This is a genomic window from Streptomyces sp. NPDC004838 (genome assembly GCF_053600955.1).
Genome location: NZ_JBSGAW010000043.1, coordinates 1 through 57,124, shown reverse-complemented (window position 1 = coordinate 57,124; position 57,124 = coordinate 1). Strand labels below are relative to the sequence as shown.

At 72.1% G+C, this 57,124-nt stretch carries 25 protein-coding genes; 16 read left to right on the top strand and 9 right to left on the bottom strand.

Annotation, left to right across the window (positions count from 1 at the left end; all coding sequences use genetic code 11):
• Positions 1 to 638: alpha/beta fold hydrolase (locus tag ACWEFL_RS33570; RefSeq protein ID WP_451720265.1), on the bottom strand; the 638-nt coding region annotated here is incomplete at its 3' end.
• Between the two features lie 360 nt (positions 639 to 998).
• Entirely contained in the window at positions 999 to 1,667 is a 669-nt protein-coding gene (locus ACWEFL_RS33565) for a helix-turn-helix transcriptional regulator (protein WP_451720263.1), read from the bottom strand.
• Positions 1,668 to 1,930: 263 nt separating this feature from the next.
• Between ACWEFL_RS33565 and ACWEFL_RS33560 the strand changes: the two genes are divergently transcribed.
• The gene (locus tag ACWEFL_RS33560) at positions 1,931 to 4,855 is read left to right on the top strand and encodes an AAA family ATPase (protein ID WP_451720260.1); all 2,925 of its coding nucleotides are present in this window, start codon (positions 1,931 to 1,933) and stop codon (positions 4,853 to 4,855) included.
• A 187-nt stretch (positions 4,856 to 5,042) separates the two neighbouring features.
• On the opposite strand, the gene ACWEFL_RS33555 is transcribed toward ACWEFL_RS33560, so the two are convergent.
• Positions 5,043 to 8,345 carry a right-handed parallel beta-helix repeat-containing protein gene (locus ACWEFL_RS33555; protein WP_451720257.1) on the bottom strand — a complete coding sequence of 1,101 codons (3,303 nt, stop codon included), beginning with the start codon at positions 8,343 to 8,345 and terminating at the stop codon, positions 5,043 to 5,045.
• Positions 8,346 to 8,428: 83 nt separating this feature from the next.
• On the opposite strand from ACWEFL_RS33555, the gene ACWEFL_RS33550 reads away from it, so the two are divergent.
• Positions 8,429 to 9,610: a S8 family serine peptidase gene (locus ACWEFL_RS33550; RefSeq protein ID WP_451720254.1), complete on the top strand. Its 1,182-nt coding sequence runs from the start codon at positions 8,429 to 8,431 to the stop codon at positions 9,608 to 9,610.
• A gap of 428 nt (positions 9,611 to 10,038) precedes the next feature.
• Here ACWEFL_RS33550 and eccCa read toward each other — a convergent pair whose 3' ends face one another.
• Complete coding sequence (gene eccCa, locus ACWEFL_RS33545; protein WP_451720251.1) at positions 10,039 to 14,013, bottom strand: type VII secretion protein EccCa; 3,975 nt, start codon at positions 14,011 to 14,013, stop codon at positions 10,039 to 10,041.
• Positions 14,014 to 14,341: 328 nt separating this feature from the next.
• On the opposite strand from eccCa, the gene eccD reads away from it, so the two are divergent.
• The 12 genes from eccD (at position 14,342) to ACWEFL_RS33485 (ending at position 45,386) form a co-directional block, all read left to right on the top strand.
• Positions 14,342 to 15,742 carry a type VII secretion integral membrane protein EccD gene (gene eccD, locus ACWEFL_RS33540; RefSeq protein ID WP_451720249.1) on the top strand — a complete coding sequence of 467 codons (1,401 nt, stop codon included), beginning with the start codon at positions 14,342 to 14,344 and terminating at the stop codon, positions 15,740 to 15,742.
• A 37-nt stretch (positions 15,743 to 15,779) separates the two neighbouring features.
• On the top strand, positions 15,780 to 17,243 hold the full coding sequence (eccB, locus tag ACWEFL_RS33535) for a type VII secretion protein EccB (RefSeq protein ID WP_451720246.1): 1,464 nt from the start codon (positions 15,780 to 15,782) through the stop codon (positions 17,241 to 17,243).
• 134 nt (positions 17,244 to 17,377) lie between these two features.
• A complete protein-coding gene (locus ACWEFL_RS33530) occupies positions 17,378 to 17,719 on the top strand; it encodes a hypothetical protein (protein ID WP_451720244.1) in 342 nt (113 codons plus the stop codon).
• Between the two features lie 64 nt (positions 17,720 to 17,783).
• A complete protein-coding gene (locus ACWEFL_RS33525) occupies positions 17,784 to 18,104 on the top strand; it encodes a WXG100 family type VII secretion target (RefSeq protein WP_451720241.1) in 321 nt (106 codons plus the stop codon).
• A 36-nt stretch (positions 18,105 to 18,140) separates the two neighbouring features.
• The gene (locus tag ACWEFL_RS33520) at positions 18,141 to 18,644 is read left to right on the top strand and encodes a type VII secretion system-associated protein (protein WP_451720239.1); all 504 of its coding nucleotides are present in this window, start codon (positions 18,141 to 18,143) and stop codon (positions 18,642 to 18,644) included.
• Between the two features lie 61 nt (positions 18,645 to 18,705).
• On the top strand, positions 18,706 to 21,942 hold the full coding sequence (locus ACWEFL_RS33515) for an AAWKG family protein (RefSeq protein ID WP_451720236.1): 3,237 nt from the start codon (positions 18,706 to 18,708) through the stop codon (positions 21,940 to 21,942).
• Between the two features lie 22 nt (positions 21,943 to 21,964).
• The gene (locus tag ACWEFL_RS33510; protein WP_451720233.1) at positions 21,965 to 22,462 is read left to right on the top strand and encodes a YbaB/EbfC family nucleoid-associated protein; all 498 of its coding nucleotides are present in this window, start codon (positions 21,965 to 21,967) and stop codon (positions 22,460 to 22,462) included.
• On the top strand, positions 22,459 to 22,836 hold the full coding sequence (locus ACWEFL_RS33505) for a hypothetical protein (RefSeq protein WP_451720231.1): 378 nt from the start codon (positions 22,459 to 22,461) through the stop codon (positions 22,834 to 22,836). The genes ACWEFL_RS33510 and ACWEFL_RS33505 overlap by 4 nt, the downstream gene beginning before the upstream one ends.
• A 3-nt stretch (positions 22,837 to 22,839) precedes the next feature.
• The gene (locus ACWEFL_RS33500; RefSeq protein ID WP_451720228.1) at positions 22,840 to 39,162 is read left to right on the top strand and encodes a lonely Cys domain-containing protein; all 16,323 of its coding nucleotides are present in this window, start codon (positions 22,840 to 22,842) and stop codon (positions 39,160 to 39,162) included.
• Positions 39,146 to 43,558: a hypothetical protein gene (locus ACWEFL_RS33495; RefSeq protein WP_451720225.1), complete on the top strand. Its 4,413-nt coding sequence runs from the start codon at positions 39,146 to 39,148 to the stop codon at positions 43,556 to 43,558. Before ACWEFL_RS33500 ends, ACWEFL_RS33495 begins: the two co-directional genes overlap by 17 nt.
• A complete protein-coding gene (locus ACWEFL_RS33490; RefSeq protein WP_451720222.1) occupies positions 43,555 to 44,271 on the top strand; it encodes a type VII secretion system-associated protein in 717 nt (238 codons plus the stop codon). Before ACWEFL_RS33495 ends, ACWEFL_RS33490 begins: the two co-directional genes overlap by 4 nt.
• A complete protein-coding gene (locus ACWEFL_RS33485) occupies positions 44,268 to 45,386 on the top strand; it encodes a type VII secretion system-associated protein (protein ID WP_451720219.1) in 1,119 nt (372 codons plus the stop codon). Before ACWEFL_RS33490 ends, ACWEFL_RS33485 begins: the two co-directional genes overlap by 4 nt.
• 287 nt (positions 45,387 to 45,673) lie before the next feature.
• Here ACWEFL_RS33485 and ACWEFL_RS33480 read toward each other — a convergent pair whose 3' ends face one another.
• The 3 genes from ACWEFL_RS33480 to ACWEFL_RS33470 form a co-directional block, all read right to left on the bottom strand.
• The gene (locus ACWEFL_RS33480; protein ID WP_451720216.1) at positions 45,674 to 45,997 is read right to left on the bottom strand and encodes a beta/gamma crystallin domain-containing protein; all 324 of its coding nucleotides are present in this window, start codon (positions 45,995 to 45,997) and stop codon (positions 45,674 to 45,676) included.
• Positions 45,998 to 46,303: 306 nt separating this feature from the next.
• Positions 46,304 to 47,761 (bottom strand): RICIN domain-containing protein, encoded by a 1,458-nt coding sequence (locus ACWEFL_RS33475; RefSeq protein WP_451720213.1) that lies wholly within the window; start codon positions 47,759 to 47,761, stop codon positions 46,304 to 46,306.
• A gap of 82 nt (positions 47,762 to 47,843) precedes the next feature.
• Positions 47,844 to 49,838, bottom strand: a complete 1,995-nt coding sequence (locus ACWEFL_RS33470) for a BTAD domain-containing putative transcriptional regulator (RefSeq protein ID WP_451720210.1) — start codon at positions 49,836 to 49,838, stop codon at positions 47,844 to 47,846.
• A 513-nt stretch (positions 49,839 to 50,351) separates the two neighbouring features.
• On the opposite strand from ACWEFL_RS33470, the gene ACWEFL_RS33465 reads away from it, so the two are divergent.
• Together ACWEFL_RS33465 and ACWEFL_RS33460 are read left to right on the top strand one after the other, a co-directional pair.
• The gene (locus tag ACWEFL_RS33465; protein WP_451720207.1) at positions 50,352 to 52,238 is read left to right on the top strand and encodes a glycerophosphodiester phosphodiesterase; all 1,887 of its coding nucleotides are present in this window, start codon (positions 50,352 to 50,354) and stop codon (positions 52,236 to 52,238) included.
• Between the two features lie 550 nt (positions 52,239 to 52,788).
• Entirely contained in the window at positions 52,789 to 54,081 is a 1,293-nt protein-coding gene (locus ACWEFL_RS33460) for a helix-turn-helix domain-containing protein (protein WP_451720204.1), read from the top strand.
• 259 nt (positions 54,082 to 54,340) lie between these two features.
• On the opposite strand, the gene ACWEFL_RS33455 is transcribed toward ACWEFL_RS33460, so the two are convergent.
• The gene (locus tag ACWEFL_RS33455; RefSeq protein ID WP_451720201.1) at positions 54,341 to 55,504 is read right to left on the bottom strand and encodes a TetR/AcrR family transcriptional regulator; all 1,164 of its coding nucleotides are present in this window, start codon (positions 55,502 to 55,504) and stop codon (positions 54,341 to 54,343) included.
• Positions 55,505 to 55,766: 262 nt separating this feature from the next.
• Positions 55,767 to 57,124: AMP-binding protein (locus ACWEFL_RS33450; protein ID WP_451720198.1), on the bottom strand; the 1,358-nt coding region annotated here is incomplete at its 5' end.

Here is a 57,124-nt window from a genome sequence, read left to right as displayed (position 1 = left end):
TCGGCGCGGAAGTCGGTGGGCCAGGTCAGGGGGGCGGCCGCGGCGGCGATGGGGCCGGAGCCGGTGGCGGTGTTCCAGGCGTGGCGGACGGCTTCTTCGCTGACGCGGGTGCCGAGGTTCTCGTCGAGGTTGTAGAAGTCGTGGTAGAAGCCGGTGAAGAAGGCGTAGCGGTCCTTCTTGACGGCCTGGGAGACGCCTTCGAAGAAGGAGGGGGGTGCGGCGCCGTCGGGGTTGTCGTCGGTGATGGCGAGGTACGGTTCGAGGGCGGCGAGGAAGACCGCTTTGGCGACGCGGTCGGAGCCGTAGACCGAGAGGTAGCGGGCGACTTCCCCGGTGCCCATGGAGAAGCCGACCAGGACCGCGTCGTCCAGGTCCAGCGCCTCCAGCAGGACATGGAGGTCGGCGGCGAAGGTGTCGTAGTCGTAACCGGTCGAGGGCTGGCTGGACTTCCCGAAACCGCGCCGGTCGTAGGTGATCACCCGGTACCCGGCGTCCAGCAGGACCGGAACCTGCCCCTCCCACGAGTTCCCGTCCAGCGGATACCCGTGGATCAGCACCACCGGCTGCCCCGCCCCCTTGTCCTCGTAGTGCAGCTCGATGTCCACACTGTTCTCCGTACCGACCTTGATACGCCCCATGATCCTGACCCCTTCCGGGAGTTCGATATGTGGTGTGTACTGCGTTCCGGCAGGAGGAAGGCACGACCGGTGCCACTTCACGCGCGATGTCGTTCCGGCAACGGGATGTGCCGGTCTGAGCCGACTCTCCGAGTGGCCCGCCCCCCGACGGGCCACTGAGCGGCCACCGTCGCACTCCGTCCTGCCGTGACCGGGCTCGAGGCGCTGTGTGGTCGTCCGCCGTCGCCTGATGCTGTGTGCGTGATGCTGCGTGCGCTTCACCCGATCCCGCCTCCCGGCCCGCGCCTGTCCGCAGGGCCGCCGGGGAAGGCGGCGGGCGGACCGTACTGCCCGCGCGTTCGGTTTCGGATGCCCGTACGGTCAGATGTAGCCTTCACGCAAGGCATGTGCCACGGCGTGTGCCCGATTGCGCAGGTTCAGTCGGGTGGTTATGCCGTGCATGACGTTCTTGACGGTGCGTTCGGAGTAGGACAACTTGGCGGCGATCTCCTGGGTGTCGAACCCCTCGGCGACTAGCCGCAGGACGTCCAACTCGCGCTCCGTCAGCCCGGAGGAGCGAGCGCCGGGACGCCCGGACGTACCGCGCTTCAGCGAGCCCATCTGGGTGATGAGCCGGCCCTGCAGGTCGGCGGGCAGGTCGGCGTCGCCGCGGGCGGCCGCGAGCACGGCCTGCACCAGGCGGGTCGCGGTGGCCTGGTGCCGCCACACGATGGCGCCGACCCCGCGCTCGATCACTTCGAGCAGTTCCGTCTCCCGCAGGGCGCCCACGACGAGCACCACCCGCGCGCCGTCGCCGCGCAGCAGCCGGCGCAGCCGGGTCAGCGCGGCCTCGTCCAGTGTGTCCTCGACGAGCAGGGCCACCGTGCCGGGACCGGACCCGGGCTCGTCCTGGAGGACTACCTCCGGTTGCCGGCGCAGCTTGCTGAGCGTTCCTTCGCGGGAGATCGGATCAGGAGCGTGCACCGCCACGGGTATCCGGTCCGCGGTGCTCCCCGTGCCGGGGCGTGCGATGGGCGTTGAGCTGAGCAATTGTTCCCCCTGTATCACTTTGCGCGCCACCTCAGTGGGATCGGTGGCGGGAGTGCGCTTCCCACACTCCGGTGGCGAGGGGACAGGTGCAACCGTGGAGCACCACGAGCACGACCACGAGATCAGGGCCGTGGTGGACCACCACCACGGCGGCCCGCGCGGTTTCACCGGTCCTGGGTCCCACCGCCGGGGGTCCTGTCCTATCACCGCGTCGCGGGGGTGGCCACCCCTGACCGTCGCAGACCTCACGGGAGGAGACAGGGATGTCCGAACGGAGACGTGACCAACCGCGTGAACACCGTGAAGTCGCCGCTCTGTTGGCGTCCGCGGCCGCTCGCGCTCGGGCCGGCGCCGGCGGCGTGGTGGTGGTGCGCGGGGCCACCGGCACCGGCCGGACCACTGTCCTGGAGGCCGCCGCCGACGAGGCCGCCGCCCACGGCATGCGGGTGCTGCGGGCCCGCTGCTCGCCGGGCGACGCCACCGTGCCCTTCGCCACGGTCCTCCAACTCCTCGGCCCGCTGGTGGGGTCGGAGGCACTGGAGGCGTCCGGCGGCGAGCGGGAGCGGGCCGCACTGCTGTGCCGGGCGCTGCGCTCGTACGCCGCCGAGTCGCCACTGTTCCTCGCCGTGGACGACGTCCACCTCGCCGAACCTCAGTCGTACGGCTGGATGGTGGAGTCCGCCCGGCACATGGACGTGTTACCGCTGCCGTTGCTGCTGGTCGTCACCGAGCGCGCCCAGTACGACATCGACCTGCCCGCGCCCGGCTTCGCCCACACCCTCCCGCCCGCCCGCGTGCGCGTCCACACCCTCGCCCCGCTCTCCGCGGAGTCGGCGGCCGAACTGGTGCGCGCGGAGTTCCCGGCGGCCACCGAGGCGTGGGTCGACAGCGCCGTACGGGCCGGCTCGGGCAGCCCGTTGCTGCTGCGTGCCCTCCTGCGCGACCTCGCCGACCTCGCCGGCCTCGGTGCTCCGGGCGGGCATCCGGCCGTACCGGAGACCGCTGCCGCGCTGTACCCGGGTGCCTACCAGGCGGCTGTGCGGTGGTGGCTGGAGAGCGCCGGTCCCGGCACGGTGGAGGTGGCGAGGTCCCTGGCCGCCCTCGACGAGGCGTGCGACGGTGAGACGGTGGGGCCCGGCCCCGACGCTTCCGTCACCGGCCTGGGCCCCCCGCTCGGGGAACTGACGGGCTTCGACCCCGCCCGGACGACCGGCTGGCTCACCGCGATGACGCACCTGGGCGTGCTGCGTCTCGTCGCCGGATCGCGCCCTCACCGTCCAGCCGGCCCCACGACGTCCGGCCCGCACGCGCGGGCCGGACGTCACGGGACCGGCCCCGAGCCGCTCCCGTACGACGGCCCGCGCCCGGGGGCCGTCGCCCGCCTCCGCTACGCCCATCCCCTGCTGCGGGACGCGGTGCTCACCGGAGTGCCCGTGGAGCGTCGCCGGGCGGTACGCCGGGCAGCCGCCGAGATGGCGCTGCACCTCGGCGTCCCCGCCGAGACGGTGGCCTGGCAACTGCTGATGTCCGACCCCGTGGGCGCCACCTGGGCGCCGGCCGTGCTCCGGGACGCCGCGTCGCTCGCCCTGGGGGCCGGGCGCGCCGACGACGCCGTCGCGTTCCTGCGCCGGGCGCTGGAGGAGCCGCTGGAGGACGGGCAACGGCAGCGGCTGCTGACCGAGCTGGGCTCACTGGAGTACGCGAGCCCGGAGTGCTCGGCGGCCGGCATCCCCCGGCTCTCCGAGGCGCTGCGGCTGCCCGGCACCCCGCAGGACCGGGTGCGCGCGGCCGTGGCCCTGGGCACCGCGCTGAGCGGGCGCGGCAGGACCCGTGCCGCCGTGGAGGTGCTGCGTACGCTGGACGGCGAACTCGCCGACCGCCCCGAGGCGATCGGGCCCCTGCAGACCGCGTCCGCCCTGCTGTCCGACCGGGACCAGTCCGTCCGTGAGGAGGTGTACCGGTGGCTGTGCGACATCGTCGCCCGATCGCCTGGACGGGCGGGCCCGGCGACCAGGGCGCTGCTCGTGCGGTACGCGGCCGCCGCCTCCCTGGCCTCGGCGGATAAGGCGATGCTGCGGCTGCACGAGTTGCTCGCCGAGCCTGCCGACCCGGCCACCGAGCCCTTCCTGCTGGGGACGGCCGCCGCGGTCGCTCAGTGGGCCGACCACCTCGACGAGGCCGAACGGCTCGTGGAGCGCGGCCTGGCCGGTCTGCGGCCCGGCCTGCTGCATCCCATGCACGAGGCGCTGCTCAACGTACGGGCCGACATCGCGGCGGCGCGGGGCGAGTACGCACGACTGCCGGACGAGCCTCCCGGCATCGCGCACACCGGGCCCTCCCATATACATGCCCATACCCTGATCGCGCTCGTGGAGACCTGCCGTCCCGTCGAGGCCGGGCGGCTCGCGGACGGCTTCGATCTGCGGGCGGCCCCCGACTCCGCGGACCTGAACCAGTTCCTGTACGCGCGGGGCGTGCACCGTTTCGCGGCGGGTGACATGACAGGGGCGCTGCACGACTTCCTGGAGTGCGGCCGGCGCCAGTCGGCCCGTGACGTGGAGAGTCCGGTGGTCACACCGTGGCGTTCGGCCGCCGCCGAGTGCCGGCTCGCCCTCGGCTGTCCCGAGAAGGCACGCGCGCTGGCCGAGGAGGAACTGCGCCTGGCCCGGGTGTGGGGCACACCGCGCACGGTGGGCCGCGCGCTGCGTGTCCTCGGCACGGTGACCGGCGGCCGGCGGGGGCTGGAACTGACGGAGGAGGCCGTAGGGCTGCTGCGGGACGCGCCCGCCGCCACGGAGACGGAACTGGTGTCCGCGCTGATCGCGCGGGGTCGGTTGCTGACCACGGCCGGGAACGGCTCTTCCGAGCGATCCCGGGCCCGCGGCAGCCTCCGGGAGGCGGCTGAACGCGCCGAGCGCCTGGGGGCGCCGCGGCTGTGGACGCTCGCGGAGGAGTCCCTGCGTGAGAGCGGCGCCCGCCGTACCGCCTCCGCCCGCACCGGTTCCGGCTCCCTCACCCACAGCGAGCGCCGCATCGCCCGGCTGGCCGCCGACGGGCACACGAACACGGAGATCGCCGGCCTGCTCTACCTGGCCCGGCGCACCGTGGAGACCCATCTCACCAGCACGTACAAGAAGTTGGGGATACGGCGGCGGGGTGAGCTGAAGGAGGCGCTGGGCGGCGGGTAGCGCACGGGCCCGGCGGTGGGGAAGGTCCTCAAGCCCACCGCCGACGGTGCCCGCCGCTCCTCCTTTCGCCCGTGGCGGTGACCAGACGGTATGGCACAAGCGCGGGCACCACGACCGCTCAGGCGGTCGCCCCCGAGGCGGCCGGGGACGACTTCGCCGACGTGGGGAGCGCACCGCCCCGGTCACGTCAGCCGCCCACCCCCAGGCCCGCCGCCGGCAGGTCCTCCGGCAGCAGGGTCCGCAGTTCCTCCACGCTCGGCCGGCCCACGCCGGTCAGGCGGCGTGCCTGGTGGGTGACCATCGTTTCCAGCAGCTGCCGGGCCAGCCGTGCGTTGCCGAAGGCACGGCCGCGCGGCACCGCGTCGATGTGGGTGCGCAGCGCCTCCAGGGTGAGGGCCGGACAGGTGTAGCCGCTCTCGTCGGCGTGCCGCTCCATGATGGTGAGCAGTTCGTCGGTGGAGTAGTCCTCGAACTCGACGAAGCGGGAGAAGCGAGAGGCCAGACCGGGGTTGGAGGCCAGGAAGCCGCGCATCTCCTCGGTGTAGCCGGCGACGATGACCACGACCTCGTCCCGGTGGTCCTCCATCAGCTTCAGCAGGGTGTCCACGGCCTCCCGGCCGAAGTCCGAGCCGGCGCCCTCCGGGGTGAGGGTGTACGCCTCGTCGATGAACAGCACCCCGCCCAGCGCGCTCTGGAACACCTCCTTGGTGAGCTGCGCGGTGTGGCCGACGTAGCGTCCCACCAGGTCCGCGCGCGCCACCTCCACCAACTGGCCGCGCGAGAGCACCCCCAGCGAGGCCAGCAGGTCGGCGTAGAGCCGGGCCACCGTGGTCTTGCCGGTGCCGGGTGCGCCGGAGAACACCAGGTGCTGGCTGATCCTCGGCGCGGGCAGCCCCGCCGCCTCGCGCTGCTTGGCCGTGGTGAGCAGGCTGACCAGGTCGGTGACTTCGCGTTTCACGGCGTGCAGGCCCACCATCGCCTCCAGCTTCGCCAGCATCGTCTCCCGGTCCTCGGCCACCGTTCGCGGGTTCGCGGCGGACTCGCTGACGTCCTCCGGCAGCAGCAGCGTCAGGTCGCGCTCGGCGGGCTCGTCCATGGTGGCCAGTCGGATCGCCTGGCGGTCGACCATCTCCTCGAACACCCGGCGCGCGGCCCGGCCGTTGCCGAAGGCCGCGCCGCGCTCCATGCCCTCGTAGTACGCGTTGAGCGCCCGGGAGGTGCCCGGCCCCAGCTCGTACTGGTGGGTGCGGCACATGCTCTCGGTGATCGTGACCAGCTCGTCGACCGAGTAGTTGCCGAACTCGATGGTGCGGGTGAAGCGGGAGGCCAGACCGGGGTTGGAGGAGAGGAAGCCGTCCATCTCCGAGGAGTAGCCGGCCGCGATCACCGCCACGTCCTCCCGGTGGTCCTCCATCAGTTTCAGCAGGGTGTCCACGGCCTCGCGGCCGAAGTCGTTCGAGGAGCCTCCCGAGGTGAGGGTGTACGCCTCGTCGATGAAGAGGACCCCGCCGATCGCCTTCTTGAACGCCTCCGTCGTCTTGATCGCGGTACCGCCGATCACCTGCGCCACCAGGTCGGCGCGGGAGACCTCCACCAGGTGGCCCTCCGGCAGCACGCCCAGCTGCGCCAGGATCGAGCCGTAGAGCCGGGCCACCGTGGTCTTGCCGGTGCCGGGCGGCCCCGCGAAGACCAGATGACGGCTCATCGACGGCACCGGCATCCCCAACTGCTTGCGGCGCTGCGCCAGTTGGTTGAGGTTGACCAGCGTGCGGACCTGGTGCTTCACGCCCTCCAGGCCGATCAGCGCCTCCAGTTCCTCCAGCGGATCCTTCGGACCCGCGTCCTGGCCCGGCGCGCCGGGCGCGCCGCCGCCGGCTGCCGCGTCCACGCCCCAGGAGTCCGGGGAGCCGTTGTCCGTGCTGGCCAGCTCCACGACCTCCAGCCGGTCCCCGGCCCGGCTCTGGGTCAGGCCCGCGCCGCGGTTGTCGTGTACCGCGCAGCCGTCGACGGTCACCGGCTCCGCGGTGTCCACCCGGACGCCGTCGCCGACGTTGCCGTGGACGTCGCAGGATCGCAGCTCCGCGCGGGAACCCGCGGCCAGCAGCACACCGTGCGCGCCGGCCCCGGAGATCCGCGTCCGGGTCAGGGACGCCTCTCCGCCGTCCTCCACCCAGACCCCGGAGGAGCCGCAGCCCTCGACCTCCGTGTCCCGGACGGTGGCCACGCCCTCCCGGCCCACCGACACGGCCGCCTCGCCGCAGGCGCGCAGCGCGCAGTCGTCGAACAGGGCCTGCGCCCCGGCGACGATCCGCAGCCCGGCCCCGGCCGCCCGCTCCACGACGCAGAACTCCAGCCGTCCGCGGCCGTCGTCGTCCGCCAGCACGCCGTGGCGGCCCGCTCCGGTGATGTGGGCCCTGCGGATCAGCGGGTTGGCGTGCGTGCGGACGAGGACGCCGCTGCCGCGGGCGTCGGTCACGTCCAGCCGGTCGAACTCCGCGGTCGAGTGCTCGGTGAGCTGCACCGCCGCCTCCGGGTCGGCGCAGTCGCGTACCGTCGTACGCAGGAAGGACGGGGTACTGGAGTCGGTGACCCTGATCGCGGCCCCGCTCGCCGAGTCGAACGCGCAGTCCTCGAAGGTGCCCCGTGACCGCTCGGTGACGAGCAGTCCGTGCCCCTTGGTCCGGGTCGTCGTGCACCGGCGCAGCAGGGGGTCGGCGCCCGCCGACAGGGTGATGCCCGGTCCGGAGGTGCCGGACACCGTGACGTCCTCCAGGACCGGGCGGGCGGCGCTGGTCAGGTAGACGCCGACCGTGCTGTCGCGGACCGTGGTGTGCACGACCCGCGTGGTGCTGCTGCCCTCCAGCGCCAGGGCGGGTTTGTCGGTGCCGCTGATGTCGCAGGCTTCGATGGTGCCCTGCGCCTCGCCGTTGGCCAGCACGCCGTTGCCGCGGGCGTCGCGGATCCGGCAGTCGCGCACGGTTGACCGGGCGCTCTCGCTGAGCACGACGGCCGAGGAGCCGAGGTTCTCCAGTACGCAGTCCTCGATGACGCTCGGCTCCGCGGAGGTGTCCACGACCCCCGCGCCCTCCCGGTTGGTGACGCGGCAGCCGCGCATCGCCAGCGCCCCGGTCTGGCGGGCGAGCAGCGCCGTCCAGCCCGAGCCGATCACCGTGCAGCGGTCCATCGCCACTTGGCCGCGCGGCGCGTCCACCACCGCGACGTCCTCGCTGCCGCCGCGCAGCACCAGGTCGGTGAGCATCACCGCGTCGGCGACCAGCGTGAGCGCGGTGCCGCGGCGCGGGCAGATCTCCACCGACCCCGGCTCGCCCTCGCCGACGATCGTGACGCGGGTGCGCACCGTGAGGTTCTCGGCGTAGCGGCCGGGCCCTACTTGGATGACCGCGCCCGTCCGTGCCGCGGCCAGTGCCTCGCCGATGGTCCGGAACTCGTCCGACTGTCCCTGACCCACCGTCAGTACTTGCCGTGACACGCTTGCCCCTCCTGCTTCTCATGTGTCTCATGCGCAACCGGGGGCTCTCCGGTCCCGCCTTCACGTCGCCTACCATGTGCCGCATGTTGTACGACCGTTGCCGCCGATTCACGGCCCTCGCGGTCGCCGCCGCGATACCCGCCCTGGTGCTGGCCCCACCGGCCCGCGCCGACGGCCACGACCCGGTGAGCCTTCCGCCGCTGCGCCTGCGGATGGCCGCCGAAGACTCCTGTGCGACCGCCTCCGCCAAGACCGCGCGTATGCGCCCGTGGACCCATCAGGCGCTCCAGCTCTCCCGTGCCTGGCAGCTCACTCGGGGCGCGGGTGTCACGGTAGCCGTCGTGGACACCGGCGTCGGAGCCCGGACTCCCGCACTGGCGGGCCGGGTCACCGCCGTGGGCGGGGCCGGCCAGGACTGCGTGGGGCACGGGAGCTTCGCCGCCGGGCTGATCGCCGCGGCGCCCACCGGACAGGGAGGCGTCACGGGCGTCGCCCCCGACGCCCGGATCCTCGCTTTGCGGGGAACCGACAGCCGCGGTGTCCCGGACGCCCGGCTCGTCGCGCGCGGCATCCGTGACGCCGTGGACGCGGACGCCCGCGTCGTCTACGTGGGCCAGGTGCTCGACCGCGGAAGCCCGGAACTGGCCGCCGCGATCGAGCACGCGAGCGCCGAGGACGTGCTCGTCGTCGCCCCCGCCGTACCGGACGTCGCCCCCGATGGCGCGGGGGGCAGGCCGGACACCCGGGCCCGCCCCTACTGGCCGGCCCGGCTGCCCGCGGTGCTGTCGGTGGTCGACCACGGTCCGGGGGGCGGTCGGCCGGAGAACGCGCCCGTCGCCCTCGACCCCGATCTGTCCGCCCCCGGCGACGCCGTGGTCGGCATCGGCGTCCGCGGCTCCGGGCACTTCATCGGTTCCGGATCCTCGCTGGCCGCCGCTCATGTCGCGGGGACGGCCGCGCTCATCCGCGCCTACCAGCCGAAGCTGGACGTCGCCGCCACCGTGCGCCGTCTGACCGAGGCCGCCTATCCCGAGCACACTCCCCGGCTCGACGTCTACGCGGCGCTGACCGCGCTGCTCCCGGACGGCCGGGCCCCTGCGGCGGCGAAGCCCGCGCCCGCCGAGGTCCCCGCCTCCGCCTCCGCGCGCCCGCGTGCCCGCGCCATGGTGATCGGCGGCGTCGCCCTGGCGGTAGTGCTGCTGGTGGGCGCGGCGATGGTCGTCGTCCCGCTGGGCAAGGCGAGGGGCTGGCGCCCGGCCGGCTAGGGCGTGTCGCGGAATCCACGGCCCGCGCCCGCCGTGGGGGCCTGCCGGGGCCGAACGCCCCTCGGGGGTCGATCGCGTCCGTACGGAAGGCACTTCGCCGGTCCGTACGGGACAGGCTTCGCCGTCCGGGCACCGGGGCCGGACCCCCGCACCGGACGCGCCGCGCGTTCTCGCCGTACCGGACGCGCCCACCGAACCGGCGACGGGCCCCGGTGCGACGGCGGAAGCACCGGCCCCGAGCACACGGCCGGGCGGGCCGAAGGTGAGCCCGGGACGCCGCCCGACAGGCGGGCCCGGCGGCGTGCCGCGCTCGCCCGGTCCCGGCTCCGCCCGCGCGGCGACGCCCCGGGTCCCGCCGTGCCGGGCGTACGGAACCCGGGTGCCGGGCCCGTGCCCCGGCCGGGTCGCTCTCCGTGTGGCCGAGCCGGTCACGGGGCGTCCGTGTCGACCAGCGCCGTCTGGACGTCGGTGTTCTTGCGGCGGGTGATCCACATCCCGCGACCGGGGATCAGATGGCGGCCCTTGATATTGCCGAACACATAGCCTTCGGTCGGAGGGCAGGACAGCAGCAGGCCGGGGGTGTTGACCTCCAGCAGACGCCGCATCAGCGGGTCGTTCAGCCCACGGGCGGCGCCACCCGCCGAACGGGCCACCACCAGGTGCATGCCCACCTCGTAGCCCAGCGCCAGATGGTCGGCCAGCGGGCCGAAGGGCTGGTTCATCGCGCCGCCGCCTGCGACCATGTCGTAGTCGTCGACCAGTACGAACAGCCGTGGACCGGTCCACCAGTCGCACTGCCGCATCCGCGACGGCGCGATGTCCGGGCCGGGCAACCGGGTGCGCACCGCCCGCCCCACGCCGTCCACCATCTCCTTGAGCGCGTCCAGCGACACCGCGTGCCCCAGCCGGTAGTCGTCGGGTACCGCCTCCACCAGGTCCCGCCGGTAGTCGACCACCATGATCCGTGCCTCGGCGGGGGTGAACCGCTCGGTGATCGCCTTCGCCATCAGCCGCAGCAGGTTGGTCTTGCCGCTCTCCGTGTCGCCGACGACGATCAGATGCGGGGTCGCCGTGAAGTCGTGCCACAGCGTGCCCATCCTCTCCTCCTCGACGCCCAGCGCCACCCGCAGACCGTCTTCCCCGGCGGCGGGCAGTTCGGCGGCCGGCAGCAGCGTGGGCAGCATCCGGACCGGCGGCGCGGGCGGGCCCGACCAGTGCTCGCTCACCCGGGCGACCAGGTCCGCCACCCCGTCGGAGAGGTCCGCGGCGGTGGTACGGCCGTCCAGCCGCGGCAGCGCGGTCAGGTAATGCAGCTTCGAGTCTCGGGTCAGGCCCCGGCCCGCCACCCGCGGCACCTTGGCCGCCTTGCGCACATCGACCGAGGAGTCCATGGGGTCGCCCATCCGCAGCTCCAGCCGGGTGCCCGCCTGGTCGCGCACCGCCGCGGGCAGCTCCACCCAGCGGGCGGTGGTGACCACCAGATGGATGCCGTAGTTCAGACCGCGCTGCGCCAGCGCGCCGAACGTGGAGACGTGCTGGTCGTAGTCCTGGCGGACCGTGGGCCACCCGTCGATCACCAGGAACACGTCGCCGTAGGGCTCGTCGGGGAATTCCCCGTTCTCCCTGCGCCGCCGGAAGGACGCCATGGAGTCGATGCCGTGCTCCAGGAAGAACCCCTCGCGGCGGGCCAGCAGGGCGGTGACCTCGGCGATCACCCGCCCCACCCGCTCCCGGTCCGCCCGTGCCGCGACCCCGCCCATATGCGGTAGACCGACCAGCCCGGAGAGCGTGCCGCCGCCGAAGTCCAGGCAGTAGAACTGCACATCGCGCGGGGTGTGGGTGAGGGCGAGGGAGGTCATCAGCGTGCGCAGCAGCGTCGACTTGCCGCTCTGCGGGCCGCCCGCGACGGCCATATGGCCCCCGGCGCCCGACAGGTCCACCATCAGCGGGTCACGGCGCTGGTCGAAGGGCCGGTCCACGATGCCCACCGGCGCCTTGAGCCGCCCCCGCAGCGCCGTGCAGGTCAGCCCGTACTCCGGGTGCGGCTCCAGCGGGCCCAGCAGCTCGTCCAGGGTGGACGGCTCGCCCAGCGGAGGCAGCCACACCTGGTGGGCCGGAGGCCCAGCGTCCCTCATCCGTTCCACCGCCACCGACAGCAGCGACTGGCCCTCCTCCTCCGTCTGCCCGCTCTCCTCACGCTCCTCCTCCGGCGGATCGGGCAGTTGCCGGGGCACCACCCAGCCCGAAGTCCACGGCACCACCTGGCTCGCCACCCGTGCCTGGTTCACCGAGCCGCTGCGCGGCCGGTAGGGGCCGGAGACGTACGCGGCGCGGAACCGGGTCAGCGCCTCCACACCGCTCTTGATGAAGCCGCTGCCCGGCGTCGGCGGCAGCTCGTAGGCGTCCGGCACCCCGAGCACCCCGCGGCTCTCCATCGCCGAGAAGGTCCGCAGACCGATCCGGTACGACAGATGCGACTCCAACTGGTGCATCCGGCCCTCGTCCAGCCGCTGCGAGGCGAGCAGCAGATGCACTCCGAGGCTGCGCCCGAGCCGCCCGATCATCACGAACAGCTCCATGAACTCGCGGTGAGCGGACAGTAGTTCACTGAACTCGTCCACCACGATGAACAGGCTCGGCAGCGGATCCAGCGGCGCGCCGTCGGCCCGCGCCTTCTCGTACTCCAGCGCCGAGGTGTAGTTGCCCGCGGCCCGCAGCAGCTCCTGGCGGCGTATCAGCTCGCCGTGCACCGCGTCCTGCATACGGGCGACCAGCTCCACCTCGTCCGCCAGGTTGGTGATCACCGCGGAGGTGTGCGGGAGTTCGTCCAGGCCGAGGAAGGTCGCGCCGCCCTTGAAGTCCACCAGGACGAAGTTCAGCGTCTCGGAGGAGTTGGTCAGCGCCAGCGCCAGCACCAGGGTGCGCAGCAGCTCGCTCTTGCCCGAACCGGTGGCGCCGATGAGCATGCCGTGCGGCCCGGTGCCGCCCTGCGCCGACTCCTTGATGTCCAGCTCCACCGGCTCTCCGCCGGGGCCCAACGCGATCGGCACCCGCAGCCGCTCCGAGCGGGTGCGGCGCTCCCACAGGGACGCCGGGTCGTGGCGGTGCAGGTCGGCGATGCCGAGCAGGGTGGTCAGCTCGGTGTCGGCGGCCATCGGCTCGCCCGTGTCCCGCCTCATGCCCATCCGGTAGGGCGCCAGCCGCTTGGCGAGCGACACCGCGGTCGCCACGCCCATCGCGTCCGGCCGCCCCAGGGAGGTGAACTGCTCCTTGCGCTCCCGGTCGGTGCGCACCAGCCGCATCTCCTCCTCTTCGAGGTCCAGACGGAGTGTCACCCGGCCCGGGCGCCAGGTCAGCGCGCCGTCCAGGTCCAGCAGCACCGTGTTGCGGAAGCCCGGCCCGTCCGCCCGATGTCCGGACGGGAGCGTGATTCCGTCGAGCACGATCACGACGTACGGTTCCTCGCGGCCGGGCCGCGCCTCCGGGTCGAACGCGGCCCGCTCGGCGAACTCCACGCCGAGCAGGTCGTCCAGCTCGTTCACCGAGGTGACCACCATCCGTACCGCGCCCGCGCCGTCCGTCTCCACCTGGTGCAGGTTGTGCGGCAGCCACTTCACCCACTCCCAGTCCGCGCGCCGGTCGTCGGCCGCGCACACCGCGATCCAGACGTCCTCGGGTGAGTGCACCACCGCGAGTTGGGCCACCATCGCCCGTGCCAGCGCGCGGATCCGCTCCTGGTCCCCACGGAACAACACCCGTGCCCAGGTGCGCAGATATACCGCGATCGGCTGGTCGGGGACGGTGGAGTAGGCGCGGATGAAGCTGCGCAGCGCGTGGGCGCTCAACGGTTCCAGGTCCTCCACCGGTTTGGTGGACAGCGGTGCCAGGTCCACGCCCAGTTTCTGGTTCCCGATCGCGACCCGCACCTCGCCGAAGTCGTCGTCCGTCGGGCGTCGTTCCCACAGGCGGCTCGTGCCCACCAGCGACCACAGGGCGCCCGGCGCGGGATGCCGCCAGGCCAGTGCCCGCTGCTGTTCGGCGACCATGGCGCGTACCTTGCGGCGTACCTGGCGCAGATAGCGGAGATAGTCCCGCCGCTCGCCCTTCAGCCGCTGCTTGCGCTCGCTGCTGCGGCGTACGTACTGGCCGAGCACCATCGCGGCGGCGGAGACCACCATCATCCCCAGCGCCAGATAGATGAACACGCCGCTCTTGGCGCCGCCGGGGCGCATGTACATCAGCATCATGGACACCGACATCAGCGCCATCGGCAGGTAGTTCCAGACCGCCGAGCTGTCGGGGGTGACCTCCGGCAGCGTGGGCGGCTCCTGAAGGCTCAGCTCCCCGTCGGGCATGTCCGGTCCGCGCCTGCGGGCGGGCCGACGGAACAGGATGGTACTCAACGAGCGCTCTCCTTCGGGGTGCCTCGGAGGGGCACGGGCACGACTCGGGTACGGGGAATCGGGGCCGCGGTCCGCGGCGGCGCGGAGCGGTGAAACGGGGGAACGGGCCGTCAGGGCAGACAGAACGGGCGAAGGGGCGCATGCCGCCGCAGCCGACCCCATGAGGCGAAACCCACCAGCCGGGGACAGTCTACGATCCGTGTCACGGTTCACTCGGGCGGAGGAACGCGAGGAGCCGGTCCAAGTGTGCAGCGCGACGGCGCGCACGTCCAACGATCCACCTTTACCAGGCCCTTGGCGTCTCCTGACGAAGCGTGAGTTTTCCCCCATGAGCGACAGCACCACGTCCGGACTGTGCCGCGTCACCGTGCGCGCTCCGGCCAAGTCCATCGATCTCGCGGTCCCCGCCGACGTTCCCGTCGCCGACCTGCTGCCCACTCTGGTGCGGCACGCGGGCGACGATCTGGACGAGGAGGGCCTGGAACACGGCGGCTGGGTTCTCCAGCGGCTCGGCGGCTCCTCTCTCGACGAGGACACCGGCCTCGCGGCACTCGGCGTGCTCGACGGCGAGACCCTGTACCTCAGACCACGTACCGACGCCCTGCCCGAGGTCCTGCTCGACGACATCGTCGAGGGCATCGCCGGGACGATGGAGCGGCGGCCCTTCGGCTGGAGTCCTTCGGCCTCACGCCGCGTCCTGCTGGGCCTGCTGGTGCTCACCCTGGGCGCCGGACTCTCCGTCCTGGCCTGGCCCGGACCCTCCGGCGAACTGCGCGCCCTGGCGGCCGCCGTCACCGGCCTGCTGCTCCTGGGCGGCGCGGGTTCCGCCAGCCGCGCGGTCGGCGACGCGGAGGCGGGCGCCGCCCTCGGGTTCGCCGCGGCCCCCTTCTTCGCGCTGGCCGGCTGGCTGCTGCCGGGCGGCGACCTCGGCGGCCCGGACCACTGGGAGGTGATGGGCGCCCGGCTGCTCGCCGCGGGGGCGGCCGCGGCCGGCGGGGCGATGCTCGCCGTCGCCGCCGTCGCCGCGTTCGCCGCGCTCTTCCTGGCCCTGGTGGTGGTGGCCGCCGCCGGGGTCGGGGCCGGTGCCCTGATGACGGCCGGCGACCTCGGCCCCGGGCACGCGGCCGGCGTGGTCGCCCTGGTCGCGGTGTTGTTCGGCGCGTTCGTACCGTCGATGTCGTTCCGGCTGTCCGGTCTGCGGATGCCGCCGCTGCCCTCCAACGCCGAGCAGCTCCAGGAGGGCATCGAACCGCACTCCCCGTCCGCGATCGCCGCCCGCACCGCGGTCGCCGACGGCTGGATGACCGGCCTGTACGCCGCGACCGCCGCCGTCTGCGCGGCCTGCCTGATGGGCCTCATGCACCGGCCGACCCTGCCCACCGTCCTGACGTCGGCCGCCCTGTCGCTGCTGTTGCTGCTGCACAGCCGCGGCCTCGGGAACATCCTCCAGCGGCTCTCCCTCGTCACCGCCGGTGTGTGGGGCGGAGCGCTCCTGGTGTACGACACCGCCGCGGACGCCGACGCGGGCGGGCGGCTGCTGCTGGTCGCCGGACTCCTCGTGGCCGGCGCCGCCATCGCCATCGCCTCCTGGACCGTCCCGGGCCGCCGTCTGGTGCCCTACTGGGGCCGGGCCGCCGAGATCCTGCACTCCGCCATGGCCATCAGCCTGCTTCCGCTGGCCCTGTGGGTGCTCGGTGTCTACGGCTGGCTACGCGCCCTCAACAGCTGACCGTCCCCCAACAGCTGACCCTAAGGACCGACCACCGATGCAGAACAAGCGCGATCAGGTCCAGGCCCATATGTTCCTGATGGGCCGGCTCACCTCCAGCATGCTCCGCTCCGACCCGGACGCCCCCGAGAGCCCCCAGGGCCGTACCAACCGCGGCATCGCGATCGGCGTCATCATCGCGATCCTGGTGGCCGTGGGCGCGTTCGTCGTCGGCCTCGTCAGCCCCGGCAAGCAGAACTCCTGGCAGACCTCCGGCGGCCTCATCGTCGACAAGGGCACCGGCGCCCGCTATCTCTACCTGGACGGACGGCTGCGCCCGGTGCGCAACTACGCCTCGGCCAAACTGATCGCCGGCGCCAAACTGTCCACCACCACCGTGAGCACCGCCTCCCTGATGGGCGTGCCGCGCGGCACGCCCATCGGCATCCCCGGCGCCCCCGACGAACTGCCCGCAGCGGGCGATCTGTCGCAGGACGCCTGGCGGATGTGCGTCACCGAAACCCCGCGCGGCGCGGGCCGCACCCAGACGGTGACCACCCTCGCCGTCGCGCACGACGGCGGCGGCGACCGCCTGGCCCCCTCCGAGGGGCTGCTGGTGGCCGGGCCCGACGGCAGCGACTATCTGCTCTGGCAGGGCAGCCGGCTCCGCCTGAACCGCGACTCCGCGGCCAGGGAGGCCCTGGGCTACGCCTCGGTGCGGCCGGTGCCGGTCTCCGCCGCCTTTCTCAACGCCCTGCCCGCCGGACCCGACCTCGCGGCCCCCGCCGTCGAGGGGCTCGGCGACGCGGGCCCGAACCTGGGCGGCCGGGCCACCAAAGTGGGCCAGGTCTTCACCCTCGCGGTGCCCGGCGCCGAGGAGCGCCACTACCTGCTGCGCGCCGACGGCCTGGCTCCCCTCACCGCCACCGAACTCGCCCTGCTGCTGGCCGATCCGCGCGTCCGGGCCGAGGCGTACGACGGCCGTACGCCCGTCGCGGCCCCCCTGACCTCCGAGGCTCTGCGAGGCCATCCGGTGCCCCCCACCGGACGGACCGAGGGCCTGGGCGAGAAGCCGAAGACCCCGCCGAGGGCGGTGAGCGTCCCCCGGGACCGCACCCCGTGCGCACTGGTCACGCCCGACGGCGAGGGCGCACGGTTCGCCGTCGCGCTGCCCCCCACCACCGGACTGGGCCCGGTCGCCCAGCACTCCTCCGGCGTCTCCGCCGCCGCCTGTCTGCCCGTGGACCGGGTCACCGTGCCGCCGGGACGGGGCGCGCTGGTGCGGCTGGTGGGCGCGGGCGGGGGTGCGGTGGGCGGCACCCTCTACCTGGTCACGGAGACCGGGGTGAAGTACCGGCTGGCCAGCGCCAAAGCGATCGAGGCCCTCGGCTACAAGAGCGTCAAACCGGGCGAGATGCCGGCGCTGATGCTGGCAATGCTGCCCTCCGGACCCGACCTGCACCCCGAGGCCGCCGAGGCGGGCCGCGCCTCGGTGACCGCCCCCCGGTGCGCCTGGCGGTAGACGGGAAACTCCGGGGCGACAACGGAAAAACAATCCGGCGGCAAGGTGGACCGGCCGGAATGCAATCGGGGCTGCCTAGCATCGGCTGCTCCGGACATTCCGAAGAGCCGATGAGACCCAGGGAGAGGTGAGGCATGTCCCTCAACGGCATGCAGCAGTCCAACGAGTCGGATACCCGCAAGGGCATCCAGGCTCTGGAGATGGCGTTCACCCAGATCACCCAGAGCCGTCAGGGTGTGGAGAACACCAGGAACAACCTCATGGCCCACTACCAGGGCGCGGACGGCGGGGCCTTCGGGCAGCTCGTCGAGAAGTGGGAGGCGAACTGCAACACCGTCCTGTTCAACGTCCAGGACATGATCGAAGCGTTGAACCAGACCCTGGTCGAGCACGGCAAGCAGCAGGGCTCCGCGGTCGAAGAGATCAACCAGGCGTACACCCAGTCCGACGCCATCTTCGACCAGCTGCGCGGCTGACCCGCCCCATCGGGCCGCCCTCTTCGCAGCCGACTCCGCACCCGACCCGAGACGAGGACACGCAATGGACTTCACCGACGGCTATATCTACGTCGACTACTCGCAGATGACCAACGCCGCCGACGAGCTCGTCCACCAGACCAAGAGGATCTCCACCATCCTCGTCACTCTGGAGGCGGAACTGAACGCCCTGCGCAACTCCTGGGTCGGTGACGACAAGGACGTCTACGCAGAGAAACAGAAGGCGTGGAACGGCGCGGTCGAGGCGATGGAGGGCATCCTCACCCAGCACGCCAATCTGCTGGGCCGCATCTCGGAGCAGTACGACTACAGCAGCAAGTCCCTGACCCAGATGTGGGAGTCGGTGACGATTGGCGGCCGCTGATGCGGCCGACGCACCACAGCACCCGAGGAGACGTAGATGGCGGAGCCGCAAGACCCGAAATCCGAGACCGGCAAACTCAGCCTGGACAAGGCCGGTCTGGAGTCCTTCCTCAGGGAGCGCGTCGAACCCTTCCGGACGGATCTGAAGAGCATCTCGGAGGACAACGAGTTCGGTCTCGCCATGGCATATCTCTCCGGAAAACTCGACCTCAGCAGCGTCCAAAACTACGGCGAAGCGCATCCGCTGCGCCTCGGGATGATGGTGAACGGAAAATACCTGAACAACCAGGGCGTCGAATTCAACACAGCCGTCAAACGAACGGCAACGGGCCTGAACGGGATCTACGAGGATCAGACCAAGCTCTTCCAGGACCTCGAAGAGAACCTTCGCACCACGATCGACACGCTCTTCAGCACTCAGGCGGGCAACCTGGTGGACATCGACGGCCAGGACTTCCTGGACGTGTTCGAGGACGTGGAGTCCGGTCTGTCCGGCTCGCAGATCAGCGGTGGAGGCGGCGGGGGCGATGAGGACGCCTGACCGCCGCCGTATCCCGCCCGCACACGCCCCATCCTGACCATACGCCCGGAGAGATCCCGTCATGGCTGAAGAAAATGTCAAACCCGCGACTTCCCATGACGATTACTGGCGCGACGCCGTGCATGCGCTCACCGGCTATGAGTTGCCCAAGCGCGGGACCGTGTTCAACTCGCTGCTCGGCAACGACAAGATCCCCCTGATGCGGGTGGAGTTCGACGATTATCCCGGGCCTGCCGAAGACGCGGCGCTTGACCCCGTACACGACCAGAACTGGCGCTATGAGAACGCCGGCTGGCGGATCAACAACACCGACTTCCTCGTCCCGTTCTTCTCGGGCATGCACGGGCCGATCGGCGAGGCCCCGGTGGGCACCAGGGTCAAGATGAAGAGGGCCCGTGTCACTTTGCTCGGCACCGCCAGCACCGACGACCCGCCGGCCGGCGGTGTGGTGGCGGGCACTCAGTTCACGAGCCATCTCGGCCATGATTTCGAGGAACAGAGCAAGGACACGGTCTGGAGCAACGAGGATCTGGCGGCGTACAGCTACGGTGGCGGTCTGGCGCTGGGCAAACTGCTGCACGACGAGAAATCCCAACCCTTCAGCTGGCAGGGCATCCCTGTGACGGACTTGGGCGCGGTGGACCTGGAGTCCTTCTACGAGAGCGCCAGAGCCTTCGACCGGGTTGCGCTCTTCTTCGAGCACCGATTGAAGGACCTCAGGGACTGGGAGTTCGACCTGGGTCGGCAGGAGGCGTCCTGGAAGGGCAGGGCCGCAGGCGTCTTCAAGGACATCATCCACGGCTTGGTACGCACCTACGAGTCCTACAGTGAGCAGTTCCCGATGGCGGACAAGTCCGAGTCCGTCTATGGACAACACCTTCGAAGTGTCGCCAAGCAGATCTACAACGCCGCATACCAATTGAAACTCACGTGGGACAGCTGGCAGTTGCTGACCGGTAATCCGCTGCGCTTTCTACACGACGTGCTGGTGGAAATCACCGATGGCGTCTGGCACAACAACCTCACCAAGGTCCGGTTCAAGTACAACATCACGTACAACACTTACGGCAGCACCAGCACCAGTGGCTACCACTACGTCAAGGAGCCGGGTTTCACCGCCGAAGCGCAGACCCAAGAAACGTCGGATACCCACGGAACGCCGAAGATGACGAGCTTCGGAATGCTGGAGGACAAGGAGACCTGGAAGAAGATCGGTGAGGAGGCCATCCGCCGCTGGCAGGAGACGGTGGAGAACGTCCTCGTCACAGCCGGCAAGCGGGCCCTCATCGAGGTTCAGAGTGCCTTGGACGACCACCGGTTGCCGCAGAAGGTGCACACCGAGACGATCAGCCTCAGCGAGCTGCTGGCCAAGGACCAGGCCGCCCGGGCGCGTGCCGAGGCCGAGGAGGAGAAAAAGAAAGCCGAAGAGGAGAAGAAAAAGGCCGAGGAGGAGAAGAAGGAGGCGGAGGAGGAGAAAAAGAAGGCCGAGGAGGAGTGGAAACTCAAGCAGGAGGAGCTGGAGCGCAAACAGGCCGAGAAGGAAGCCGAGCAGAAGCTCAAGCAGGAGGAGCTGGAGCGCAAGCAGGCCGAGAAGGAAGCGGAGGCCGAGCGCAAGCGAGCGGAGGCAGAGGCCAAGCAAGAGGCCAAGCAGCAGGAGCTGGAACGTAAACAGGCCGAGAAAGAAGCCGAGCAAGAGGCCAAGCGGGAGGAGGCAGAGGCCAAACAGGAGGCCAAACAGCAAGAACTGGAACGTAAACAGGCCGAGAAAGAAGCCGAGCAAGAGGCCAAGCGGGAGGAGTTGGAGCGTAAGCAGGAGGCCAAGCAGGCCGAGCAGGAAGCCAAGCAGGAAGAACGGCAGGCGGAGGCCGAACGCAAACAGGAGGAGGCCCAGCGCAGGCAGGAGGAGCGGGAGCAGCAGGCGCAGGCGCAGGCGCAGCAGATGCTGATGATGCAGCAGGCCCGTGCCGACCAGGAGCGGCAGCGCAAGGAGCAGGAAGAACGGCAGGCGGAAGCGGAGCTCAAGCAGGAGGAGAAGGAGCGCGAGCAGGAGGCCAAGCAGGAAGAGTTGGAACGTAAGCAGGAAGAACGGCAGGCGGAAGCGGACCGCAAGCGGGAGGAGTTGGAGCGCAAGCAGGAGGAGAAGCAGGCCGAGCAAGAGGCCAAGCAGGAGGAGCGCCAGGCCGAGGCGGACCGCAAACAGGCCGAAGCCGAACGCAAACAAGAAGAGAGGCAAGCCGAGCAGGAACAGCGACGGATCCGGACCGAGGCCGAGTACGCGGCCCGGCAGGAGGAGCAGCGGCGGGAGGCCGAGGCGCGGCAGGAAGAGCAGCGGCGCGAGGTCGAGAAGCGGCAGGCGGAGGCCGACCGCAGACAGGCCGAGGCCGAGAAGCGCGCCGAACGGCAGATGCAGGACCCGGGACGAAGCTCCGGCTCCTCCGGCGACTTGCCCCGCGACGGACTGCGACCGCCGGGAGGCTACGGGGCCAACCCCGCATACGCCACCTCCACGCTCAACCCGAACGGCACAGTCACCCTCGACTACCCCGACGGTTCCTCACGCACCATCAACCCCGCCACCGGGGAGGTGGTCACCACCCTGCCCGACGGCTCCACCCGCGTCGACAACCTGCGGCCGGGCGAATCGATCAGGAACAGCGACGGCACCGTCTCCCGGCTCGACGGCGACGGCCGTCTCGTCACCACCGCGCGCGACGGCTCCGTCAGCGTCCTCGATCCCGACCGCGGCACCGTCACCACCACCCGGCCCGACGGCTCCGTCATCACCACCCCGATCGAACGGGGACAGACCCTCCCCTCCGCACTCGGCAGCGGCGGTGCGCCGGGCTCCGGCTCCCTCTATTCCTCGCCCTACCCGTCCCGCTACGAGGAAGAGCTGTACGACAGAATCGTCGATTCCCCCCACGCCTCCCAACACGGCATGGGCGCCGGCAACGGCGCCGGCGGTGGGATGCCGATGATGCCGCCGGGCATGCGGATGGGCGGCGGCGGGGCGGGAGGCGCGGAGGGCGAACGCGTCCGCGGCACCATGGACGACTCGCAGCCGGCCGCCACCCGCCGCGGCCGGAGCGGCCAGGACGAGCAGGTGTCGGCGGCGCAGCGCGGCGGTCTCTCCACGGCCTCCCCGGGCATGCCCTTCATGCCGCCGATGGGCGGCCAGGGGGGCGGCGGCCAGCAGCAGACCGAGAGCGGCGACCGGGAGCGGGCGTCCTGGGTGGAGGAGGACGAGGACGTATGGGGCACGGACGAGGGCGGCGCTCCCGCCGTCATCGGCCGCTGAACGAGACCGGAGAACAGACCAGATGAGTGAACCGATCCAGGAACGGCTGGCGAAGGCGATGGCCCAGTTGGAGGAGACCCGGCAGGCCGTCGCCGCCGCGGAGCAGCGGCTGCGTGCGACCAGCGTCACCATGCGCTCCCGTGACCGCAGTGTCGAGGTCACCGTCGACGCGCAGGGCCACCTCGCCGACGTGCGCTTCCTCGACGGCAAGTACCGCACGATGGGAGCCGCCCAGCTCGCCGCCTCGGTGATCGAGGCGGCACGGCAGGGCGAGGCGGAGATGGCTCGTACCGTGATGGAGGCGTTCCGCCCGCTGGCCGAGAGCACCGGGGCCCGCCCGGACGTCGAAGGCGCGGGCGTCGACTGGGACGACGTGTTCGGTCCCCTCATGGAGAGCGTCAAGCGGGGCGAGTCCGCCCGCCGCGGCACCGACGACCGGCTCCGCGACGAGATCACCGAGGACGGCGAGGCCACCCCGTCCGCGGCGGACGGCGGGAACGACCGGAGGAAGAACCGATGACGGGGGGCGGATACGGCTCCTACGAGGCGGACCCGGTCCGGCTGGCGGCGTTCATCTCCGAGACCCGGGAAATGGGCAAGGAGTTCCAGGGGCTCGCGGACGCGTTTTCGCAGGCTGTGGAACCGACCCACAGGTTCTACGGAATCACCGGCGTCCACGACGACTACGCGGACGAGATGGAGCCGAGGGTCGACGGGGAGCGCGACTACGTCATCGAATGCCTGGGGCAGATCTCCACCGCCTTCACCGGTATCACCGAGGGCCACTTCCAGGAACTGCGGAACATCAAGTCCACCCAGGGCCAGATCATGGACGACATCGGCTCGCTGGGGGGCGGGCTCGAGGCCCCGGGCGAGGGCGGCGGAAAGCACTGACCTATGAGCGTCGGCAAGGGAGGGTCCTCCTCCGCCAACCCACTCTCCGACTTCCTTGAGTTCACGGAAGAACTCAGGATTCTCTTCTTCGTCCTGATCGGTGAGTTTCCGCCGACGGGGTCCTCCGACGCGGCGTACGCCAACCAGTACGCGTACCACGACCTCGCCGACAAGTTGGACGCCATGGCCGATCGGCTACCCGAGCTGATCGACAAGGTGGACGGGGCGTTGCCGCCACAGGTCGCGGCGAGCTTCAAGGAGGCAATGGCCCCCTTGGTCGGCCGCGGCGGGGCGGGCTATCTGCGACAGCTCTCGGATCAGCTGCGCCAGGTGGCGGACGACCGGGTCAACCAGTCGCGCGTCATCATGGAGGCCAAGTTCCAGATCATGGCGGAGCTGACCCTGCTCCTGATCGAACTGGCGATCATCGCCGCGCTCTCGTTCTTCACGTTCGGGGCCTCCATCGGTCAGGCCGCGGCGGCCAAGGCGCGCAAGGCGGCGACGATCATCGCCATCCTCCATCGGCTGCTCAACCAGGCCCACCTGTTGCCCGCGCTGAGCCAGGCACTACAGGAGGCGCTGACGACGTTCGCGGTGCGGCTGGCGATGATCGGGCTCAACGAGGGCAACCGCCGTCCGGACGGCATCGACGGCGGTGCCATCGTTGAATCCTTCGTCATGGGCGCCTTCGCCGGGTTCTTCAGCTCCATCATCTCCGATCGCATCAACAGCATCTACAAGAACCAGTTCAACAACTTCAACGACGACAAGTGGGGGCAGTTCCTCGGGGAGGTTTTCAACGTCGCGGCCAGTGAGGGGCCCAGCGAAGCATTCTCCGAGTTCCTGACCGGCGGCATCTTCCACGATCGCTGGAAGTTCGACCCCATGTCGCTGGCGGGGGGCAGCCTCAGCGCCGTCACCGAACTGCTCCTCGGCCTCGTCGTGGAAAAGCTCTCGTCCGACCTCAGCAAGAAGTTCTTCGGCGGCGAGGACGACTTCACCCCCTACAACCAACTGCCCGGTCCGGGCCACCCGCTGGGCGGCGGTGCTCCCGTCGTCCACGCCCCGGCACCCCCGTCGGCCGGCAGCACGACCACCTCGTCCTCCACGCCCTCCCCGTCGCCGATCCCTGTCACGTCGTCCGACGTCCCTTCCCCGGTCATCACCGAACAGCCCCTGCCGCAGCCGCTGACCTCCCCGCCCGACCTCACATCCGTACCCCCGGTGACCGTCCAGCCGCTCCCCACCGGCACCCCCGTCAACACCGTGGTCCCCGACCTCTCGCGGAGCGGCGGCGTCGACCCGTTCCACACCAACGGCCCGGACATCACGGCGCGCATCCTCCCGGTCGGCACAGTTTCGACCAGCCCGCTCGTCAACTCCCCTGTGCTGCCCGACCTCACCACCCCGGTCCCCACCGCCTCCAGCCCCGTCTCGGCCACCTCGCCCCTCACCACCGCCCACACCTCCGGCGGGAACACCGGCGCCTTCCTGCCGCGCACCACCCCCACCGCCTTCACCGGAGCCCTCGCACCGGACATCGGCTCAAACGGCGATCCGCGCTCCGGCCGGGCTGCGGACGACCGGAACGGCACCCCGACCTCCCAGTCCGCCCCCACCTCCCAGTCCGCTCCCACCTCTCAGTCCACCCCGTCCGCCACCGACCGGACGACCTCCGGCCAGGCCGCCCCCGACACCGGCCGGCGCACCGACCCCGTCGATGAGCCGGACGCCATCCAGGAGCCGGACGCCGCTCAGGAGTCCCGCGTACCGGAGGGCGCCGACCAGGCCACCACGCCTCTCGCTCCCCAGCCGTCCACCGCCGACACGGCCCGCGACCCGGTCCACCCCGAACAGTGGCGGCCCCGCCAGGCAGCGGCCCCCGTCACCGTCGTACAGACCGAGATACCGGGCCCGGCCGTCGACGCCGTACGGCACACCGAACCGAGCGGCACCTTGGTCCCGAGCGACGGCATCACCACCGTTCACACCGAGGTGCGGCGCGTGCAGGCCGACGACGGACGCTGGGTGCGCTCCCTCACCGTGGACATTCCGGTGCGTCCGGGGCCCGGTCTCACCGCCGACGACCTGGCCGATCTGCGGGAGCGCGGCCGTGAGCTGCTCCACGCCCAGGTGAACCACGGGCTGCTGCTGCCCCGTTCCGGCGACCAGCTCCACATCGACCTGAACGTGGTGGCCGACCCCGATGCCGCCGACGCGGTCCGGCTCTCCGCGACCGACCGGCCCGCCCCCTCCGACCAGTGGCACATCCGGCTGCACGCCGACGACCCCGCGCTGTCTCCCGCCGAGCGCGAGCGCCGCCGTACCGCCAACGCGGCCACGGCCCTGCGCCAGTTGCTGCGCCACGCCGGGCTCACGCCCACCGCAGACCCCGCCACCGGGCCCCTGGTCACGCCGGAGGCGCTGCGGACCGTGGAGTCCGTCACCGATGTCACCGATCGCACCGCAGCCGATACGAGCACCACCGCCACGACCGAGCCGGACATCGCCCCGCCCCTCCGTCCGTCCCTGGAATCCGGCGGGCCCGGCCCCATCAAGCGCCCGGCAACGACAGGGAAGTCCATCGGGCCGGACGCCCCGCAGCGCCCCGCCACCACGTCCCGCACCGACAAGCCGACCACGCCGCCGACCGCCCCCGCCATGGTGAGGCCCGATCCGACGCGCGTGCCCCCCGCCGGACTTCCCGGTCGGCTCGTCACCGCCTCCGCCGCGCCCCCGGCGGGCCCCTCGGTGTCCGTGGACCCCGCCGAACCGCCCTCCCCCTCCGTCGGGGAAGTCGGGGAATCCGTTCCTGTGTACGGGTCCGACCTCACCCAACTCGATATGGGGCGGCGGGTCAGTGCCGCGCTGCACGCCAACGGTCACGCCGTGGTGCTGGCCGGAGCCGCTCGTGGACGGGTGCAGTTCGGGCTGCCCCGCCCGCTGGACGCGGTGGACTTCCAACTGCCCGCGGCCACCCTGCCTCCTGCTACCGCGATCCGCCAGGCCCTGAAGCGGGAGATCCCCGGTGCCTCGGTGCGGATCACGGACGTCAGGAACGGCGACCGGTTCATCGGACTGACGGTGAACGGCGTCGCGGTCAGGATCGCGGCCACGGACCGGACGCCCGCCGCCACCGTCACGGCAGACGGCTTCACCCTGCCCGCACCCGCCGACTCGCTCGCCGACGCCGCTCTCGCCCTGGCCACCGGCACCGGCCCGGAGCTGCGCGGACGCGACCTGCTCGACCTCGTCTGGGCACTGCACCGCACCCCTGCGGACGGCCCCCGCGTGAGCGTGCTCACCGCCGGGCACGCGGCAGCCTACGAAGCCGCCCGGCCCGCCGACTCGGCTCCCTCCCTCGCGGTACGCCTCAGCGAACTGCTCGACGCCGCCGCCCTGGACCCCGCCGCCCTCGAACGCCATGAGCGGACTTGGCACACCCTCGGCGTCACCGACACCGAACTGCCCGCTCTGCGCGCCGAGCTGACCGCGCTCGCCGACACCCTGCGCACCGCCCCCGAGGTGACGGCCGACCCGGTGCGCGCACTGGCCGCCGGACTGCCCGGTCTGTCCGCCGCCGACCGCACCGCCGCCCTCGCCCAGCTGTCGTCCGGCGACCGCGAACGGCTGGCCGCCGACCCCGCCCTCATCGACGCCCTGCGCGCCCGGCTTCCCCAGACCGACTTCGCCGCCGTCGCCGCCGACCTGATCACCCGAATACCCGCAGGAGTCGAACAGCCGGTCTCCGCCGGTGGCACCGCCCGTACCCTGGTCGGCCGGATGCTGCACGATCCCGAGGTCGCGGCACGGCTTCTCAAGGGCGGTTCACGGGTCGTGGTGGTACCCCGTCACGAGGCCATGACCTCCCTGGACGCCTTCCGCGACCTGCGCGGCCTGCGCAGCGTCGACGGCCGCCCGTGGGAAGAAGTCCGCGGCGTCCACGTGCACTCCGGCTCCGCCGCCGCCACCGAGGAGAACCTGCTCGGCGAGCGCACCACCGTCCCCACCGACGAGTCCGCCTACCCCGACGGCTACTCGACCACGCTGCACGAAGTCGCCCACACCATCCACCAGCGCGGACTGGACGCCGCCGACCGGCAGCTCATCACGGACGCCTACAACGCCGCCCAGCAGGAGGACGAGTCGGGCGCCTGGCCCGACGGCGCCCTCTACGGCCACCAGCCCGACGGCAGCCGCAGCGAACCGAACTACAGCAGCCGCGACGAGGACGAGTTCTTCGCCCAGCTCACCAACGTGTACTTCAGGGCCAACGGCGGCACCGACCCGTACACCGGGCTGCCCCGCGCCAACGACGGCCCGGAGTGGGTGCGTGAGCAGCAGCCGACCCTGTATCCGCTGCTCAAACGCCTCTACGGCGAGAACCCGCGCATCGAGCCGGTCAACCCCGTCGACGCCACCGACACCGAGAACGAAGCCTTCGCCCGCGCCCGCGCCCTGTGGGACATCGCCGAAGGCAACACGGGCGACGGGAGCCGCGCGTACGAAGCCGTCCGAGCCCTGTGGGACGGCACCACCGGAGAACATGTCCCACAGGCCCACACCCCCGCCCCGGCACCCGCCATCGCTCCGCCGAGCCAACTCGCCTCCGCCTCCGCCACCACCACCGCCTCCGCCTCCGCCTCCGCCTCCGCACCACCATCCGCAGTCGATCCCGTAGCGCAACGTCTACGCGAGCTAGAGGAGATCCTCCACACCAACTTCGGCCATGTGCCCCTGCCGGACGCGACCCGACAAGGGCTGTTCACCGCCCTGCGCGTCATCGACACCGCGCGCGCAAGGCACCCCCGCTTCGGCCACCCCAGGCCCCTGGACCTGGACGGCATCACCCGTATGGTGCTGCACTTGCCGCCCACCGCCCGGGTGGAAGCGGCCGAGCACTTCGATGCCCTCACCATCGCGACCAGTGCCTACCGGCGGAACCGCCATGGCACCCTGGCCGCCATCGCCGCATACGGGCTGACCCGGAATGGCTATCCGCAGGGCTCCTTGCTCATCGGCCCCGACGGCACACCGAACGGCCGGAACTGGAACCCTGACCGCGAAATCAGCCTTCACCTCACCATTACCGCCACTCCCGACAGCGTGGACGACTCGCTCTGGGGACCCACCGCCTGGGCGGAGGTGGCGGAACGCGACGAGAACGGACTGGTGCTGGCGAACGGAATCCCCGTTCCGGACGACGAGTTCGCCGAACTCGTGCGCTGGGACCCGGACCGGCCACCGGACGCCCCTCTGGTCTTGCTGATCCAAGAGGAGAACGGCTGGAACGAGACCCTGGCGCGGACCATCGCCGATCGCACCGGTACACGCACCTGGTTCACCTACGGCGAACTACGGCTCCAGCCGGCACCCGACGGCCGCCGGGTGCCGCTCCTGAACAAGCCGACCGCCCCTGTGCACATCCCGATCGGTGAGTATGTGTCCAGTCAGCGTGCCCCGGTCGGTACGTGGGTCCCCGCCGACCCGGGGCTCGTCCCGGACCATCCTTCGGCCACCGTCACCGCCACCGACGGAACCGTCATCTCCGACAGTGACATCCACTCGTACCCGCTCCCCACGTTCGAGGGACTGAACCTGGCCGGGCGGGCATTCCTGACCGCGTCGGACATGGCGGTCTTCGAGCAGGCGCTGCGGTCCCTGTCCGCCGTGGAGCACTACACCAACGGACGGCCCGGCAATCAGGGCAGGTTGTTGCTGCGGCTGCCCCTCGGACTAGGCGGCGCCTACGCCGCTGTCGGCCACACCAGCCGAGCACGAGGTGTTCTGCCGAACCGCAACACCGGTGCCTACCAATCGGTCCCACCCCGGGAGATGGGCCGGATGCTGGCCCGGCGCAAGAGTCTGCAGGCACTGCCGAAAACACATCCGGTATGGGGCGTCTTCTGTGAGCTGGGCCAGCTGGACCCGGCGCAGGACCTGCTCAACGACCCCGGCTACGCCCAGTACGTCGTCAACGAGCTGGGCGAGCACCCCCTCTACGTAACCGACAGGCCGATCAGCCCCAGCGAGGCCGAGGACGGCCTGCCACCGCGCTTGATCATGACCGACGACCCCGACAACCCGACGGGCCAAGTCCGCAAGCTCCGTCGCGAGCCCGGATCCGCCGCTCTCGAAGCCCTCGCCGACCTCGGAGGGCTCTCCCACACCTCGGCGCGGCGCCCCCGTCGCGCCCTGCGCTGGGTGCGGGCCCTGCGCCTGACCCACGGCGTGGACATCGACTCCGACGCGACCCGCGAGGACGAGTTCCACGCACTGATCGAAGGTTTCGGCGCCCTGGAGGAGCTGCGGTCCTTGGCGGCCGGCGGCACCGACCCCGGCATGCTCACCTTGCCGGAACTCAAGCACATGGTGAGCACGTACGCCGTCAGGATGGGCTGGGATCCGTCACTGTCCGCGAACCTCCTGGCGCATACTCTGTACGCGGCCCGCCGGGGCGACCTGAGACCTGAGCACGTCGCCCTGCCCACTGCCTCCGCCGCGCCCCCGGCGGTCTCCCCGGAGCACGCGGAACCCGCCGAACCCCCGGAGCCCTCGGACCCCACCGAACCCCCGGCGGTCACCCCTGAGCCCGCGCCCCCCACCAAGCTGTCCGACTACGCGGTCAGGTACGGCGCACTCCCCGACGGGCACGTCGGTCTGGTCCGTTTCGACAGCACCCCGCAGACCGCCCTCGACGGTCTGTACGAACAGATCATCGCCGCCCTCGGCGTGTCCGCCGACACGCAGGAAGCCGCCGCCCTGCGCGACCGGCTCGCGCCCCTGCTCACCGCCGAGACCGTCGAGGCGAACCGGCCCTACCTGCGCAGCGAGGAGGGCCACCGGATCACCGTGCGCCACGCGGGCCGGGACCACACCGTCGACATCCGGCTCACCCACGGCGACACGCGCCCCTCCGAGCGGTACGGCGTCGGCGCCCCTGCCCCGCCGGACACACAGGTGGAGCAGCGGGCCATCGGCAGCCAGACGTACACCGCCGGGGAAAGCTCCGGCAACAACCGCACCGGCGTGTTCTCCTGGACGCTGCACCACCCCGTCGACGGGGCGGGCCCCCTGCGCTCGGGAAGCTTCTCCCTGGCCACGTCTCTCACCCACAACCAGCTGACGCAGAGCGTCACCGTCGGCGAGTCCTTCCAGATCACCAGCAAGCAGTTCGCCAAGGACCCGGCCCGCCCTCTCGATATGGACGCACTGTGGGAGGTGCGGCTGGATTCGCGGCGCGACGCCCATGACAAGTGGCTGGCCAAGCGCTCGCACGGCACGGTCACCGGCTGGTTCCCCGGGCACCGCGCCGTCGGCGCCGACCCGGCCGAACTGCCCAAGCCCGCCGCGCTGGACGACCTGCCCCTGTGGGGCGTGGAGAGCGTGTCCAACCCGCGCCGCCTGTACACCAAACTCACGAACCACTCTGATTTCGCGGCCCTCAACCGCCTCAACACCAGCTCCAAACAGGCCCTGGAGGACTTCCTCGCCGAGCCGTTCCTGCGCGGCACCCTGCTGCCGCAGACCGGCGGCGGCGTGTACTCCGCCATCCTCAGCGATACCGGCGACAACGCCGTCGGCGTCGTCCAGCTCATCGCCCATGTGACGCCCGAACAGCCCCTGTGGCAGAGCCCCAAGGACATGTTCTCCCTGGAGACCTACCTCAGCCACGGCACCACCGTCGAGCAGTCGGTCCAGCTCAGCAGCGGCGTCGGGCTGGATGCCAGTGGTGGGCCGATCCTCACCACCGACCACGCGGCCGGCCACCCGAACGCCTCCACCCACTTCGGCGGCGGCCTCCAGGGCCGGATCGGCGGCGCCTGGAAGAACGACGAGGCCCTCACCGGCACCGGCACCGCGAATCTCATGCACGGCGCCTACACCACCGGCGGCCAGCTCCACACCCCGGCCACGGTCGGTTACGAGGTCATCCTGCACCGCGCCGAAGGCGGCAAGGTCAGCCGCACCTTCGACTCCTGGGAGGACGGGGTGCGGCTGCTGGTGCCGCCCGATGACGTGGTGGCCGGGGAGCCCCCGCTCGGCGAGGCGGTGCGGGCCCTGCCCGAGAGGCTGGAGCACCTCGACAGCATCGGCTACGCCGAACTGCCGTTCCGCGTCGAGAGCACCGCCCTGACCGACATGCTCAAACGGGCCGATGAATGGCTGCGTATCGAGGGCTTTCTGCCGCCCGCCAACGCGTCCTCCTCGTGGATTCACCTGGACGAGCCGCTGCGCCGGGCGCAGCTCGCCAACCTTCGGCGGTTCGGTCAGCTCCGCACCTCTATCGGCCTCGCGCTCGCGATGCCGGAGGCCGTGGACGGCGGTCACCCGCTGTTCTTCGAGAAGCCCGCCACCGTCGCCGCCACCCGCCGGGTGCAGCTCCGGCTCTCCGCCGTCCGCGACGCCACCCGCCCCAGTGAGCACACCCGCCGACTGCCCGACGTCCACACGTACGGCACCAGCACCTACGAGGGCGGCGGCAGCCGGCGGCGCGGCACCGCCCTCACCGGCTCCCTCGGGGGCGACGGCGCGTTTCGACTGCCCGTCATCCGCGGCGTCAGCACGATGAGCTTGGGACCCGCGTACACGGCGGCCAAGCAGAGCACGCGGGCGGTGGCCGTCGGCGACACCACGGGACTGGAGCAGACCTTTGTGGGCAAGGACGGCAGCGACCTCTTCACCGTCCCCGCCATCTTCCAGCTCGACCTCTACGAGGGGGCCGGCGACACCCCGCTGATCCGGTTCGCCGACCTCTCCGCCGACGCGGACGGCGACACCACGTCCGGCCCCGACGGGACCGGCGACGCACTCCCTCTCGTACCCGTCGGGCCCGCCGCCGCTCCGCAGGGCGCCTCGGGGACTGTCTCACTCCTCGTTCCGCACAGCCTCACCCGGCCCCCCACGGCCGGGGCGGGCCCCACTGCCCACCCAAGCCATACGCTCCGCAGCCCCGTCACCGACAACTCGGCGGCCGACGACACCGTCCGCCTCCGGCTGACCGACGACGCCGGTCAGCCGCTGCCGGGGCTGATACGGCTGCCCGAGGGCGCCCTCGTGACCAGCTTCCGCGGCACCGCCGCCCTGCTGGAGGCCCTGTCCGCCGTCGCCGCCGGAACCCACCCGGGCAAACCCCCGCCCGGACTTCTCGCCAAGGCCGTCGACTCCGCCCTGGCGGCCGTGTCCGGCCTGGCCTCCCAGTCGGGCGACGGTGCGCGGCGACTCCTGGACCAGGCCCGGCAGGCCGTCCCCGCCCGCTCGACCGGCCCGGTCAACCGGGTCGGTGAATTCGCCGCCGCACTGGGCTCGCCCCTGTCCCACTTCGCCAGGGCCTCTCACCTGTGGAGCGCCGCGGCGTACCGGCGGGTGTCCGACTCCGCGCTCGGCGCAGCCCAGGGCGACCCCGGCGCCCTCGCCGCCCAGGCCCGGCACGCCGGTCTCCGGCCCGGCCAGTTGCTCGCCCGCGCCCTGCAGATCTTCGGCGGACGCTATGTCATCGAGGGACTCGTCCTGCCCGGCCTGCTCGCCGACCAGCTCGTGTCCGTGGAGATCCAGGGCTATCTGCACAACCCGCGCCACCTGGGCAGCGGGGTCGTGCAGACGGAGCAGTCCACCGCCTCCGGCGACTCCGCCGTCCAACAGCACGGCGGCTCGGTCACCCACCAGGTCACCGGCGCCATGACGGGCCTGCCCGTGGCACAGCCCGCGGAGACCTGGCCGGCCAGGCGGTACCACCCCGGTGTCCGCTACGACTACGCGCACCGCGCCGAAAAGGTGAAGGCGAGCACCACGAGCACCAAGGCCACCCGCAATCCCACCCACAGCGGCACCCACCATCTGATCGGCGCCGACGCCACCCTCCTGGTCACCGTCAGGTACGGTGTCCGCAACCTCTTCGGGAACTCCATCGGTCTGGGTGAGGCCGCCCCGGTCACCGTCGCCGTCGACCTGCCGCGTGCGGTGACCCTCCATCTGCCGGAGGCGTCCCTCTCCCGCCACTCCCACTGGTTCCCCTTGGCCTCCGGCCTCACCCTCCCGGAACCCGTCGAACGGACCGTCCCGCTGCCGGACGCCTTCGCCCGCACCCGCACCCTCGGCCTCGGCAGCGTCCTGACGCTCACCCAGCTCGACCGGAACGGCGCGGAGCGGCGCGACCTCCTGGGCACCGAACTGACCCGGCTCGTGGAGAAGGAGGCTCCCGGCGCCACCCGCCCCGGGCACGCCTCGTATCTGCCCGGCGTCGCGACCGAGATCGCCCGCCGCACCGAGCCGTCCGCCCTGCGCGCGCTGCCGGCCCGCGGCACGGCCGGAGCCTCCTTCCAGTTCGTGCACTCCGCCTACGGCGGCGCCCGGCTGGTCGAAGTAACCCTGAGCGCGGAACCCGAGTTGGAGACGGATGCCCTGCGCAATCTGCTCGGCCGACCCGTGACCAACGGCGGTATGGAACAGATCCACGCCCACACCCCCCACGGCGAGTCCACCACCCGCACCGTCACCCGCACCCAACAGGGCGCTGTGGTCCCGGTCGCCGGCTTCCCCCATCGGGGGAGTGACCTGCGCATCGACCGTGAGGGCCCCACCATCGCGTTCGCCAACCGGCGGACGCACGTACTGCGCGACGACACGACCGGCGAAGACCGCTTCTGGATGGGCACCGGCAACACCGCCGACTTCGACTCCGTGAACTACAACCTGACCGCCTCGGTGCGCTCCCGGCTCCTCGGCGAGTGGCCCGCCAACCTGCCCGGCGGGCTACTCCAGGGCCGGATCCTGTCCTTCAGCGGCCCGGACAACTCGGCCTCGCGCGAACAGGCCACCTGGCTCGAGCGGCTGCTGGACGGCCGTCCCGCCGCCAAAGTCTCCGTCACGGCCACCACCGTGCTGCGCTTCGTCGGCTCCGAGGCGACGCCACCGCAGAAGGCCCGCACCCCCCTGCCGCCCCAACTGCACAGCAGTGACCCGATGCTCCAGGACCCGGCCGGGCCGCCGACACCGGATGTGCCCAAGCCGTCCGCGCCGCGCCTGGTGCCCACCGGCCCCACCCCCGTCTTCCACTTCAACGGCTTCGACGCGCTGGCGCGGGCACTGCACGAGGTCGCCCCGGCGCTCACCGCCGACTGGGGCCTGCCTGTCAGCATGTCGGCCGAGGCCGCCGCCATTCGCCTCGGCGAACTCATCCAGGCCGGGCGGATCAACCTCGACGCGCCCCGGGCCGGCGCCGGACTCACCAACCGTATGCCCGGGAGCTGGCCGTTCAGCACCCCCGGCGACATGCCCACGGTCTCCCTCGCGCTCTACTCGCCCCAGCCGATCACCAACACCGACGACATCGCCGTCGACCGGCGCCGCCACCGGGCCGAGGGCGCCGCCTCCACCACGACCGCGGGCAGCTCCGCCGCCCTGACCAACCAGAGCGGCGGCGGCCTGCCCTCGGCCAGGCCACATCACTTCACGTTCGACGCGCCGCTCACCGCCCAGCAGCCGCACACCTCCTCCTACGGGGGCACCACCACCGGGAGCAGTCTGAACCGGCTGAACACCGGCCGCTCCACCGCGCCCAAAGACCGGCGCGGCACCCGCAATTACGAGACACAGGTCGACGTCGTCCTCACCATCGAGGGCACCAAGGGCACCCGCTGGGTCACCGGCACCGCCGGGGTCCGACTGTGGGAAACCGACCTGCTCGGCTTCGGCGTCCTCGCCGCCCGCCCCTACGCCGGGGTCTACGACGTGCCCGCGCTGCTCGCCCGGCAGAACGCCGAGGACCTGCGCGACTGGGCCCAACACCCGCTCACCGATCTGCCCTCCGCGCTCGCCGCCGGACTGGACCCGGAGGACTCCACCGCCGGGCTGTGGCTCAGCCTCGGCGACGACCCCCACGGACGCCGCCTGTCCCACGCCCTGTACGCCGCCTCCCGCACCGCCGTACTCGCGGACCGACCGGTGGAACTGGTGGTGCGAACCACCGACGGCCTTCGCCACTGGCCGTTCGCCGCGGACGGCACCCCCACCGATGCCACCGACGCCACCCGTGCCGACTGGCAGGGATGGGCGGACGCCACCGCCGATTTCGACGACGCTGTCGCCGTCCTGAAGCGGGACGCCGCACTCGAGCAGGAGTTTCGCGACGAACTGACGGCCGCGGCAGAGGCGTTGCACTCCTCCCAGGCGGCCCTCGACGACGCCCGCACCGCCCACCAGCAGGCCCAGGCCGCCCACCGCGAGGCCGCGTCGTCGGCCGCCGCCGTCCGCGAGACCGCCACCGCGGCGATCCTGGCCGCCGAACAGGAACTGGCCGATGCGGAGGCCGCCATCCGCGCCGCCGAGGCCCTGCCCACCGCCGACCGGGTCGAACAGGCCCGGCTGGCCTGGCAGCAGGCCCAGTCCGAGCCCCGCGAAGCCGGACATCCGAACCCCGACGAGGCTGACGAGGCTGACGAGGCTGACGAGGCCACTGTCGTCCCGTCCCCTGACGACGTCACGGAGACCGCGCGGAACTGGCGGGAACTCACAGCCCAGTACGAGCGTCGCGCCGACGAACTGGCCGCCGCGCTCGACGCCCGCACCGATGCCACCCACGCCCTCGAACACACCCGCACCGAACACGACCTCCGCCGGCGGCAGAGCGACGAGGCGGTGGCTGTGGCCGCCCGCACCGAGCAGGTCGCCTCCCGCACCCTCAACCGGCGCACCGCGGAGCACGACAAGAACCGGGCCCGGCTGGGGGACGCCCAGCGGAACCTGGGTGCCCTGCGCCACCACCTGTCGACGCAGACCGCCCACCGGACCGCCGCGCGGAGCGCGCTGGCACGGCTCGCCGAAACCCTCGACAGTCAGCGTCGCACCCATGGCGTCGGCACCGCCGGCTCCCTGCTCGGCTCGCTGTCCGCCGCGCCCGCCGACCGCCGCCCCCCAGTCCACGCGGAACCGCTCACCGCCATCGTCACCGCCGCGCCCGGTGAGCCCGCCCGCACCATCGACACATCCTCGCCGCCGGGCAACGAGTCCGTCTCCCCGGTTGTACGCGACCGTGCGAGGCTGCTGGTCACCGCCCTTGAGGTCATCAACCGGGAGACTCGCAGCGGCCTCTCCTTGGAGCGCTGCCTGCAACTCCTCGGCGCACTGAGCAAAGCACTGTACCCGGGCGGGGTGAAAGCCGCGACCGCCCTCGACGACAGCGCGATCGGCGGCCCCGGACCTGAGAGCGGCCTCGCTCCGGGTCCCGGCTGGCAGCGCGTCCCTTCCTGGGACACCGTGCACCGGGCCGTCCGCACCGCCGAACCCGGCACCACCGCGTTCGTCCTCGCCCACCGCCAGGGCTCCGCCCTGGGACACGCCTGGGCCGCCCGCCATCTCCCCGACGGCGAAGTGGTCTGGCTCGACCTGTCGGCACCCACCCCCCGCATCCTGTCCTCAGAGCCACCGGAGATCGCCGCCGCCGACGCCCGCGCCGTACTCATCGGCCCCACCGGACAGGTCCTGCCCAACGCCCTGCCACCGTTCACCCACTCGTCCTCCACCACACACGCCATCCTCGACGCCCCCACCGAACACCGCTACGCCGGCCTGGGCTTGGAGGTGGAGGACAAGCGCGCCTTCTTCCTCCAGGGCCCGGGCGAACTCGGCGCCAAGGAGGTGCTGGCCACCGCACCTGGCATCAAGGTGGTCACCGACATCTGGCACTTCTGGCGTGCCGCCGACGGCCGCTTTCACCTGTACCGCCCCGAGCCCCGGCCGGGCGAGCCGGAACCGGACAATGTGATGCTCAGCATTGGTGAGTTCGTCCTGGACCCGATGGCCACCGTGCCCGGTGAGCGGTACCAGTCCCCGCAGGAGGCGATGGGCCGGCTGGAGCGGGCGCTCACGCAGCTCCGGAGCGTGGACGAGCGGCTGGGCGCGGAATCCATGCGAGTCGGAGTCGGGCAGCGGGGCGTCCCCCTGCGCGCGCTGTTGCCCGAGGCGGACGGCTGGGAGTTCACCGAGCTCGGTGCCAACGTGGGGGTCATGCCCAGTGCCATCGGTTACGACGCCACCTACTACGTCCAGGCCACCCCGGGCTACCCGGCGAGTCGGCTCCGCGAGCTCCATGACCTCGCCTACACCCGCGTGCACGTCCCCGAGTTCCGTGACTTGCTCGACGCCGGGCGCCGCTACGGCCACCGCGTCGTCGCCCGCTACGCCACTCGTCTGCTGGGCCGCGGCGACGTGCCGGCACGGCACCTGCCCTTCCTCTCCGCCATCCCCGACATCGACGAGGTGTGGGGCTACTCCTGGCTGGTCTACCAGCACGTCGCGGCCCGCCCGGTCTCGATGCACAGCCGACCGTCCCTCCTCAAGCACTTCGTGCAGGTGGCCTCCCGCAACCCTCTGGACCGCGTTCTGCGGGCGCTGCGCCCCCGCACCCGTGCCTTCCTCGCCGGCCGCCTCGCCCCGCTCACCGAGGACCTGGACGCGCTCGCCGAGGAGGCCCGCACGGAGATCACACGGCACCTGCAGCACCATGTCCGGGTGTACTCGGGCAAGCCGTTCTACGCGGAGTTCTTCGACGCCACCGCGGCCGGCGCCTCCCCCGGTCCCAGCCCACGCGAGCACCTGACAGCCGCCTTCACCGGCCGCACCTCCGACGGCCGCCTGGTCACCCAGCGCGAGACAGTCGGCCTGGACGACTACCCGGAGCTGGACACCAACGACGGACGCCTACCACTCGCCCTGGTCCTGCCGGAGCTGCGCCAGTTCGGCTCCGACACCGGCCAGGACTACCTGACCCTGCCTCAAGTCCGGCAGACCGCCGACCAACTGGTGCCGTTCACCGAGTGGAGCTACCAGCAGGCGGCCGGGCTCCGCACCCAGCTTCCCGAACCCCTGCTGCGTGCTTCCGCCGAACGCGTCCTCGGCCATCCCGTCGTCCACGGCACCGCCGACTTCCTCGCCGAGGCCGCCCACTGGCCACAGAACGGCGACACTCGTGTCGAACTGATGTCGAGGACCGACGCGCACCTCGTCGCCGAGGCGCTCGGACGCTACGCACTCGGCCTGCCGCTGGACTCCGGTCATCACTCGGCCCTGGTTCGCCTGGGCACCGACGCCTGGCAAGCCTCCCTATTCCAGCACCTAGTGCCGCCCGCCCATCAAGCCCGCACCACCGCCCTGATCGCCGACGTACACGAGGCCCTCAAGTTCATCGCCGACCCGGCGCGGCGGCCCGAGCCGATGCCCTGGGCGGAGGTGGTCGTCGCCGCCGACGGGACGCGGGTGCCGATAGAGGCAGTCGAACTGCTCGGGCACCAGGATCGCCACGGCCGCCCGGTGGGCCTGTCCATCCAGTCACCGGCCGACTGGCAGGACCCCCGTCCGCACAACTACTCGCTGCTGCCCGAAACCCTGCACTACACCTGGGTGCGCCCAGGCCCCGCGCCCGCCGAGAGTGACCCGGCGGAGCTGCCGTTCACCCAGTCCCATCTGGTCGGGCTGCGCGGCGACGCCTCCGGCTTCGTGCTCGCCCGCACGGACATCGCCGACCCCGCCGTCCTCACTCCGGACGGCATCGCCAATCTGCTGCACGCCCTCGACCCCGTCCTCACCGCCCTGCACCCAGACCGGCCACTGCTGTTCCCCTCCGCCGACATCACCGGTCCGGTGTCCCACGACCCACTGGAGCGGCCACTGCCCGGCCAGGCCCTCGCCAATCTCTTCGACCACTGGGTCTGGGGCACAGCGAGTGGCCATGAAGCCTTCATCGCTCCCCGCGACGCCCAGCGCCCGCACCGGTTCCAGCTCGCCGAGGGCGACGACTGGTCCGCCTTCCGGCCCGAGCCGACCGGCCCCGAACTGGCCCGCCTCGCCTACGAGGTCACCCGCGACCCTGCCCGCGCCCCGCAAGTACTGGGCCATCTGCGCGCGATCCGCCTCGTCTACGGCCCGCACCTGGAAGCCGACCGCGCCGCGACACTCGCCCTGCTGCTCGGCTTCCAGGCATTGGAGCGGGACCGTGGGCGCGATGGGCACACGAACCCGTTGACCTGGCAGGAGCTGCGGAATTCGATCAGCCAAGCGTGTGCGTACCTTGGGGTCCGGGAAACCGACCTGCCGATCGGCCTGCCGTTCGTGCTGGTCTCGGCTGCCGGGCGCGTCGGCATGGACCTGGAACTGTCCGGCCTCGGCCTGACCGCCCGCCACCACAGCCCCCGTGCCTGGGAGTCCGCGCCGCACCGCGACGAGTTCGAGGGCACCTTCCACCACGGGCCGGCCGGCCCCGCCGCGTACCGCCCCGAGCCCGACTACTGGAACGACCCGTGGACGGGAGCGCACCGTGGCCTCCCCGGGTGACATCGCCGTCCAGGCGATCCACGACGGCGGACGGTTCGTGGGCGCTGCCTCCTTCACCCTCGCCGACCGGTCGCCGCGCGCGCCGTTCCACCCCCCGCGCGCCAGGGCCACCCACTACATCGAGTGGAGCCGCGGACCCGGCGGCATCCGGGTCGCCCGGCGCGACGCGCTGCCCGCCACCAGCTCCGGCGGCACGTTCCTCTGGTCCTCGCACGGCCGGGACGGCGGCTTCACCGTCGGGGGACTCGACGGACTGTCGTCCGGTGCCACGGGGGAGACGGTCGGCCGGTTCTTCGGCTCCAAGCCGCGCGACGCGGGCTTCACGGGTTTCATTCCGCTGTCCTGCACCGTCAAGAGCGAGGGCGGCCCCCGGGCCGCCCCGCAAAGGACCGTGCGCCAGGCGCGGGACATCGCCGACGCCACCGGCCTCGACGTGTTCGTGGACACCGGTGGTCTCGCCCTCCCCCCGACCGCCGACGACCCGGAAGCCCCCATTCACCTGCTGGTGAACCCCGACGGCAGCGCCAGCGGCTGGCTGCGCGTCGTCCCCGCCGCGCGCTCCGGCCCCCCGCTGCCGCCGCCGCCCGTCGAGCAGGTCGCCCCGGTCGGCCCCACCGGACAGGACGTGCTGCCCGGCAACCCCTGGTCGGTGTCCGGCTGGCGCATTCCCGGCGAGCCCGACACCGTCCGCTTCGCGCCGCTGTACGCCCAGGAGAAGTGGCGGGCGTACAGCTATCAGTTCGAGGCCGACCTGGCCCGGGACATCCTCGGCCGACCGCAGACCCGAGCGGCTCTCGTCGACGCCGTCACCCGGCTCCACGCCCGCCTCACCGCACTTCACGGCCGGGGCGGCGCCGACCTGGCCTTCGGCTTCGCCTCTCCCACGGCACCGGGCGGCCGGGACTCCTCCACCCCGGTCCCGGCTCTGGAGACGTTCCTGGCGGGCAACCCCGGCGTGGGCAGTCTGATGAGCGCGTTCGCCACAGCCGCGTACGGCACCCGGCCCACCTGCCTCGCCAACTCCGAGCGCGGCCGGATCGGCTCCCCTCATCCGCCCCACCGACGTGGCCCTCGGGGCGCCGCCCACCGAATGGCCCACGACGGCCGAGGCTTCCGCTACGTCGGCGGCACCGTCGGCCCCGCCCTCTGGCTGCTCCAGGCGTACCGCGTCCTCGACGCGGACCCCGCCCGGATGTTCGCCTTCCGCTCCGCCGTGCTGGCCTGGTCGGTGGCCGGCGACCATCACTCCCTCTCCGAGGTGCTGCGCGCCTCCCACCTCGCCGGCATCGGCACCGACGAGGAGCGGACCGCCCTCTCCCGCGACGGCGCCCGGCTCCACCTGTGGGCACGCCGCGCCCTCGCCCCCTACCTGCCGACCCCCCTGCCCCACCACGCGGTCTACCACGAGAGCAACCGCTACCGCTCGAACCACGAGATCCAGGTCCCCGAGGACATCGCCGCCGCGCTGTCCGGGGCGCTGAACGACACGGAGGTCCCCGAGCACCTGGCCGAGCGCACGGAAGCCGCCCGGGAGTGGCTGGAACGGTTCGGGGACGCCGGCCGCCGCGCCATGACCGCCTTGTCGCCGGGCCATCTGACGGCTCTGTTCCGCTACAGCGCCAGCGACCACGGTCTGTTCAAGACCTACGTCGTCGCCAGCCGCTTCGGCACGCGCGGCGCCCGCGGGCTCTTCCGCGGCCACGTGTGGCGCCTGGCGAAAAAAGACGCCCTTTCCCCCTACGAGACCCGGCCCGAGTTGCTGCACCGGTACCCGGAACTGGACGACGCCACCTCCTACCTCGCCGAAGAACTGGAGAAACCTGAACCGGAACGCGACTCCGACACCCTCGCCGATCTGCGCCGCGACGTGGACCGTGTCGCGGACCGCCTCTTCGACGACATGGCGCTGCACGTCGACATGGTGACCGAAGCACTGGAATCGCTGCCGCCGGTGGCCGCCCCGGTGTGGTGGGGAGGCTGGCTGCCCGGTGCCGTCGACGCGCCTGGCCCCTCCCCGCTGCTGCACGACGGCGCCCTGTTCCTCACACGCTTCCGCAGCACCACCGAGCGCCCGGACCTGGCGCTGAGCTACGCCGGGCGTGACGCCGACGGGGAGGCGGACCGGCACCCGGTCGTCGGCCACCTGCCGTACTCCAGCGCCCCGCTGATCTCACCGTTCTCGCTGTGGCCCAACGAGAAGGAGGTGCTCTACCCGCCGGGCCGCGCCCTGACCGTGGTCGCCCGGGACGTCACCGACGACTGGCAAGGCGAGGTGCGGAGCCGAGAGCGGTACGCCCGCCTCACCCTCGTGGAGCAGCCCGCGTACCCGCCCCGCAGGTTCCACAACGCCGACCCCGGCCCGTTGGCCCCGGTCGGTTCCACGACACTCGGCGCGGCCCGGACGCCCGTGAACGACGGGGAGTTGCGCCGTACCGGCGACGGCGACGCCGTCCTCGACGGCACCCGCTACCCCCTGCGCCCCGCTCCCGCCGGGCCCGGCCGCGCCGCCGAGTCCGCTCTGCTGGCCGCGTTCGGGGACCGTGCGCCGCTGGCCGGGCTCCTCCCGGCGGAAGAGCCCGGCCGGAGCGCCGCCTTCCGCGACTGGCTGGCGGATTCCCTCCACGACGACCACCTCAGCGACGCGGAGATACCGCCGCTGGACCGGTCGGCGCACGTGCCGCTGAGCCTGTTGGAACACGCGGGCCACACCCCGACCGTCTCCCAGCGCGCCCAGGCGGGCCTCCTCGGCGATCGGCTGCCCGTCGCCGATCTCGCCGCCGGCCCGGCCGTACGGCTGCGGCTGCTGCTCGCCGACCCCCTGCTCGGGGGCGCGGACACCGAGCCGCCGCTGATCCCGCTGCTCGACGCCGCGGCGCGCGCCCTCGGGGTGACGGCCGCCGTCGCGGAGGCGGACGGCACGGTCACCTTCCACGGCGCAACGCCGGATTCCGCGCCGGCCGCGCTGCTGGTCCGCGACGGTGACCAGTGGCTCGCCGGAGTGCCCTCGGCCGTCGCGTCGGCTCTCGCTCCCGACGGCTCCGGGGTGGGCCGACTGGATCGTGCCGCCCGCGCGGTGGACGCGGCCTCCCCGGCCGTCCGCCGCCGACTGCGGGACCTGGCCGCCACCCACACTCTGGACCGGGCACCCGCGTGGATCCGTGGCCGAGTGCGTTACCTGGAGGAGGCCGAGACCTTCGAGAAGCGCCTGGGCCACTACCTCGCCGACCACCCCGGACTGAACGACCAGATCGGCGTCATGACGGCCGAACTGTTCCGGCGCGCGGACGCGGCGGGCCGCTGGCGCGAGTTGGGCTCGGACGACCCCACCGTCGACGGCGCGGTCGGCGTGGACCGGGACCGTATCGAAGAAGTCGCCGTCTCCGGCAATCTGCGCGAGCGCCTGGCCATGCTCTGGACGGGCCTACGGACCACCGCCGACCTGCTGGGCCTCCCCCTCCAGGCTCCGCCGCAGCTCCAGGCCGATCGCGCCGAGCGGCGGCCCGCCCCCGAATTGACGGCGTATGAGGAACTGGCCGGCCGGGCCGGCGATCTGACCCCCGCAGAGCACGACCGGCTGGCCCGGCTGGAGCGCGCGCTGCGCGTACCTCTCTCCCCCGAGCGGGTCCGGCCGCCGCTGAGCGACGCCGAGCGGGCGCTGATGCCGGACGGCGTCCTGCCGTGGATCCCCGGCGCAGCCCGCTACGACATCCCCATGAGCACCGCCGTGCAGTCCACGGCCCAGGTCACCGGCGGCCTGGTGCGCGCCGGCACCTCCGGTACCACGTACCTGAAGCTGGGCCAGGCCGCGCGGATGCGCGAACAGTGGGGTCTGGACATCGATCTGGGCCTGGTGCGGCTCGCGCTGATGGCGGAGATGCTGCCGGTCCGTCACCACTCGCTGCACGAGATCATGCGGGGCTCGCAGTTGGTCCTCGACGACCTGCGGGCCGCCGGAGCGGCCGAGTCTCCCACCCTCGACTACGCGGACGACTGGAACCGTTACCGGAGTATCGCCCCGCTCACCGAGGAGGAACTGCGCGCGCGGGTCGCCAGGGACGGCCTCTTCCCCGACGAGCACGCACTGGTCGAGATGGGCTGGCCGGACGAGGCGAGCCAGGGCCAGGACTCGGACGAGGCCGGCCAGAGCCCGGACCCGGACGAGGCCGCCTGGCTCCTCGACCACCGGCGCACCATGGACGACGTCCTCGGCCTGCTGGTGGTGCTCGGCCCCGCGGTCGTGCCCGACGCCGACGACGGTCCGGTCACCCCCGACCTGCTGCGGCAGCTCATCGCGGACTGGTTCCTGGCGCGTGGCCTCGTGCCCAGCGAAGACCCGGACCAGGACATCGACCACATGCTCGACGACCATCACCGACATCTCCCGAGGAACCCATGAACGACACAGCCACAGCCACCACCAGCGCCGGGACCGGGCCCGGCGAGGACACCGCGCCACCGGTCCCCGAAGAGATCAGGGAGGCCGCGCGGCGCGCCCCCGACCACTGGCTGGGCATGGTGGACCCGACCTGGACGGGGCAGGGGGCGCCGCCGAACTGGGCGGTGGTCGGTCAGTGGCGCTCAGGCGTGGACGGCGAGATCGCGGAATGGCGGCCCAACGAGGAGTACCGCCCCTCTCCGCGGGCGTACGACTGGCCCGCTCCCACCGACCCCGTCGACGAGGCGGTCCAGTTCGCGGCCACCGGCTACGGCCCCGGCGACGCGGTGCCGCGCGCCCTCGCCACCGCCGAGGTCGCGATGCTCCTCGGCCCCGGCCGGGCCCCCCTGTCGGCCCTCTCCCCCGACGAGGAACCGGTGGTGCCGGTCTTCACGTCGCCCGTCCATCTGAGCGCGGCCGGCCGCTTCGCCTACGAACTGCTCCCGGCGGCCCAGGCCCTGAACCGGCTCCCGGAGGGCCATCTGCTGTACCTCAACCCCTCCGGTGCGGTGAGCATGACGGTCGATTCCGCCGCGCTGCGCCTCGCGGTGGAGGAGGCGGAGGCAGAAGCGGCGGAGGCTCGGGAGGCAGAAGGAGAGACGGCACAGGCTCAGCAGGCCGAGTCCGCGGTCCTGTCCGCCACCGCGTCCACCGAGGCCGGTGACCAGGCATGACCAAGTTCCCCAACAGCCCTGACAGCTCCGACAGCCCCGAGTCCGCCGATGCCGCGGGCGTCTCCGCCGCGCGTCCGGTGACCGCATCCGGCCCCGCTTCCCAGAGGCCCGCCGAAGATCCGACGGCGGACGCCCTGCCCGCGGACGCCGAGGGCGACGCCGTGGGACCCGTGCCGCGCGGCCACTCCCGGTTTCGCGAACCTCCGGAACCCACGGTGAAGGCCGCCAAGGTCGCGCCCAACCACTTGCTCTCGATCATCGACCGGCATTGGGACGGCACCGAAGGCGAACCGCCGCCGCCCTGGGCCATCATGGGCCGCTGGCGCAGCGACGCCCATGGCGAGATCGTCGAGTGGGAGGAGAACCCCCGCTACCGGCCCTCGCCCGACGCCTACGGCTGGGGCCCGGCGCTCAGCCCCGCCGATGCCGCGGTACGCCTGGTGGCCACCCGCTACGAATCCCGGAAACTGCTCGCCCTGGTCCTCGCCGACACCGAGTTGGCGGTCTGCGTCGACGCGGAGGGCGGTCTGGCGGAGGCCGAGACACCGGACGGACTTCCCGTCGTCCCGGTCTTCCCGGACGCGTCCTCACTGGACGGGAAGCGGCTGCCGCCGTACGAGCTGATGACGGTGCCCGACCTGCTCGACCGGCTCCCCGACGACCGGGATGTGCTGTTCCTCAGCTCCTCCGCCCCGGCGGCCCAGATCCTGACCGCCGACGAACTGCGCACGGGGCTGGCCGATTTCCAACGCGTCGAGGATTTGGATCAGTTGGACGCCGAGACCGCCCCCGGCACCGGACTCCCGGCGGCCGACTCCAAGGATCTCGCCGACCCCGAGGCGTCCCGCGCCCTGACCGACGTGACCGATCTCCCCGGCCTGGACCACCTGACCGACCTGCCCGGCCCGGCCGACCCGGCTGACCTGGACCATCTGACGGATCTGCCCGAACTACCCGACCTGGATCGCCTGTTCCGGGAGATCTGGGGGGAAAGCCTGACGAACACGAACACGAACGAAGACACGAACGAAGACACGAACGAGGACAGCTCGACGAACGAGGACGGCGACGGGAAAGCGAACGGACCCACCGTGTCCGGGCCGGGCACGGCGTGACAATGGGGCGGGCCCCGGCGGACCGGCGATGTGCGCACCAGGTCCGCCGGGGCCCGCCCGCGCGGTCCGGCCCGCTCAGGAGCGGATGAAGATCCATTCGTGGTGGTTCAGGTTCTCCGCCGCAGGGCCAAGGGCTTGGCGGTTCGCGCCTCTTCTCGCCCCGACCATGGAAGTCCGGGCACACGTCGTAGCCGACGGCGCCGCAAATCCAGGACTACCGGATACCCGTTGCGAAGCGGCGGGGACCGGCACAGAGCCCCAACAACTGCACCAGTCCCCGGCTCTGCTCAGTAGATGCGAATGTAGTCGATAGTGACGGACGAAAGGTGCCGAGTCGTCCATTTCGGAATGTTGTGATACACGCCGCCGGGCCCCCTGAGAATCACCTTGTTGTTCCCCGACGAAACCTTGGTCACATTAGGGATCTGATACATCTGGGTGGTCCCCCCATTGGCGAAGCACAACGAGCCGTAGCCCGCCGTGTCGATCCGAAGGAGGTCATTCGCACTGCAGCGCGTCTCGTTGATCGCCGCGGCGTTGCCGGCGGGGATCGCGATGACCAGAGCAGCCGCCGCCGCTACCGTCGTAACCGCCTTCGTGATTCTCTTCATTATTCTCGACCTCCAGATGTCGGACCGTAATGCCTTCACTCGCAGGCGTGGCGGGAATTTCCCGCCACGCCTCACGCTCCCATTGCCGACGAGACCTCGTCAACCGCGAACAATGAACGTGCAATACAGGTCGACATCAAATGAAATTGCGCCCGATCGGGCATGTCGTGCTGCCGTGCCGTCATAGAGATAGGCGAATTAAGGGGCCCTTTCCGGGTCCCCTTAATTCGCCTATTTTTCCTTCTTCGGAGAGCTGGGTGGAAGAGTACGGAAGAAGACAGCGGTGGCGAAGACGTCGTCCGTCCGTCAGGAGCGGGTGAAGATCCACATGTGGTTGTTCCGGCTCTCGGGCGCGCAGGGCCAGATCATCAGTTCGCGCCTCTTCTCGTCCCGGCCATAGGAGTCCAGGCACATGTCGGCGCTGGCGGCGTTGCGTATCCAGAACTTCCCGTCGGCCCGCTTGTCCAGCCACCACATCTGATTGTCCTTGGTGGTGCCGGCGCATCCGGACTGCGTGACCCTGGTGTCGCTGCCGGCGGCCTTGGTGCCGGGCAGGTCCAGGCACATGCCGTCCGAGACGTTGCGGATCTGGAAGAGCGGCACCCCGCCGGGCCCGGCCGAGTCGTAACGCTTCTCCACGTTCCACAGCTGGTTGTCGTCGGTGTTGCTGTTGCACGTCGAGTGATGCACCGGCCCGTCCCGCCTGCCGCCGGCGGTGGGGATGTCCACGCAGGTGCCGTTCGAGTTGTTCTTGATCAGCACCCGTGACGTGACGGCGGGCAGGCCGCTCGCCGCCGTCTTCTTCCGTGGCTCGGGGCCCGGCGCGACCGCCGGCTGACCGGGCACGGAACTCGGGCCCTTCGCGGCGGCCGATGGCGACGAGCCCTTCGTCTGCTTCCCCGGCTTCTCCGGAGCGGTCTGCGTGGGGGAGGGCGACTTCGCCTTCGGCTTGGTCGCCGTGGGCGAGGGCGACTCGGCGACGAAGGCACCCGCCGGTTCGCCGTCCTGGCCCAGAACGGAATCGGCGGCAGAGGTGTTGGCGACCTTCTTCTTCTCTTCGTCGTTCCCGGTCGCCATGATCAGCAGTGGTACGGCGATCAGGATGGCGCCCGCCATGGCGGCACCGGCGAGCAGGGGCTTCCGGGGTCGGCCGGACCCGCCCTCGCCGGAACCCGGCGCGTCACCACCGGCCCCGGCGGCGGCGGCGGTCGCGGTGGCGCCCCGGCCCTGCCCCCCGGCAGCGGCGGTCGCGGCGACTCCCCGGCTCCGCCCCGTAACGGCGGCCGCGATGACGCCTCGGCTCTGCCCCGCGGAACCGGCGGCGATTCCCCGCGCGCCTCTCCCCTCCGCGGCACCGCCGCCCTGGCCTCCCCCGGCCTCGCCGTTCCTGCTCTCCCCGGTGGTCGACCCGCCGCTCCCCGCGCCGCTGTTCCCGCTCTCCTCGGCGGTCGACCCGCCGCTCCTGGAGTTCCGCGCCTGCTCGCCACGGGACTCCCCCGACCCCGCGGCGGCACCCGTGCCGCTCGCCGCGGCACCGGCTTCCCGCCGTCCCGCCGGCTCGGTGGACCGGGCTCCTTCGCCTGCGTCGGGACTGGTCTCCGGTTCGCTTGAGGCGCCCCTTCCCCCACCGCCGCCTTCCCCGGTGTAGGCGGTTCGGGGCTCCCCGCCGCCGGTGAGGCGGGCCGCGATGGTCTCGGCGGCGGGCGCGGTGGCTCCCGGACCACCGGCGGAGGGTTCGCCCGGTTTCCGCTGGTTCTCGGACATGTACTTCTCCTTCGGCCCAAAAGGCGCTGCCTCGGGGCGGTGAGCGACGTCGGTGAAAAAGGGGTCGGTGTTCCGTGTTCGTTCAGTGCTCGGTCAGTCGCCCGCGCCGCGGGGGGACCGGGCGGGACGGACACCCGGACACCGCCAACTGGGCCAGCGGGCCGGCTGCCCGTAGATGCCTGGCGAGCCGGGCCCGGCAGGTGCCGTCGCGGCCAGTCAGCGCGTGGGCCAGCCCGGCGTGCAGGAGTTGCCGCGCGGAGGGGGTGAGGGCGTCGAGCAGCACCTCGTGGACCAGTTCCGGAAGCTGGTAGTGGCCGGCGGACGGATCGTCACCGTCCGGATGCCATACCAGCAGCCCGGCGGTGACGGCGGCGTCGACCAGCGACGGCAGCCGTTCGCGTGGCACGTCCTGGACCTCGGCGAGCAGACCTACGTCGAGCCGCCCGCCGTCGACGGCGGTGTGGGTGAGGACCGTCCGGGCCTGGGCGGGCAGCCTGGCCAGCCGGTCCTGGACCACGGTGCACACCGTGGGCGGCACCCGGGCGCCGGGCCCCGTGCGCTGATCCCGCGCCACCTTCAGCAGTTCCGTCAGGACGAAGGGATTGCCCTCCGTGCGCCGGTGCAGGACCTCGGCCCCGGCCCGGTCCTCTCCCTGCGCCACCAGCAGCTCGGCCACGTCCTGGACGGTCAGTGGTTCCAGGCGCAGCCAGGTCGTGCCGCGCCGGGCGAGATCCGCGAGCAGGCCGCTGACCTCCGGGTCATCGGTGCGGCGCAGGGCGCACACCACGGCCGAGGCGGTGTCCCTCAGCTGTGCGGCGAGCCGGCGCAGCCGCCCGTAGGTCTCCGGAGTGGACCCGTCCAGGTCGTCGAGCAGACAGAGCACGGGTGCCCGGCCCAGTTCCCGGACGAGCGCTTCCACCGGCTCCGGCTCGGATGGCGAGACGACGTCCGCCGCTTCGCCGGAGTTCCGCCGTCTCAGGAGGTCGAGGAGGCGGACCACCGGGCACGGCGGCGCGGTCGCCTGGCCGTCGGCGCCGGCCCGGCCGCCGTCGACGCGGACGACGGGCAGCCCGGCCTCGGCGGCTCGTAGGGCCAGTTCGTCCAGCAGCCGGGTCTTGCCGGTGCCCTCCTCACCGGAGACCACCGCCCACTGGGTACTGCCCGCCCATACCGTCTGAAGCAGCGCGTTGAGCTGCGCCGTCTCGTCCGCCCGTCCCACCAGCGGCGGCACGGCGGGCGTCCGCGGCGTCGGGCCGGCGGTCAGGCGGTGCGGCGCCCGGGGCCCGGGAACGGGGCCCAGGACATCGATGTCGTGGCGGAGGATGGCGGTGTGCAGGTTCTGCAGTCCCGGGCTGGGGTCGAGGCCGAGTTCCCCGGCGAGCAGGGTGCGGAACCTCTCGTACTCCCGCAGCGACTCCACGGGCCGCCCGGCCGCGTACAGCGCGCGCATCAGCAGTGCCCAGGATGTCTCACGCAGGGGGGCGTCGGCGGTGAGCCGGGTGGCGGCGGTGACGGACCGCTCCAGGTCGCCCTGCTTGATGAGGACCGTGGTCCGCAGCTCACGGGCGTCCTGGCGCGCGGCGTTGAGCCGCGCCTTCTCCCGCAGAGCGAAGGCGTGGTCGGCGGCTTCGCCGAGGGCCGGGCCGCGCCACAGGTCCAGCGCCCGGTCCAACTGCCGCAGCGCCCGGTCCAGATGCCCCTGCCGCAGCGCGGTGCGCGCCCCGGTCACGGACTCCTCGAAGACGGCGGTGTCCCGCGCCTCGCGGGGGACCCGCAGGGCGTATCCGACCGGGCCGCTGACCAGCAGCTCCGAGGGGCCCTGCCGCCCCGGATCGAGGGCCGACCGGAGCCGGCTGATGTGGGCGCGTACCGACGAGACGGCAGCCGTCGGTTGGTCGCCCTCCCACAGATCGCGGCAGATCTCGCCGAGGGAGACCTGACGTCCGTCCTCGATCAGGAGGCGGGTCAGCAGTACCCGCCGCTGCCGGGGACCCAGGTCGAGCGGGGTGGTGCCGCGCAGCACGGTGACAGGGCCGAGCACGCCGTACCACAGAGGGGAATCGTCACGGTTGTTCACGGCGTCCGACCACCTCCTGACGACGCCATACGGGGCAGGGCCAACGGAATGTACGGGGTGTGTGGACGGAACACCCGTCCCATCCGCACCACTTATCGGAGAGTAGGTCATCCGGGTGGCGCGTTCACACGAAGAGAGGCGTGGTGCGGTCGTCTCGGTTCACGAAGCCCGAATCCCTGCCCGTAAGGTCACCCGAAACCCATCCCGACATGCCCGTTCGGGCATCTCGCCGCGTCCATTCGGGCAATTTCCCGTCCAACCGAGGTCCACGCCCGGTTCTTGGGCCGGTACGGGCACCGGCTGAAGTCCCGGCGAGATACCGGCAGTTGAACACGACAAGGTTCCCGTCGGGGTAGATCTCACTCCAAAATCCGCCGCGAGGCCGCATATTCGCCCTTGTCCGGATCCTCGTATCCGTCAGAGGCCGGGCCGGCACTGCCCGGTCATGTGAACGACGGCCCGGGTTCTTCGCCGCGTACGTAGCCGTTCGCTCCGGCTTCCTACGTTTTCGGCATGTCCCTGCAAAGACTTCGCATCTCCGCCGCGGTTCTCGCCACCGCCACCCTCGCGTCCCTGTTCACAGCGTCGTCCGCCGGTGCCGGAACGATTCCCTCCGCCGTCGCCGCGGACGGCCGGAAGGTGCTCTCGGCCGACTTCTCGGGCAACTCCCTCCCCGCGGGCTTCCGCCCTGTCGAAGGCAAGTGGGAGGTGAAGGACGGCCGTCTGTACGGAACGTCGGCGGACGCCGGTCAGCAGAGCCGTATCACCTTCGGCCGGCACCTCGACGACTTCCGGATGGAGGTGACCGCGCGGTTCGAGTCCGTCAAGGACTCGGCGCGCTGGGTCGCGATGGGCATGGACGTCCCCGCCGACGGCTCGGTGCCGTGGTCCATCGCCACCATGCGCAGCGGCACCACCGCCTCCAACGGACTGGAGTTCGCCCAGCGCACCACGGCGGGCGGCTGGAATGTCACGGACACCGCCGCCGCCCCGTCGGCCGCCGGCGTCGGACGCGATGTGCGGATCGCCGTGGAGGTGCACGGCTCGAAGGCCCGGTGGTTCTTCGACGGCCGCGAGGCCATGCGCACCACGCGGGTCGTCCGCTCGGAGCAGGGCGTCGAGGCGCTCGTCGTCAACGGCGCCACCGTCTCGTTCGACGACCTCTCGGTCACCGAGCTGCCCGAGCAGGGCTTCATCCGCCCCGAGGGTTCGCCGATGACCGTGATCGCGCACCGCGGAGGCTCGTCGGCGGCGCCCGAGAACACCCTGGTCTCCGACGAGGTGGGCCGGCGCGGCGGGGCCGAGTACATCGAGAACGATGTACAGCCGAGCAAGGACGGCGTCCCGTACGTGATGCACGACACCACGGTCGACCGCACCACCGACGGCGCCGGTCCGATCCGCGACCTCACCTCGGCCCAGCTGAACGGGCTGGACGCCGGTTCGTGGTTCGCCCCCGCGTACACCGGCACCAAGGTCCCCACCCTGGCGGCGCAGCTCGACGATCTGCGTACGCGGGGCGGCGACATGCTGCTGGAGATCAAGGGCTCGCACACCCGCGACCAGGTCGCCACGATCGTGAAGACGGTCCGGGACAGCGGGATGACCGAGCGGGTCTTCGTGCAGAGCTTCGAGGTCGACCATCTGCGGTACGCCCGTGAGCTGGCGCCCGAGCTGCCGCTCGGCCTGCTGAGGAGCGGCCTGGACGAGGACCCGGTAGCCCTCGCGAAGGAACTGCGGCTGGCCTCGTACAACCCCTCCGACGGCGCGCTCGCCAAGCGGCCCGGCGTGGTGGCCGACCTGCACGCCGCCGGTGTCGCGGTGATGGTGTGGACGGTCGACAGCGCGGACCGCTGGAAGGCCCTCGAGTCGATGGGTGTCGACGCCGTCATCACCAACCGGCCCGCCGAGCTCAGCGGCTGGAACGCGGCTCAGCTCCAGAGCCGCCCGGAGCCGCCGAAGGCGCCGCTGGTGACCATCACCTCCCCGGCCGCGGGCGCGGACCTCGACCGTGCCCAGCGCCCGGTCGCCGCCGTGCAGGCCACCGGTGCGGACAAGGTCACGCTCACCCTGGACGGCTCCCCCGTCACGGCCGGCCGGCCGCTCGACCTCACCGGTCTCGCCGCGGGGCGGCACACCCTGCGCGCCGAGGCCACCGGACCCGGCGGAGTCACCCGCGCCGAGTCGGTGTTCACCGTCCGGGCCACCCGGACCGGCCTGGCACATCTGATCCTGACCACGGACGCCGACGCGAACCGCGTCGCCACGATGACGACCATGCTGGGCCGCGGCCACTACACCCAGCTGGCCGGCTGGGTGGAGAACCACTCCGGCACGCGCATACCCGCCGACCGCGCCGCGCTGATCGCCGCCGAGGCACGCGCGCTCGCCGCGGGCTGACCGGCCCGAGCAGCACCCCGTGGCCCCCGCGGCGCCCTCGCGCCGCGGGGGCCACGGCCTCCGCGCCGGCCACCGGCTTCGGACCGGCCGACCGGTCACCGGGGCGCACGCCCGGCGTGACCGTACCGGGAGCCGTGTCGCCGCCGGCGGTCCGGGACGCGCGCCGACCACTCACCCGAAAGCCCGACCATTCACCCGAAAGCCCGACCATTCACCCGAAAGCCCGGCTGCTCACCCGAGAGCCCGGCCGCGCCGCCGTACACCCCCGGACGCATCAGGCCAGGCACCGGACCGTGCGAGTACGTCAGGCGGCGGACCGTGCGAGTACGTCAGGCGGCGGGCACGGCGAGGCGTCGGGCGGCGATCGTGGAAGCGCTCCCAGCGCGCGAACTCCTTCGTCGTGCGCCCCCACAGGGTCTCGCCCCAAGGGACGAGCGAGCGGCCGAGCAGGCCGAAGGGCCCGTAGGCTTTTCGGCGGATTTCCTCTGGGGCCTGGTGCTCGCCGCCGAGAGCACGAAGAATGCGATGTCAGGCGATAGCGGAGGTGGCCTTGGACGCGTTCCCGCACGGCCCGGTCGAGGCCGGCGCCGGCGCCCGACAGGGCGCCTCCCCGGTCCTGAACGGCAGTCGACCGACTGTGCCGGACCGTCTACCGGCCGGTGACCTCTCTCCGGCGGACGGCATCCTCCACCATGCCGCCAATCTGCTGCTCGGCCGGGTCTCGATCGTGGCGGAGAGGGCGCTGGCCCGGATCCGGGTGGAGATCATCCACTACGCCAGTCCGCTGCTCGCTCCCCAGGACACCCTGGAGGCCGCGCACACCTCACTGGAGATCTCGGTCGGGTCCCTGGCCTCCGCCGAGCGGTTCGCGGAGTCCGGAGAGCGGGCCTGGGCCACGGGCCACAAGCGGGCTGCCGAGGGCTTTCCGCTGCTGGCGGTCTTGCAGGCGTTCCGCATCGGCGCCTCGGTGCTCTGGGAGAGCCTCGTCGAGGCGGTGCAGCAGGAGAGCCCCGACAGGGCGCATCTGATGGTGTACGCGGCCAACGACTACTGGCGCTGGGTCGAGCGGGACACCAATCTGATGCGCGAGGCGCATCGCCAGTGCACCGCGGGACTGCCGCCGGACGACGGCCGCAAGCTGCTGCCGGCCTTCAAGGCACTGTTGCGCGGGCACCACGATCCGCTGGACCTCTCCGCCGCCACGGTCACCCTGGAACTCCCGCTGACCGGGCGCTATGCGGTGGTCCGGCTGAACGGTCCGCGGTCCGCGCGTCCGTCCGACGCCGCCGTCCGCGAGGAGGTGGACGGCATCCAGCTCAACTGGTGCCCGTACACGGACGGCCAGGCGGTGGTGGCGCTGCTGCGGGACCGGCCGCTGGAGGAACTGGCGGCGGCGGTGCCGGTCGGTCCCGGCGCACGCGCGGGGATGAGCCCGGTCGTCGACGGCCTCGCCCAGCTCGGGCGTGCCCGGGAACTCGCGGAGCTGGCCCTTGGCACCTGCCGGAGCGACGGGGAACTGGCGGTCATAGGGGACCGGATATCCGCCGGTTTCGTACTGTCGCAGCCGGACCTGGCAGGTGAGCTGAGGGCCAAGGTGCTCGGGCCGGTGATGGCCCTGGACGCCGCCGAGCGGGAACTGCTGCTGACCACCCTGGAGGTCTGGCTGGACTGCCAGGGATTGGCGGGCCGGGCCGGTGAGCTGCTGTACTGCCACCGCAACACGGTACTGAACCGGCTGCGCCGGCTGGAGCGGCTCACCGGGCTGCATCTCGACCGCCCCCGCGACCTCGTCGACCTGACGTTGACTCTGGACGCGTACCGGCTGTACGGCGCCGGGGAGTGAGCCAGCGCGCCTGAAGGGGGGTGTGCGGCCGCACGGCCGACGCCGCCGGGGACTGTGCGCACGCACACACTTGTCCGCTCGCCGAGGAGCGGGGAGTGCGATCCCTTTGTCTCCGCCGGGCCGCGTGTCACAGTGGTCACGGCTGTCCGCCCGGTGTCACCGCCGACGAGGTGGAGGGGTTCGGCACGGTCGTCGCCGCCGGCCTCTCAGCCGCTCCGGCCTCGACACGGAAGACGTCGGACGAGCCGCCGCCGCGGGACTACCGGCTGGAGCTCCCGACCAGTACGGCCATGCCCAACTCCGTCAGGCGCCGGGGCAGATCGGGCCACTGGTCGGCGGTCCGGGAGCGGACCACGAAGTAGATCATCGCATGGACGGCATGGATGACGATCTTCAGTTCGGTCGGTTCCCGCCCCGGGAGGACCGCGTCGAGGGCCTGGGCCCAGACGTCCTGGTAGTCCGCCTGGAGGCGCCGGAGGGCGGTGCGTTCCTTCTCGGGGAGCTGATCGCGTTCGTTGGTCAGGATGCCGTCCAGGTGCCGGTGCTCGCTCGCCACCGCGCTATGGGCCCGGAGCAGCAGTTCGAGGGCCTCCCGCGGATCCCTCGCCTGCGCCAGCGCCTGATCGGCGGAGGCTCGTATCCTCTCCCCGCCGCGGTTCATGGCGGTCACCAGCAGGTCGGTCTTGCTGGGGAAGTGCCTGTACACGCCGGAGGCGACGATGCCGGCGGCCTCGCCGATGTCGGCCATGGTCACCGACTGGTAGCCGCGCTCGTCGAAGAGCCGGACCGCCGCGGTGAGCAGTTGCTCGCGCCGGGGGATCCGGAGCCCGCTGCCGGACGCGGCGGGTCCGTTCCCCGCGGGCCGGTCGGCCGCGGAGAACTCGCAGTGGGCGGCAGCCCGGGCCAGGCGGAACATCAACTGCTGGTCCCTGCGGCGTGACAGGGAGAGCCGGTGCCGGGAGCGGCTGCCCAGGACTCCGAATACGGCGCGGGCCACCAGTTCGGCCTCCGGCCCGCCGAGGTCGGGGCGGGCCGTCCTCAGCAGCGGAACCAGATGGGCCACCACCTCGAACTCGCGCTCTCGGATCACGTCCCGCTCCGAGCCGTCGAGGTTGCGCGCCTCGCGCTCCCAGATGGCGAAGACGCTCCGCGGCCTGGTGACGAACGCCGCCAGGGACCGCAGGGCCTCCTCCAGGTCAGCTGCCTCCCGGACCAGCGCGTCGACGCTGTCCAGGCAGTCCAGGACGGCCCACAGCAGCAGCTCCTGCTTGTTGCGGTAGTGGTAGTAGAGCGCGGACGCGGTGATGCCCAGGGCCTCGGCCACATCGGCGACGGAGACGTTGTGGTAGCCGCGCTCCAGGAACAGCTCGGCGGCCGCGACGCGGATCAGCGCTTTGCGGTTCGGCGGCCTGCGCGCTGCCACGTTCTGCTCCCTCTTGCCGGCGCCGGTGCGCCCCGCGTCCGCACGACGGGGCTCCGAAGTGCCCCTCAGAGTACCGAACCCGCCCAGGGGCGAACGCTGGGCGGGTCGGCGGCCGTCCCCACCGCCCGCGGGGGCCCTTGGCGGTGATGGTCTTCGTGACCGCCGCGCGCGCCACCGTGGGTCCGATCGGCCCGGACGTCGGCGTGGACGCGGGCGACCGGGTGCGCCTTCGGTTGTGGTTTCCGTCGCGGCAGCGGTGTGTTCAGTTCTGGTGGGTGTCGCGGAGTTCGCGCTTGAGGATCTTCCCTGCGGCCGACATCGGCAGCGCGTCGACGAACTCGACCGACCGGGGGGCCTTGTAACCGGCGATCAGGGCTTTGACGTGGGCCCGGATCTCCTGCCCGGTGGAGGTCCGCCCAGGCCGCAGCACGACCACGGCGTGCACCCGCTCGCCCCACTCCTCGTCGGGCACACCGATCACCGCACAGGACGCCACATCCGGATGCGAGGCCACAGCGTTCTCCACCTCGGCGGAGTACACGTTCTCCCCACCCGTGATGATCATGTCCTTGAGCCGGTCGACGATGTAGAGGTAGCCCTCCTCGTCCAGATAGCCACCGTCACCGGTGTGCAGCCAGCCGTCCCGCAGCACCTCAGCGGTCTGCTCCGGCTTCCCCCAGTACCCCGCCATCACATGCCCACCCCGAGTCACCACCTCCCCGACCTCGCCCGGCTCAAGCACGCCCCCGTCCGGACCCATGACGGCGAGCTCCACCGAAGGAGTGGCACGCCCCGCCGAACGCAGCCGGGGACCGCCCCGCACATGGTCCTCGTGGGCGAGCATGGTGAGCACACCGGTCTCCGTCAGGCCGTAGCCCTGGGTGAAACGGGCCCGTGGGAAAGCCTTCATGGCCTCGTCCAGGAGACTCTGCGGGCTGCCCGCGCCACCGTAGGTGACGGTCTCCAGACCGCTGACGTCGTACGAACCGAACTCCGGGTGCTCGCAGACCATCTGGACCATCACCGGCACCAGGATGCAGGTGGTCACCCGATGCCGCTGCACCGCGTCCAGGAAACCCTCCGCCGAGAAGACCGGGAGGAAGACCAGGGTGCCACCGATCACGGCCTGGGAGTACCAGCTGAGGAACGCCGCGATGTGGAAGAGCGGCGCGGTCAGCAGGGTGACCCCTCCTCGCTCCGCCGCCTTGTTGGCCAGGATGGAGCCGAACAGGCTGGTCAGCAGGCTCCGGTGGCTGATCATCACCCCTTTGGGGAGTCCTGTGGTGCCGCCGGTGTACAGCAGCAGGGCCACCTCGTCCCCACCACGGCGAACATCCTCCACCGGCTCGGCGGCGGCCACCAGATCCTCGTAACCCACCATGCCCTCGGGCACCGGACCCTCACCGCAGTAGACCAGCGTCCGCAGACCGGGACACAGCTCCCGCAACCGCGGAACAAGCGGCACGAACGCATCGTCCACCAACAGCACCCCCGTACCCGAATCCTCCAACGCATACGAGATCTCGGCAGGCGACCAGCGGACGTTCACCGGACTCGCCACCGCCCCCATCCACCAGCACGCGAAGAAGAACTCATGATGACGATCGGAGTTCAACGCCA

Bases quoted from the DNA above. Each gene is read 5' to 3' on its own strand.
- ACWEFL_RS33560 (WP_451720260.1), top strand. From the start codon at position 1,931: ATGTCCGAACGGAGACGTGACCAACCGCGTGAACACCGTGAAGTCGCC.
- ACWEFL_RS33550 (WP_451720254.1), top strand. From the start codon at position 8,429: ATGTTGTACGACCGTTGCCGCCGATTCACGGCCCTCGCGGTCGCCGCC.
- eccD (WP_451720249.1), top strand. From the start codon at position 14,342: ATGAGCGACAGCACCACGTCCGGACTGTGCCGCGTCACCGTGCGCGCT.
- eccB (WP_451720246.1), top strand. From the start codon at position 15,780: ATGCAGAACAAGCGCGATCAGGTCCAGGCCCATATGTTCCTGATGGGC.
- ACWEFL_RS33530 (WP_451720244.1), top strand. From the start codon at position 17,378: ATGTCCCTCAACGGCATGCAGCAGTCCAACGAGTCGGATACCCGCAAG.
- ACWEFL_RS33525 (WP_451720241.1), top strand. From the start codon at position 17,784: ATGGACTTCACCGACGGCTATATCTACGTCGACTACTCGCAGATGACC.
- ACWEFL_RS33520 (WP_451720239.1), top strand. From the start codon at position 18,141: ATGGCGGAGCCGCAAGACCCGAAATCCGAGACCGGCAAACTCAGCCTG.
- ACWEFL_RS33515 (WP_451720236.1), top strand. From the start codon at position 18,706: ATGGCTGAAGAAAATGTCAAACCCGCGACTTCCCATGACGATTACTGG.
- ACWEFL_RS33510 (WP_451720233.1), top strand. From the start codon at position 21,965: ATGAGTGAACCGATCCAGGAACGGCTGGCGAAGGCGATGGCCCAGTTG.
- ACWEFL_RS33505 (WP_451720231.1), top strand. From the start codon at position 22,459: ATGACGGGGGGCGGATACGGCTCCTACGAGGCGGACCCGGTCCGGCTG.
- ACWEFL_RS33500 (WP_451720228.1), top strand. From the start codon at position 22,840: ATGAGCGTCGGCAAGGGAGGGTCCTCCTCCGCCAACCCACTCTCCGAC.
- ACWEFL_RS33490 (WP_451720222.1), top strand. From the start codon at position 43,555: ATGAACGACACAGCCACAGCCACCACCAGCGCCGGGACCGGGCCCGGC.
- ACWEFL_RS33485 (WP_451720219.1), top strand. From the start codon at position 44,268: ATGACCAAGTTCCCCAACAGCCCTGACAGCTCCGACAGCCCCGAGTCC.
- ACWEFL_RS33480 (WP_451720216.1), bottom strand. From the start codon at position 45,997: ATGAAGAGAATCACGAAGGCGGTTACGACGGTAGCGGCGGCGGCTGCT.
- ACWEFL_RS33475 (WP_451720213.1), bottom strand. From the start codon at position 47,761: ATGTCCGAGAACCAGCGGAAACCGGGCGAACCCTCCGCCGGTGGTCCG.
- ACWEFL_RS33465 (WP_451720207.1), top strand. From the start codon at position 50,352: ATGTCCCTGCAAAGACTTCGCATCTCCGCCGCGGTTCTCGCCACCGCC.